We start from the raw sequence: 57,671 nt of genomic DNA on the forward strand, positions 1-57,671 counted from the left end.
GTTGTTGCGATCCCGACAAATATGCCGGTCATTCGTGAAGACCGTCCGGATTTGATTTACGCTACGATGGAAGGGAAATTCCGTGCAGTAGTAGAAGACATCGCCGAACGGCATAAAAAAGGACAGCCTGTTCTTGTCGGTACCGTTGCTATTGAAACATCTGAATTAATTTCAAAGCTTTTACAGAAAAAAGGCATTCTCCATAATGTCTTAAATGCGAAAAACCATGAACGCGAAGCAGAGATTATTGCTCAGGCAGGACAGCGCAGCGCTGTGACGATTGCGACAAACATGGCCGGACGTGGTACGGACATTAAGCTCGGCGAAGGAGTAAGAGAGCTTGGCGGACTTGCTGTCATTGGCACAGAGCGCCATGAAAGCCGCCGGATCGATAATCAGCTGCGCGGACGTTCCGGACGCCAAGGGGATCCGGGTGTAACCCAATTTTATCTTTCTATGGAAGATGAATTAATGCGCCGTTTCGGATCCGACAATATGAAAGCGATGATGGAGCGCCTCGGCATGGATGATTCGCAGCCGATTCAAAGCAAAATGGTGTCAAAAGCGGTTGAATCTGCGCAAAAACGTGTGGAAGGCAACAACTTTGATGCCCGTAAACAGCTGCTCCAATATGACGACGTTCTTCGCCAACAGCGTGAAATTATTTACAAGCAGCGCGATGAAGTGCTTGAATCGGAAAATCTTCGGGAAATTGTTGAAAGCATGATTCAATCCGTTATTGAGCGAAATGTCGAAGCTTATGCGCCAAGCCATGAGGATGAGGAACAATGGAACTTGCAAGGCATCATTGATTTTGTCAACGGAAATCTTCTTCAAGAAGGCGATATGACAATTAACGACATTCGCGGCAAAGAGCCGGAAGAAATTTCGGAAATTATTTTTGCAAAGGTGAAAGAGCGTTATGATGAAAAAGAAGAGATGCTCGGGCCTGAGCAAATGCGTGAATTTGAAAAAGTGATCGTGCTTCGCGCTGTTGACTCTAAATGGATGGATCACATTGACGCGATGGATCATCTTCGCCAAGGCATCCACTTGCGTGCATACGGCCAGATTGACCCGCTTCGCGAATACCAGAACGAAGGGTATGCGATGTTTGAAAATATGATTGCTTCGATTGAAGAAGATGTTGCAAAATATATAATGAAGGCTGAAATCCACAATAACCTCGAGCGTCAGGAAGTAGCAAAAGGCCATGCGGTGAATCCGAAAGAGGGCGGGGAAAAGCCGAAGAAAAAGCCAATTGTCAAGAAAATTAACATAGGCCGCAACGACCCATGCTTCTGCGGCAGCGGCAAAAAATACAAAAACTGCCACGGAGCATAGGCAGGGGTCTGGCCCTCAGTACGGTAACGCGTTAAAGCAAAGGGGGCCAGACCCTCAGTACGGTGATGCGTTAAAGCGATAGGGGTCTGACCCTCAGTACAGTGATGCATTAATTTGCTAAAGTGTTTTAAGAGAGCCGGCCGGCAGAGCCGACTCTTTTTTCCTTCCGATTGATTGCTTTTCGGAGAAATAACGATATAATGATAGAAAATTTTTGAGGTGATGATATGGAATTAGCAGATATTCGCAATGAACTTGAAAAAACAGCTAAGAAATTAGCGGACTTCAGGGGGTCTCTTTGACCTCGAAAATAAAGAAGCCCGGATCGCCGAGCTTGATGAAATAATGCTTCAGCCGGACTTTTGGGATGATCAGCAAAAAGCCCAGACAATCATTAATGAAGCAAACGGCTTAAAAGACCTTGTCAATGAATTTAATGACTTGAATGAAACGTTAGAGAACCTGGATTTAACATATGAACTCGTGAAAGAGGAAAATGACGCCGAATTGAAGGAAGAATTAGAGAATGAACTAAAGGACTTTACAAAACGCGTCAATCAGTTTGAACTTCAGCTTCTGCTCAATGAACCTTACGATAAAAACAATGCGATCTTGGAACTCCATCCGGGTGCAGGCGGTACCGAGTCCCAAGATTGGGGATCTATGCTTCTTCGCATGTATACACGGTGGGCGGAGAAAAAAGGTTTCAAGGTGGAAACGCTTGATTATCTGCCCGGCGATGAAGCTGGTATTAAAAGCGTTACGCTTGCAATTAAAGGCCATAATGCTTACGGATATTTAAAAGCCGAAAAAGGGGTGCATCGCCTCGTGCGGATTTCTCCGTTTGATGCATCGGGCCGCCGCCACACTTCCTTTGTTTCTTGCGAGGTTATGCCGGAATTTAACGATGAAATTGAGATCGAAATCCGGCCGGAAGATTTGAAGATAGATACGTATCGTTCCAGCGGCGCCGGCGGTCAGCACGTTAACACGACTGATTCAGCCGTCCGGATTACACATATTCCGACGGGTGTGGTCGTAACGTGCCAGACTGAGCGTTCACAAATCAAAAACCGCGAACGCGCGATGAACATGTTAAAAGCAAAGCTTTATCAGAAAAAAATTGAAGAGCAAGAAAAAGAACTTGCAGAAATTCGCGGGGAACAAAAAGAAATCGGCTGGGGAAGCCAGATCCGGTCTTACGTGTTCCACCCATACTCTCTTGTTAAAGATCACCGCACCAATACGGAAATCGGGAACGTCCAGGCGGTAATGGACGGTGACATTGATCCGTTTATTAATGCTTACTTGCGTTCACGATTACAGTAATATTTTGTAAAACCTTGCTGTGTTTGGGCAGCAAGGTTTTTTTATTGTTGGATTGGTTTTATGAATATTTTTTAAGAGCCGATTTTTTATAAATTATAAACCAATTTCTTAGTTTTATAATCTCCAATTTCGATAATTTATGATCCGGTTTCGACCATTTATCATCCAATTTACATCTTCGGTGATTTTATAAACCAGTTCAAAATTCCTTTGAAAATTTCATAAAAATATGACATTTTTCAAAACCTAAACAAAAACAAAAGAAATTTTATCACTTTAATACGGCAGTTTGTTGGCGTTTACACTATTTAAACGCCATGCTATACTCACTTTCGGAAATTATGCATCGGCATCTTTTGAGCGTTTTGGAGGAGTTATTCGAAATGAGGAAAAAGAGAAATTATCCTATTAATCCAAAATTAGAAAAATTATGGGAGTATATGAATGTCCTCGCAGGGTCTGCAATCATTGCGATTGCATTTAATGTGTTTCTGCTTCCTAACCGAGTTGCATCAGGCGGCGTCAGCGGTATCAGCACTATACTGGACGCACTTTTTAATTGGGAGCCGGCTTACGTTCAGTGGGCTTTCAACATTCCGCTTTTTATAGCCGGGCTGATTTTTTTAGGGAGGCAATTCGGAACGAAGACACTTGTTGGAACCGTATTTTTGCCGCTTGTTGTATTTTTGACAAACGACTGGGGCTCCTGGACAAATGAACCTCTTCTTGGATCCATATTCGGGGGGATTGGTGTCGGGCTTGGTCTAGGAATTGTTTTTCGGGGAAAATCCTCTACGGGCGGAACCGATCTGGCTGCGCAAATCATTAATAAATTTACCGGCCTGTCATTAGGTACGTGTGTAGCAATTATTGATGGCCTGATCGTTTTGACGGCTGCTTTTGTATTTGATATAGAACGCGGTCTGTATGCACTGATTGCACTTTATGTTACGAGCAAGACGATTGATCTCGTTCAAGTGGGATTCGGCCGCTCGAAAATGACAATAATTATTACGAGCAAACAGGAAGAAATTTGCAATGGAATATTGAATAAAATTGACCGTGGTGTGACAAAACTATCAGCATATGGAGGGTACACCGACCATGAACGCCCGGTTTTAATGTGTGTAGTGGACCAAACGGAGTTCACAAAATTGAAACAACTGGTCAAAGCCATTGATCCGACAGCATTTATCGTTGTTATGGATGCTTCCGAGGTACTTGGCGAGGGTTTTAAACGGGTCTAATACTGGTATAATATAGGTGTACTTTTCAATTATTTACGGTAGTGTCAAAAGTTCTATGAAAACTCAGTATTGGAAGGATGTGTTCTACCGAAAATAGAGAAAATGCCGCCGCAATCGCTCTTGACAAACACGTCAATGGTTTAATTTTGAACCAACAAGGGCGAAGGGAACAAAAAGAAGGCACACCAAAGAAGCCCTTGCCAATTCCCATTTTAAACCATTGACTGGTTCGGTTTGTCAAGAGTTCGCTTCGCCGATGCTGGTAAGGGCTCTGCTAAACAAAAAGTTAGGCAGTTTGCTCTACTAGCCATTGTTGAGCTAAACCAATCAGTTTTGTCCAACGTGCAGGCATATTCGGCAGTTCTTTTAGTTCTGGAATAACTACAGGCACTTTGCCTTCTAGGGCTGAATGTGGCCGCAAGAAGTTAAAGTAAGCTACAAACAAGGTCACATAAGAAACGGATCCGTGATCGGATCCAAATCCGTGTGTCGATCTGTAATTGCCCTTAAATGTTCGATTCAGTCTTTCAATGATTTGTTTTAGCGGTCTGTATTCCGTGGAAACCAGGTCTTCGTTGGTTAGTCCAATGACCTGCTTCACATCAAATGTAATACCGTGTTGGGCAAAAAAGTGTTGTGCTAAAAGGTAAATTGGATTGCCATCTACGACAAAGGTGAGGTCTTCCGGGATCTCTTTCATCTTCCATAAGACCTCATCAATCGCACGGATGGCAGACACCGTATCACGATTTGGAGAAACAGGGTAGGACAGAATAATCTTCTTTACCGCATCAAAAAAGAAAAAAAGATAATGCCAACGGCCATTCACCTTTATGTATGTTTCGTCTCCGCAGAATTGATCAGAGAGCTCATAAGGATAATGATCCACATAAGGTTTGAGCATCAGTGCTACGCTGTTTTCGTAATTCAATATACTCTGGTGAGAGATGTTTACACCGTGAACATCCTTCATCAGTGCAGCTGTTTTCCGAGCTGATAGGCCATAGTTAACATGGTAAGTTAAAATGAGTCCTAATGTATGCGGTGACACATGAAGCCTGGACAAATCCACTTTTGGCTTCTTAGGTGAATGTTTAGCTAACGGCTGATAATCAATTTGAAACTGACGGAATATGTATCGAACTTTAAAAGACTGAGGATCCTTTTCGAACTGCTTTTTCTCTTTTTTAGACATTCCTTGCAGTTTCTTTTTGTAATACGGACAGTCATTGTTTTTGCACTTAAATACGAGAAAATCTTTTCTTTCCTTGATCTTCTCGAGTGTTTTAGAACAGTGTGGGCATTTGAGTACAGCCTCTTTGGCATATTGGTTCTTTTTATTAAACAGACACGCACACACCTTACATTGATACTGTCCTTTGCCTCCGTTATTGGCATAAAGATAATCGGACGGAGCACCACACCTTGGACATTTCATGGATGAAGGTACCTTACCTTTTGAATGGGAACGCCTCTGAACAGGTTTGAGAGGTTTCCCGTTCTTCTCCAAATATTCTGTGAGAAGAATTTGATAATCAAGCTTTTGTAGAGTTTCAATAATCGGTAGCTCATCCACCTGAAGTTTTTGATAAGGCTTATTTACAGGCTTTTCTGTTGGCTTATCAAACATGTTTTTTCCAATTAGAAGAGTAAGTAATGTTCGAATCATTTGATCTTGGTGCTTGATATATTCAAGCAAATAGGTTAATAATTGAGGTAACAACTTGTCACTTCCTTGTTTTAGGATTGGTGTGTGTGTGGTTACCTCACTAATACCCTAAAACAATGGGGGTGGCAAGTTTTTTGTTTATAAAACCTTAAATATCAATAAATTATCCAAATTTTATCTAAAAATTTTTGACAATACGTTATTTACAATGGGGGGAATACAATGAAAAAGAAGCTACTAGCCTTGTTCATGGGCGCTTCTCTCGTTTTGGCTGCCTGCGGCGGGGAAGATAATGCTGAGAAAGACACATCGACAAACAATGGCGGCGGCGGTGAAACAACGACTGCGGATGCAGGTGATGCACAAAAAATATTTAACCAAAAATGTTCAAGCTGCCACGGACAAAATCTTGAAGGCGGAGTAGGTCCTGCGCTTGACAAAGTTGGTTCCAGACTTTCAAAAGAAGATATTGAAAAAGTTATCGCTGAAGGAAAAGGCGCCATGCCAAAAGGTTTGCTTCAAGGAGAAGAAGCTTCTACTGTAGCTGAATGGCTGGCCGGCAAAAAATAAATAGTCCGAAAATTAATGGCTGACCCAAACCGGTCCACCTTTGAATATAATCAATGTTTCTATAATTCAGACGGGTGCCGTGTACATTTGGGGCAGCCTTTATTTTTTAAAAGAAAATGCCCCTTGCCAAAAACGTCAGCAATAAAAATTCCTTTCCTTTTAAATTGCTTGCAAAAAACCACCTTTACAATTGTCATCTTTCTTTTACATTCCTGTTAAAAAACTCCCCAAAACAATATTTTGACAAAAATTTTAAAGCTCCCTAACCCGAAGAAAGCCAACAAAGATCAAATTGTAGTAAAAATCGACTAATTTGAAATGAAACTGTAATATTTTTTACCGTTAATTTGACAAATTATGATGTTATAATGGGTTTGTGCAATAAGGGCAAGAAAAGATTTTGGCGATTAATGAAAAACAATGTCAATTGGAAATTCGCAAAAAATGTCGAAATAATAGTCTAAATGGCTTATGAATCAATCGACAAGTTTTGGATTTAGGTGATATGAATGATTCAAATGCAGGATGTACATAAAAAATATCCAAACGGTGTTACAGCTGTTAGTGGCATCGATGTAAAAATCGATCAGGGAGAATTTGTATATATTGTTGGACCGAGCGGTGCGGGAAAGTCTACGTTTATCAAAATGATCTATCGTGAAGAAAAACCATCTAAAGGTGTCATTTTAATTAACGGTGTGGATATTAGCAGATTAAAAGACAAAAAAGTTCCTCTTCTCCGCCGCAACATTGGGGTAGTGTTCCAAGATTTTAAGCTGCTTCCTACGTTGACAGTTTTCGAGAATGTTGCATTTGCCCTGGAAGTAATTGAAGAGCAGCCAAATTTAATAAAGAAAAAAGTTATGGAAACTCTTGATCTTGTAGGCTTAAAGCATAAAGCGCGGATGCTTCCGACGGAGCTTTCGGGCGGGGAACAGCAGCGGGTTTCGATTGCACGTTCCATTGTGAATTCACCGAAAATTGTAATAGCGGACGAGCCTACAGGAAATCTTGACCCGGAAACTTCATGGGAAATTATGAGCATCTTTGAAGAAATCAACGCGAGAGGAGCGACCGTGGTCATGGCTACACATAACAAGGAAATCGTTAACACGATCAAGCATCGAGTCATCGCAATTGAAAGCGGCAGAATTGTTCGTGACGAACAAAGAGGAGAATATGGCTATGAAAGCTAGAACATTTCGCCGTCATGTCAGAGAAAGTTTTAAAAGCCTTGGAAGAAATGGTTGGATGACATTTGCGTCCGTAAGCGCCGTGACTGTAACACTTATAATTGTTGGCGTATTTTTCGTCATTATGATGAATCTCAATAAAGTGGCGTCAACCATAGAAGAGGACGTGGAAATCCGCGTTCACATCGATCCTGTTGCTAAACAACAAGACCAGCAAGTTCTAAGGAAAAAAATAGAACAAATCCCGGAAGTAAAAAGTATTGAATTCTCCTCAAAGGAAGAAGAACTCGATAACTTAATTGACAGTTTGGGAGAAGAAGGAAAAGTCTTTAAACCGTTCGAGCAGGATAACCCGTTAAACGATGTATTTATCGTAAAGGCGAAAAATCCGACAGATACGATGAAAGCTGCTAAGAAAATTGAAAATTTGGAGTACGCGGCAAAGGTAAAATACGGACAGGGTTCAGTTGAAAAATTATTCAAATTTATCGAAACAAGCCGGAATGTTGGACTCGTTTTAATAATCGGTCTGTTATTCACGGCCATGTTTTTGATCTCCAATACGATAAAAATTACGATCGTTGCGAGAAGAAGAGAAATCGAGATTATGAAATTAGTAGGAGCGACCAACACTTTTATTCGCTGGCCGTTTTTCCTTGAAGGATTATGGATCGGATTGCTCGGTTCAATCTTGCCGATTGCTCTTGTTTCATCGGCTTATTATTATGCTTACGACTATTTGGAGCCAAAGCTGGCCAATCATTTTATAAAAATACTTGAGTTTAATCCTTTTGTTTACCAGGTTGCCTGCCTGCTCATTTTAATGGGGGCTTTAATCGGAATCTGGGGAAGCATGATGTCAATGAGAAAGTTTTTAAAAGTTTAGACGCGCTTAGAAGGCCTCCGTGCGGGCTTTTCTAAGCCTTATAAAAAACGAGAAATACATACATAAATTCGATGATTTACCTGTACAAAGTTGAAAATGGAAAGGAGAAATCGGAACTTGAAAAGGTCATTATTAACCCTGTCCGTTGCAGCAACGGTAGGAGTTGGGAGTTTATTTACGGGGGTGGCGCCCGATTCGGCAATCGCATCTACCAAATTGCAAGAATTGCAAAATAAAAAGTATGAACTTCAAAAGAAGCGTTCAGGTTTAGAGTCGGGAATTAATAAAGCAGATCAAGAGATTAACAGATTGCAAAGTGAACAGGAAAAAGTCGTTGCAGAGATTAAGAGACTCGATCTTGCGATTGGAGATACAAATGAAAAAATTAATGAAAAAAATGTGCAAATCGCAGAAACGAAAGCAGAAATTGAAAAGCTGAGAGGCGAAATTGCCGTTTTGCAAGAAAGGATTAAAAAACGCGATGCAATGCTAAAAGAGCGGGCGCGTTCATTCCAGGAAACCGGTGGAATGGTAAGCTACATAGATGTATTAATGGGTGCCCAAAGCTTTTCAGACTTTATTGACCGGGTAGGGGCTGTAGCAACATTCGTGGAAGCTGATCAGGAAATTCTTCGCGAGCATATGGAAGATAAAGCGCTTTTAGAGGAAAAACAGGCAAAAGTAGAAAAGGATTTAGCCGAGCTTGAAAAAATGCTTGCCGAACTTGAAAACATGAAAAAGCAGCTGAATGCTCAAAAAGCGGAAAAAGATCGATTAATGTCTACATTGAAAAAACAAGAAGAGCACAAGCATACAGAAAAGCTTGCACTTGAAGAAGAAAAAGAAGTACTTGAAGCTCAAGAAGCAGCTATGCAAAAAGCGATCCAGCTAGAAAAGCAGCGTCTTGCCGAACTTGAAAGACAAAGACAAACACAAGTACAGAAAAGAAGCTCCGGAGGCAGCGGCGGCTCCGTCAGCTATGGCGGTGGCGGCGGTTCAAATCTTTTGACTCCGCCAGTATCAAGCGGAATGTTCATGAAACCTGCAAATGGCAGTTTCACATCGGGATTTGGTCCACGCGATGGAGAATTCCATGCAGGTATTGATATTGCGAATAGTGCGAATGTTCCGGTCGTAGCAGCAGCTGACGGTGTTGTTATCCGTTCCTACTATTCTTCCAGCTATGGAAACTGTATCTTTATTTCCCACTCTATTAATGGCCAGATTTATACAACAGTCTATGCTCACATGCAGAGCAGACTTGTTGGTACAGGCGCAGTGGTTTCAAAAGGCCAGCAAATTGGCGTAATGGGAAATACTGGATATTCCTTCGGCCAACATTTGCACTTTGAAATTCATAAAGGCCCATGGAATCCATCAAAATCCAATGCGGTAGATCCATTAAATTACTTATCTATGTAAATCTTGTAGAAGTACAAAAAAGTTGTTAAAAAGCTCTTAAAATGTATAAATATAAGTTAGAAAAAACACAACATTATCAAAGCTAGAGTTGACTATGTTGTGTTTTTTTTATTTATTAAGGGGAGTCCTTTAAGAGGCCAAATTTAATTACATTTGGACCGAAGAAAGAATAAGTGTGGGGAGTTTGAAAATTACAAACCTTGGCGAACTAGTTTGGGTGTACCATCAAAATGGAAGAGTTACAAGTTTACCAGGTGTAAAGATTAATAAAATGCTTCATACATTATCCAATTTGGAAAGCGGTTTCTAATTATTTTTAATAATAGGAAAAGAAGGATTGAATCTTACATTGTTTTATTTATGTAAAGAATCAATTAATAAAACAATCTATATCTTTAAAGAATATCAATACTAGATTAATAATTTACAAATATAATCATTATAGCCATAACGTTGGAAAACTAAACAGGGGGGGATTTTAGTTGTTTAAGAAAAAATTCATAAGAAAATTAGTACCTATAGCAGTTTTATCATCTGTTGCTTTTGGTAGTTTAATGGGTAACTTACCAGAGACGAAGGCAAAGCAAATGGGAATTCATCAGGAAAATCGTCAAGGAAATCAATCTCAAATTAAAAACGTAATTGTCTTAATCGGTGACGGCATGGGAGTTTCTTATACTTCTGCATACCGCTACTTAAAGAACGATCCAGCGACAAAGGTTGCTGAACGAACAGCATTTGACCAATACCTTGTAGGCCAGCAAATGACTTACCCTGAAGACCCTCACCAAAACGTAACCGACTCTGCTTCTGCTGCAACTGCGATGTCTGCAGGAATTAAAACATATAACAATGCGATTGCAGTTGACAACGACAAATCAGAAGTAAAAACAGTTCTAGAAGCTGCTAAAGAAGAAGGAAAAGCGACAGGTCTTGTTGCAACTTCGGAAATTACACACGCAACACCAGCTTCTTTCGGCTCACATGATGAAAGCCGTAAAAACATGAACTCGATTGCTGATGACTACTTTGATGAAATGGTCAGCGGAAAACATAAAATTGACGTTCTTCTTGGCGGCGGTTTAAGTAATTTTGAACGTGGTGACCGCAATTTGACAGAGGAATTTAAAAAAGATGGATACAGCTATGTAACAAACCGTGAACAGATGCTGAAAGATAAAAATAATCAAATTCTTGGGTTGTTCGCTCCAGGCGGACTTCCAAAGAAAATTGACCGTACAGAAGACATCCCTTCATTAGAAGAAATGACAAACACTGCTATTTCAAAATTAAATAAAGATAAAGATGGTTTCTTCCTAATGGTAGAAGGAAGCCAAATTGACTGGGCAGGGCATGACAATGATATTGTCGCTGTTATGAGTGAAATGGAAGATTTTGAAAAAGCCTTTAAAGCAGCCATCGAGTTTGCGAAAAAGGACAAGCATACGTTAGTTGTTGCAACCGCTGACCATTCAACTGGCGGATATTCCATCGGTGCAAACAACAATTACAACTGGTTCGGCGAACCAATCAAAGCAGCAAAACGTACTCCTGACTTCATGGCAGAAGAAATTGTTAAAGGTGCAGATGTTGAAGCGACATTGAAAAAATATATTGATCAAAACATCCTAGCATTAACAGCAGCAGAAATACAATCAGTTAAAGATGCAGCTAAAACAAACAAAGTTGTTGACATCGACAATGCCATTGAGAATATTTTCAATAAGCGTTCCAGTACTGGTTGGACAACAGGCGGTCATACAGGTGAAGACGTTCCTGTCTATGCATTCGGACCGGGAAGTGAAAAGTTTGTTGGACAAATTGATAACACTGACATCGCAAAATATGTTTTCGATGCGTTAAATTATGACATTAAAATCGAAGATAAATAAACAATAATCAGACAAGATAAGAGCATCCCGTTGCTTTAATAAAGGCAGCGGGAACTTTTTTGAATAGAAATCAGCTGGAGGAATCATCGTGAAACAAACTCTATCTATACTATTTTTAATCATCTTGCTTGCCGGCTGTTCATCAACTAAAAACAACGAAGCAAATACAGGAAATGAAATCCAAACAGAAAACAACGTGAACGAAAAAAATGATGAAACTAAACAGCAAAAGAATCAGGAGCAAACTGAGAACAAAATTGACAACGACCAGGAATACCAGCCTAATCCTCAAGTGCCGGATGATCGCTCCTTACAAAAGGTTGGTCAAACGTATGAAGACGAAAAAGGCGAATCCACTTTAAAAGCTATTAAAAGCGTCAACAAAACGTATGAAGTTGGTCCAATAGAATTAACAGTAAAAGAGATGAAATTAATCCACTTAAGACCGGATTATAGTATGATCGATTATTTTCATGTGTTAACACATAAGGAGGAATTTGATTTCGTTAAAGTTTTCGTTGAAATCAAAAATACCTCTTCGGAGAAAGTGAATTTTGCACCGATTGAACTACTTAAAACAAACACAGGCGAAACATTCGATTGGGAAAAAGATATTTATCTTGAAGAGCTTCACGGTGAAATTGAAGGAAATAGCACAAAAGCTGGAAACCTTGGTTTTATTATTAATGCTGCAGGTGGTCAAGCGGACAAAGACGAGCATGACAAGGGGACAGATGGTCATAAGTCTGAAGATGTGCATGGTAATGAAGCAAAGGATATTAAGTGGATTGAGATAAAGACAAGTGATGTATTTGATAAAAACAAGAAAAAAATCAGCGAATCGCAAAAAATTAAAATTGAGTTTTAACAAAGAGGCTGTCTCATAAGGGTCTGACCCCATGTTCGTTTATCAATATATAGCACATTTATCCAACATTATGTCCTATATATTGTGTAATGGGATCTGACCTTTTGTCTTTTTATGCAGTTCTATCTAGAAGACTAAATCTATCGCGGTGGCTGAAATGCCATGAAGGTTTGAGACAGCCTCTTTGTTATACAAACCAAACTATTTAGTAGATAAATCTGTCATTATCGTCAAAAATTCCTTTAGATGCATATAAATATCAAGTAAACGGACGTTCAGCTATAGATTTGTGCAAATAATTTTTAAGGGCTTTTTTGTACTTATACAAATTTGATTATATTGCTTATCCGGCATAAACGGACAGCAAGCCTAATAAATTAAGATAAATAATAATGAGGCTGACCATTAAGATCCTGGTTCCCTTCTGCAATTACTAAATAGTAACTAAGGGTGCCTGGCTCTTTGTTTTAGGTCAGCCTTCCATTCTTGTGAGCACCTTATAAATTATTTTGGTTAAGTTGAAAAAAGTTCTAATACTTTAAAAAATGCGTGTAGGTACTTTTTTGTGTTATAATATCAAAAAGTATACTTAATACATCTGGAGATGAATCTGATGAACAAGGAAAAACTCAATGATATTTATCGCGAAAAAGAATTAACATTGTCTGTCTTAGAGGGAAAATGGAAATTAATCATATTATGTCATTTAGGGCTAAAAGGGACAAAACGGTTTACGGAACTTAAAAACTTAATCCCTGACATTACCCAGCGAATGTTAACCAACCAACTAAGGGAATTGGAGAAAGACGGACTAGTTCATCGCGAGGTATATCCCGTAGTTCCTCCAAAAGTGGAATATTCCCTGACGGAACTGGGAAAAAGCTTAATGCCGATCATAGAAATGCTGGAAGAATGGGGTAAAAACTATCTAAAAGAGACAAATCAAAAAAATAAGGGCGTGTATTACGAAAAAGTACAAACATTGTCTGTGATCGAGGGAAAATGGAAATTAGTTATTTTATGCCATCTAGGGTTAAAAGGGACAAAGCGATTCATGGAACTAAAAAAATTAATCCCTAACATTACGCAAAAAATGTTAACCAATCAACTAAGAGAACTTGAGGAAGACGGACTTGTACATCGAGAAGTATATCCTGTTGTTCCTCCAAAAGTGGAATATTCCTTGACAGAACAAGGTAAAAGTTTAATGTCCGTTCTAAAAATGCTCGAAGAGTGGGGCAAAAAATATATAAAACAAATTGAACAGAATGCGGCTGCCCGATAAGCCGATTTGACAGGTTCAGCTGCAAAAAAAGTGAATTAAGGGAAGGAGCTCTTTTGCTTCTTCCTTTTTATATGAATAAAATGGATCTTCGGAGCGGAGATTATTTCGCAAAAGTAGCCGTTTTTACCTCAATAATGTGGTGTGGCTCGCTCTTAACCATGATCAACGGCAGGTTATGAGCCCTTATTTTGAAATATAAGCCCTTATTTTGAAATATAAGCCCTTATTTTGAAATATGAGCCCTTATTTTGAAATATGAGCCTTTATTTTGAAATATGAGCCTTTATTTTGAAATATGAGCCTTTATTTTGAAATATGAGCCTTTATTCAGATAAATGAGCCTTCATTCGAATAAATGAGCCGTCATTCGATTTTATGAGCCGTCATTTGATTTTATGAGCCTTCCATCAAACATATGAGCCGTCGACACATTTATGGAACCTTCAATCAATTATATGTGCCGTCAATCACATTCATAAGCCTTCATTCCTATTCCAATATATGAACAAAAATGAAACCGAACCGGTCAGCTGCCTGTTTTCTTATATTCAATTAATGCTTCGAAACAAATCTTTTAAAAGCAATATTTTTCATAACTCGTCCATTTGAACATATATTGTTTTTGACAGTCATATTTTTTGGACTTAAAGCAGCATGATCGAAAAAAGAATCCGGGCAGCAGTTGAAGAGGGGGATGGTGTTGAATCGCAAATGGATTGCATTATTAATGGCGGGGTCGTTAATTACAGGAGCCGGCGGCACATACGCAGGAATGAAATGGGCCGAAGCAAATATGGAGAAGGCAAATCAAGAACAAAACGAAGAGCAGTTATCCACTAATGAAGGCAATTTAATTAAAACCGACTTAAGAAAAGTCGAACAAGCCTACAGTCTTATTTTGAACAAGTATGTTGAAAAGGTGGACGAAGAACAGCTTGTTGAAGGGGCTATTCAAGGGATGCTTTTAACTTTAAAAGACCCTTATTCTGTTTATATGGATAAAGAAACTGCCCGACAATTTAATGAAACGTTGGAATCATCGTTTGAGGGAATCGGAGCCGAGGTCAGCATGATTGACGGAAAGATTGTGATCGTCGCTCCATTTAAAGATTCACCTGCGGAAAAAGCAGGTTTAAAGCCAAATGACCAAATTTTAAAAGTGGATGGAGAAAGTGTTGAGGGACTCGATTTATACGAAGCAACTTTAAGAATCCGCGGTGAAAAAGGTACAAAGGTAACGCTGGAAATTTCTCGCCAGGGGCTCAAAGAGCCGATAACCGTTGAAGTAAAACGTGATGAAATCCCGCAAATCACGGTATATTCTGATGTGAAAAACATAAATGGAAAAGACATTGGCTATATTGAATTAACTTCTTTTTCCGAGAATACAGCAGAGGAGTTTAAAACGCAATTGAAGTCAATGGAAAAAGACGGGATTGATGGACTTGTGATTGATGTACGCGGCAATCCGGGGGGCCTTCTTTCGACCGTTGAAGAAATAGTAAGAGAACTTGTGACTAACAAAAAGCCATATGTGCAAATTGAACACCGCAATGGAGAAAAAGACCGCTACTTTTCCACGCTGAAAAAACCAAAACAATATCCGATTGCCGTCCTTGTTGATAAAGGGAGCGCCTCTGCCTCGGAAATATTGGCGGGTGCTTTAAAAGAGGCACAAGGGTATCCGTTGATCGGGGAACATACTTTTGGTAAAGGAACCGTTCAGCAGCCAGTTCAGATGGAAGATGGCAGCAATATTAAGCTGACACTGTTTAAATGGCTTACGCCTGATGGAAACTGGATTCACAAGAAAGGAATTGAACCGGATATTAAAGTCAGCCAGCCTGATATTTTCCATACCCATCCTTTGAAAATTGAAAAACCTCTTGAGAAAGACATGAACAATGAGCAAGTAAAAAACGCTCAGGAAATGCTTGATGAATTAAGCTTCGAACCGGGCCGGACCGATGGCTATTTCAGCGAGTTGACAGAAAAAGCAGTCAAAGCGTTCCAGCTGCAGCACGACATAAAACCAACAGGCATCATTGATGGAGAGACTGCGGCCGCACTTCAAGGGGCAATTATTGAAGAATTGAAAAAAGAAGAAAATGATCTCCAGCTGCAAACCGCCTTGCGGTTGTTAGCGAGGTGACAGGCATCCTAATTTTTTCGAGAGGCTGTCTCATAAGGGTCTGACCCCATGTTCATTTATCAACATATAGCACATTTATCAAACATGATGTCCTATAATGGGGTCTGCCCCTTAGGCTTATAAGACAGCCTTTTTTCCTTTTGTAAAAACTAGCAATATGTTTTATGGTTTTGTTTTGGTAAAATAATCATTAATAGATTACTATATTTACATTCTGTGAGAATTATTTATAGAGGTTGGTGACAAGGGTGGCTCAAGCATGGTTTATTGAATTGTTAAAGGGGACAGGCAAGTTATTTCTTCACCCGGTGTTTTATTATCTTGTCTTCCTGGCCGGAATATTAGGAGTCTCCCGGGTGAAAAGGGAAAGGCGAAATTTTCATATTCGCGTAGAGGATGCGTATTTCGAACTAAGGCAGCTGTTTCCGTTAGGAATTGTAATTGGATCCGTCATCTCTGTAGTTGCTATAGCAGCCGGCACAGTCATTCCATTGGCAGCGGTTGTTCTGGCAGCACTGTTTACATTTCTGTGGAGCATTACGACAAAAGTACGGCTGCTTGCTCCGGCCTATACGTTGGGAGCGGCATTTTTTGCCCTCATTTTTGCCGCTCAGCAAGATTGGCCACTTCCATTTATGCCAGATCTTTTTACAAGCCTTAATGAAAAAATTTACCCATCGATCACTGTTTTGCTTGCTCTCTTAATCATTGGTGAAGGAATATTTATTTTTAAAAACGGACCGAAAGGCACTTCTCCGAAATTAATAAAAAGCAAGCGGGGTTTGACAGTCGGGGTTCATGAAGTAAAGCGACTTTGGATGCTTCCTGTGTTTCTGCTTTTGCCGGGAGGAGCGATCCAGCCCCCTTTTGAATGGTGGCCGGTTTTTTCATTTGGTGAACAGTCATATTCTTTTTTACTGGTTCCGTTTGCCATAGGATTTCATCAGCAAATTCAAAGTTTGCTGCCAAAAGAAGCTGTTCAGCTTGTTGGAAAAAGAGTCATCGTGTTGGGAGCGATTACTTTTATTGTTTCGACAGCGGGCTATTGGTGGCCGATTACGTCCATCGGAGCAGCAGCGCTTGCGATTCTAGGCAGGGAAGCAATAACGCTGCACCAGAGACTGCATGAAGAGAATCTTCCATTTTATTTTTCCAAAAGATATAACGGCTTAATAATTCTTGGCATCATCCCGGAATCGCCTGCCAGCAAAATGGCATTGCAGGTCGGAGAAATGGTGACAAAAGTGAACGGAGTTCGCGTCCAAAACGAAAAACAATTTTACGAAGCTTTGCAGCGAAACAGAGCCCATTGTAAGCTTGAAGTGCTGGATGTAAACGGAGAAGTCCGTTTTGTCCAAAGGGCTCTATTCGAAGGCGATCATCATGAACTGGGGATCCTTTTCGTCCAGGATGAGAAAAAGCGGGATAGTGCAGTAGGTTAATGTAATTTTTTAAAATCCCCGGAATTTAATGAAAACAACAAAAAGCACCTTTCATCCTTTAAAAAATAAAAGAATCTATCTTGGAGGTAAGAATGAATAAAAATTTGCTTAACTATCATTTTTGGGCAACAAATAAGCTTTTAGATCATTTGGGTACCCTCCCTGAAGGATTACTGAGCAAAGAGATTCCGAATGTTTTTCCAAACATTTTAAAAACATTAGAACATTTATACGCAGTGGAAAGTATGTGGATTCAAAGAATTCAAGGGTATAATTTTAGTGCATTGCCAGAAACAACATTTGAAAATATCCCTCAAGCAAGAGAAGCATTTTCCGAAGTACACAATCAATATCTTGTTGCCAGTAATGAAGAGGAAAATAAACTAATAAACTATCAAAACACTAAAGGACAAACGTTTTGCAACCAATTATGGGATATTTTCATTCATATCGTGAATCACGGCACTTATCATAGAGGAAATATAACCTCTATGTTAAGGCAACTCGGTGAGAGGGGAATTTCAACTGATTTTATCGTTTATTTAAGGGAATCCAATGATAAAGGAATATAGTGGATACTTAAAGTATGAAAACTGCAACATTTACATTGTTACAGCTGTATTCTTAATAAATTTTGAACCGTTTCAAGCAATCTTATGTTTATTGAAAAAGCAAAAAAAGCGGGGAAATTTTTGATTCCCGCTTCTTACTGTAGCTGCTCCGTCGCTTGTTTCCTTTTTAATCGTTCTTCCAATACATTGATCATGTATAAGAAATGATCCGCTTCTCGTACGACATGGTCCGCTAGTAAAGGGTTTATGACGCTTTTAATTTGACAGCTTTTGATTAAATCTAAACCTGCTTGTTTAAAGTTTCGCAATTCAACCGTTGCGTTTTCGCTATCTTGATTTAGTTTTCCGATAATAGGGTATGTCGGACTTTTCTTATATAACATTGACTCAACGTCTCTCGCCTGACTGAGAAGCACTTCAAAATCATCTGCAAATTTTCTGGCTGTATTGACGAGGTTGCGTTCTGATTGATCAAGCAAAGACGAGATAAATCTTGAGTGCTCCATCATAATCCGGAGCCAAAAGACATTCTCACTAATGATGGCATCTTGAATAGGGTCTAAAATCCCTTTGTTAAACTTTTTTAATGTCCTGATAAAATATTCTGCTTCCCGTGCAATGTGATCGACAAGGAGGGGGAAGTTGAATCCGCTTACCTTACAATTGATAATCAAAATGAGAAGATTGCGTTTGAAATTTCGAAATCCATACACTAATTGAATCGAGTCTTCATTTAATTTCCTAACTTGCGTTACATTATTTGGTGTTTGATAAGCTCTTTTTTCCTGCTGCTCAAAATAATGAAAAAATCTGTCGGCTTGCTGAATAAGCTGTTTGTCATTTTTGTTAAAACCTTCGCCTAGAAATAAAGCATGTTCTTTCATGATCCTTAACCAAAACTTATTCTCCGTTAGGGAACGCTCAATAAAAAGGCTTTCTGTTAAAGATTCCGGTGGAGCGGCAAATTTTTCAGGGGGAAGTAACATCTGATTATTTCTGTCCATGCCGGTAAAATTAGGAGATGTTTCTGGGCTGCTCATATCCTGCCTCCTCATTTTTTAGAAAAATTTTTATTATTTTATTTGACGTGCAACCGCTGTGCATATTAAAAGCATTTATACTTTATGGTATGTGCCGGTTTTCTTGTTATGTCATTGGACAAACTTAATACTTTATTTACACCCATAATTTGCTACATTGATTTTAATATCTAGAATTTGCATAGAAAGTACAATAGAATTTATAAAATGGTGAAAAAAATAAAGCAATCACTGTTTGTCCTGAATTACTTGGAGTTTTTCAACTCTGTGAGGGCCAGCTGAGATAGTCGGCGGTGAGGCGAAGATGTTCTTTATGGGAAAGCAAAAACCGCATTTGCTTTTTTGAAGAAGGAGGTAAATTAGAATTGCTTCAGCTAGAATTATATAATGCTATTTGGTTATTTGTTATTGTTTTTATGCTTCATGATTTTGAGGAGATAATAGCTGTAGAAAATTGGGCTAAAAGAACCGAGAGTAAAATTCGAGATGAAAATAAATGGATAAAAAATAAGATTTGGCATTTTTGGAATGTAAATTCATATTCTTTTGCAAAGAGGGATGTTTTTATTTTCTTAACGATGTCAATCATTACTTTTGTTAAAGTTCAATATTTAGAAAGCACATGGAGTACATTATTGTTTTTATCTTTTCTATTATTTGTGTTACTACATAATATTCTACATGTTCTGCAAACATTGTTTTTAAAAACATATACACCGGGCCTTTACACCGCTATTATCTTAGTAACTCCGTATACAATCTTTTGCTATGATGAACTTATAGATCATAGTTAAACTTCTAAAGGACTACACTACATAGAAACAGGAATGACAAATTTCTATCAAAAAAAAATCCCCGCCTCTAAGCGGAATATAGATGGGGGCGGTTCCTATTTATACCGGAATTTTTTCTGATTTTGCTAGTTGAATTCCATTTAGAAATTCCTCGTATATCTTTTTAAAAGAATTAGGACGAAATAAGTTTGCGGCATGGCCTGCATGTGGAATTTCCTTATATTGCACATGTGGTATCACTTTCTTTAAATCTGCAATGCTAGACTTATAGAGAAAGTCATGATCACCCATCACCCAAAGAACAGGAACATCTATGTTTTTTAGATCACTTCGCAAATCATAAAAAAGCCTATGTCCGATCGCTTCTTTTAAAATTCCTTTATCCAACTCAAGACCATATTTATAGTATACCTTCGATGAAACTAATGAATATGGATCTACAGCCCCTTCTTTTGGAAATAAATCCTTGGAATAGTTTTTTAACCATTTCGAATAATTTTCGTTGCTTGCATCCCAATAATGCTGGAAGACATCAAATAAAGGAGATGGAGAGTTATAATGGCCTCCAATATAACATAGACTTAACACTTTATCTTTCCATTTATTCGCAAAAATAGTGGCAGGATAACATCCGTAGCTTAAAGAACAAATATGGGCTTTTTCAATTCCTTCCTGGTCAAAAAGAACTTCCAACTGCTTCACTAAATTTTCCAATATAAACTCTACTGGTTTTCCTCTATCTTCTCCGTGGCCTAATAAATCATATGCATACGTATGATACGCTTGGCTAAAGTAATCGATTTCCTTATGAAATGCACGTTTTTTGCCCGTAAGACCATGTACAAATACGATTTTTTCTTTCATTTTTCCTCCAGCGTGTAAGATACTATTATTGTTCATCTCATTAAAAACAGTAACGGGAGATTGTTAAACATTATTTTGAATACCGTTAAAAATATGTAAATATCATCTATTCATAGTTTACGACCTTTTTCTTAGTCCAAAGAATTTTTCAATTTGTAGCTTCAATTCTTTTGTTTCTTTAATATTTTTTAAATTCGCGAGCATTCCTTGGATAACCGGGATTCTTGGTGCTTCATTGTTGATTTCAGCTTCAAGCACATCAAGCGTAACAAATAAGTCACTTGATGTTTCCAAATCAGCTTTTAATTCCTTGATCAAAAGAAGGATATCTTTTTTATTTAGCTTTTTTTGGAAAAAGTGGCTGTCTAAAAGTGCCTGATTAAGCAATTGGGGAGGCACGATTTGTTCTTCTTCAGATTTCATCAATCCATTTGCTAAATCATCGGCTCTCCGCAGGATAAATCCGGCTAATTTATAAAAGTCTATCGAATTGTTTTGAAAAAGAATCAGCTGTAAATACGAGTGAAAGATGCCTTGCAAAATGATCGAAAGATCGCCAAGATATGGCACAATGTTTTTCCCATAAATTGCAGTCATTGATTTTTTATAAAATTGATATGTTTCAATGTGCATGCTGTTGACAAATTCTGCAATGGATTCATTAAAGGGAATAGCTTGTTCTCTCGTCTGCATGATAATAAATTCTTTATGTTTGCAAATCTCCGAATAAAGGCAGACGATGTGTTCAACAAACATGTCTCTTGGAGGCAAATCCAATGATTTTATTTCATCCATTCGCGCTTTGATTGTTTCATAGTAGTATTTAAAAATTGCAATAAGCAGTGATTCTTTCGATTTAAAATAGATATAAAAAGCTCCTTTTGAAATGCCTGCTTTATTGGCTATTTCTTGAATTGAAGTGGCGGCAAATCCTTTATTGGCGAACAATTTCATCGCCGCGTCGATAATCAGCTTTTCTTTTTCTTTCATTTTTTCTACTCCTGTCTGAACCTGATACCCTAATTATGACCGATTGGTCATAAAAGATAAACCCTTAATTTATTGTAAATTTTTAAAAGTCTATATTGACTGATGACTGACTGGTCATTTATATTATCTTTTGTAATGACCAGTCGGTCAATTGAAATTTTTAAACCTAAGGAGCTGGAGGAAACAATGGGTAAAATTATTAATTTTTCTCTCAAAAATAAGTTCGCGGTCTGGCTGCTTACGATCATTATTACGGCCGCAGGCTTATATTCCGGATTGAACATGAAGCTTGAAACAATTCCGAATATTAAAAATCCGGTTATCAGTGTCACATCTTTTTATCCCGGAGCTACTCCTGAAGAGGTAGAAGATAAGATTTCCGTGCCGATCGAAAAAGCGGTCCAGAATCTTAACGGGGTGGATGTAGTCAGTTCTAATTCATTTCAAAATGCATCATCTGTTCAAATCCAATATGAATATGAAAAGGATATGGACGAAGCAAAAGTTGAGTTAGAAGAAGCTTTATCTTCGATACAATTTCCGGATGGCGTGAATAAACCGAAAATTTCAAAGGTCAGCATAAATGACTTCCCAATTGTAGCTGTAAGTATCTCGAATGAAAAAGAGCCGCTTGCACAGCTTACCAAAACAGTTGAAGAAGATATCGTGCCTGCTTTGGAAGGAATTGACGGTGTATCATCCGTGCAAATTTCCGGACAGCAGATCGAAGAGGTTCAACTTGTTTTTAACGATGAGAAAATGGCTCAATACGGTTTAAGCCAGGAAACAGTCAAAAATTTCATAAAAGGCGAAGATATTACGTTTCCTTTAGGGCTCTATACATTTAAAGATAAAGAGCAATCGGTTGTTGTGGATGGAAATGTTGCGACAATTGAAGAATTAAAAGCTTTGGAAATTCCGGTGATTCCTTCACCCGGCAGCCTGAACAATTCACAACAAGTCAATCAGAGCAATCCGCAAGCAGGTTCACAAAGTTTCGCAGAAGCCCCTCAAAACAATGCAGCCGGAATATCCCCGGACGGAACATCCAAAGGAAATATCCAAAGACAGCCGCAGCAAGGTGCAGGGCTCCCGACTGTAAAACTTAATGACATTGCTGATATTAAATTGGTTGGCAAGGCAGAATCGATTTCGAGAACGAACGGAAAAGAAGCGATTGGCCTGCAGATTGTAAAAACGGCTGATGCAAACACCGTTACGGTTGCGAATAAAGTAAAAGAAGAGTTGAAAAAATTTGAAGACAAAATTGAAGGTCTGGAAGTAGTCACAACGTTTGACCAGGCTAAACCGATCGAAGATTCTGTAGAAACGATGTTAAGCAAGGCGCTGTTTGGAGCAGCGTTTGCGGTCGTGATCATCCTGTTATTCTTGAGAAATATCAAATCTACTTTGATAGCGATTATTTCGATCCCGCTGTCGCTTTTGATTGCCATTTTATTGTTAAAGCAGATGGATATTACGCTGAATATGATGACTTTAGGTGCGATGACCGTCGCAATCGGCCGTGTTATTGATGATTCGATTGTCGTGATTGAAAACATATACCGGAGAATGTCGCTGAAGGACGAAAGGCTGAAAGGAATGGAATTGATCCGAGAAGCGACGAAAGAAATGTTTATTCCGATTATGTCATCAACGATCGTAACGATCGCCGTGTTTCTTCCTCTTGCACTTGTGAAGGGAATGGTCGGTGAGCTATTCCTGCCGTTTGCCTTAACAATCGACTTTTCGTTGCTCGCTTCATTGCTTGTTGCCATTACGATTGTACCGATGATGGCTCATTCTCTATTTAAAAAGGGCTTAAAAGAAGGAGTCCATCATGATGAGGATAAGCCGGGAAGATTGGCTCAAGCTTATAGGAAAATATTAAACTGGTCGTTAAACCATAAGATTGTGACAAGTTTAATGGCATTGCTACTCCTTGTTGGAAGCTTGCTACTTGTCCCTGTCATCGGGGTCAGCTTCCTGCCGTCTGAAGAAGAGAAAATGATGGTCGTTACGTATAAACCTGCCCCGGGGGAAACATTGGAGCAAGTGAAAAAATACACGTCAGATGCAGAGAAATTTTTCCTGGCGAGAGACAACGTAAAGACGGTTCAATTGTCGCTTGGAAGCGAAAACCCTATGAATCCGGGGGATACGAACAGCGCGATCATGTTTATTGCATATGAAGATGATACGCCTGACTTTGAAGAAGAAAAGGAAAAGGTTATTAAGGATCTTCAGGAAAAAACAGCAGAAGGTGAATGGGCTTCCCAAGACTTTTCATCCAGTGCCGGCAGCAATGAAATTGTCTATTATGTATACGGTGAAAAGCGGGAAGATATCGAGCCGGTTGTAAAAGAAATTCAAGACATCATGAAAAAGGACAAAAGTTTTACGAAAATTGATTCGAGCATTTCCGAATCGTACGATGAATTTACACTCGTCGCTGATCAGAAAAAATTGAGCAAGCTCGGATTAACGGCTGCACAAATCGGTATGGAACTTTCTCAGACAAGGGAGCGCCCCGTTCTGACGACAATTGAGAAAGACGGGGAAGAGCTGAATGTCTATCTTCAAGTTGAAGAAGAAAGTTATGAAAGTGTCGAGGATATGACCAAAGAAAAGATTCAATCACCGCTTGGCATCGAAGTTCCTGTAAGCGAATTGGTTGAAATCAAGAAAGGAAAAACATCGGACACCGTTACGCGCCGTGACGGCCGGATTTATGCAGAAGTCAGTGCCGAGCTGACAACAGATGATGTTGCCAAAGCATCTGCAAAACTTCAAAAAAATGTGGATAAAATCGACCTGCCATCAAATGTTGAAATTTCGATGGGAGGGGTTACGGAGGATATTCAGGAAACCTTTACGCAATTAGGTTTGGCGATGCTCGCTGCAATTGCTATCGTCTATTTTATCCTTGTCGTAACTTTTGGCGGCGCTCTTGCACCGTTTACGATCCTGTTTTCATTGCCGTTCGCGGTTATCGGCGGGCTCGCTGCCCTGCTGATTGCCGGTGAGACAATCAGTGTGTCGGCAATGATCGGCGCCTTAATGTTAATAGGTATTGTTGTAACAAATGCAATTGTTTTGATTGACCGGGTTATTCGAAAAGAAAACGAGGGACTCAGTACAAGGGAAGCATTGCTTGAGGCAGGGGCAACCCGCTTGCGCCCGATTTTAATGACTGCAATCGCGACGATTGGAGCGTTATTGCCGCTCGCATTTGGCATGGAAGGAAGCGGTTTGATTTCAAAAGGGCTTGGCGTTACCGTTATCGGCGGATTAACAAGTTCAACCCTTCTTACTCTCTTAATTGTTCCAATCGTATTTGAAAGCATAAGCAAGCTAAGAAAAAAGTAAAGGGGCCTGGCCCTTTACAAAAGGGTCAGACCTCTTCAGCAATTAATAAAATAAGATAGAATTACACCGGAATCGTTGAAAAAACTTGTTTACGCAGAAAAGAAGATATATTCTATTGATAGATGACAAGCTGTTTTGTTAGAAAAATCCTCTTTTTCAATGAAGAAGGTGTAACGATGATTATAAAATATTTATCGGCTTTGTTTTTGCCATGTCTGTTAGTTTTGCTGTTTACAAGGGTAACGTACCATCATGTAATCGGCCTTATTCTTACAGTCGCACTGATTGCCGCCTCGGTCTATAAAGGGTATACGAATTCACTGGGGCTGATTGTCGTTGATGCGTTTTCTTTAACACTTGGTTTTTGGTTTGCAAAAAGAATGATCGCCAAAATCCGGAAGAGCGCTTAATAGAATATTGCGAAAATCGAAATAACCTTTGTTAAACCTGTCTGCTTTTTTACGACAGGTTTTTTTCATTCAAAAGAAAAACCGGGGCTATTTGAGGTTTTTGTAAAGATTATAAAAAAATCGAATATTCGTTCGCGTATTGTTGGTTTGTTTTGAGTGCTTTGTGGTAGAATGTTTATATGAGTTTTTGAAGACGGATAAAGTGAAACTTTGTCATTGTAGCTTTTTTCCCACGTTGATATTCGATTCCCAAAAAGTAAATAGCTCGAATCACTTTTGGTATTAACGATACTTATCTTCGGTTCATACCATTGCGGAACAGGAGGTTTTTTTGTGACGGAGCAATTTGAATTAGTCTCGAAATATTCGCCTCAGGGCGATCAGCCTGAAGCAATAAGAAAACTTGTGGAAGGCATAAAGAATGGGAAGAAGCATCAAACACTTTTAGGGGCAACGGGGACAGGGAAAACATTTACGATATCGAATGTGATTAAAGAAGTGAATAAACCGACCCTTGTAATCGCCCACAACAAAACGCTTGCCGGACAGCTTTACAGCGAGTTTAAAGAATTTTTCCCGAATAATGCGGTTGAATATTTTGTCAGCTACTACGACTATTATCAGCCTGAAGCGTATGTTCCGCAAACAGATACTTATATTGAAAAAGATGCGAGCATCAATGATGAAATTGATAAGCTGCGCCACTCGGCTACATCTGCTCTGTTTGAAAGACGGGATGTTATCATTGTTGCCAGCGTTTCATGCATTTATGGCCTCGGTTCTCCTGAAGAATACCGTGATCTCGTCGTTTCATTGCGTGTCGGCATGGAAATTGAACGAAACAAGCTGCTGCACCGGCTCGTTGATATTCAATATGAACGGAATGATATTGACTTCAAACGGGGGACATTCCGCGTACGCGGAGATGTTGTGGAAATTTTTCCTGCTTCAAGGGATCAACACTGCATCCGCGTTGAGTTTTTTGGGGATGAAATTGACCGAATACGTGAAGTCGATGCGTTAACTGGAGAAATATTAGGGGAACGCGAACATGCTGCGATTTTTCCTGCTTCCCACTTCGTTACGCGTGAAGAAAAAATGCGAATTGCGATCGAAAATATAGAAAAAGAACTGGAAGAGCAGCTTCAAAAGCTTCGCGCTGAAGACAAACTTCTCGAGGCGCAGCGCCTTGAGCAGCGGACCCGCTATGATCTTGAAATGATGCGGGAAATGGGCTTTTGTTCAGGAATTGAAAATTATTCGCGGCATCTGACATTAAGGCCTCCGGGATCAACGCCGTATACATTGCTGGATTATTTTCCTGACGATTTTCTCATTGTTATTGATGAATCACATGTCACTTTGCCCCAAATTCGTGGTATGTACAATGGAGACCGGGCCCGGAAGCAGGTTCTTGTCGACCACGGTTTCCGGCTTCCTTCAGCACTGGACAACCGTCCGCTGACATTTGAAGAATTTGAAAAACATATAAATCAAATTGTATTTGTATCCGCAACTCCGGGACCTTATGAGTTGGAGCACTCTCCCGAAATGGTTGAGCAGATTATCCGGCCGACAGGCCTGTTGGATCCGACGATTGATGTCCGTACGATTGAAGGGCAGATTGATGACTTAATCGGCGAAATTCAGGACCGGATTAAGCGGAATGAACGAGTTCTTGTAACGACATTGACGAAGAAAATGGCGGAAGACTTAACCGACTATTTGAAAGAAATTGGAATTAAAGTTCGATATTTGCATTCTGAGATAAAAACACTTGAGAGGATCGAAGTTATCCGGGACCTTCGCCTCGGGAAGTTTGATGTTCTTGTCGGGATCAACTTGTTAAGAGAAGGGCTTGACATTCCTGAAGTTTCTCTTGTTGCGATTCTTGACGCAGATAAAGAAGGCTTTCTTCGTTCGGAACGCTCTCTTATACAGACGATTGGCCGGGCAGCCCGGAATGCAAACGGACATGTCATTATGTATGCCGACTGGATTACCCAGTCAATGGAAATTGCGATTAATGAAACGAAGCGCCGCCGTGCGATTCAGGAAGAATACAACAAAAAACACGGAATTACACCGCAAACAATTAAAAAGGAGATTCGCGATGTCATCCGTGCCACTTATGCGGCTGAAGAACAGGAAGAATACAAACCGGCTGCAAGCATCGGCAAATTGACGAAGAAAGAACGGGAGAATTTGATTGCCGATATGGAAAAAGAAATGAAGGAAGCGGCAAAAGCTTTAAACTTCGAACGGGCCGCCGAGCTTCGTGATTTAATACTTGAGTTAAAAGCGGAAGGATGACGATTACATGGCGATGGAAAAACTTGTTGTAAAAGGTGCCAGAGTTCACAATTTGAAAAATATTGATGTCACCATTCCGAGAGATAAGCTTGTTGTGGTAACGGGGTTATCCGGTTCAGGAAAGTCGTCGCTCGCCTTTGATACGATTTATGCAGAGGGGCAGCGAAGGTATGTGGAATCTCTTTCCGCCTATGCCCGCCAGTTCCTTGGTCAAATGGATAAGCCTGATGTAGATTCTATCGAAGGATTGTCTCCGGCCATTTCCATTGACCAAAAAACAACTAGCAGGAATCCTCGGTCAACGGTTGGAACAGTTACGGAAATCTATGACTATTTAAGGCTTTTATTTGCAAGAGTCGGACGGCCGACATGTCCTGTGCACGGAATTGAGATTTCCTCGCAAACGATTGAACAGATGGTAGACCGCATCCTGGAATATCCGGAAAGAACCAGGCTGCAAATACTTGCCCCCGTTGTATCAGGACGGAAAGGCACCCATGCAAAAACGCTTGATGAAATTAAAAAGCAAGGGTACGTCCGTGTCCGGATTGACGGTGAAATGCATGACCTGGGCGATGAAATTGAGCTTGAGAAAAATAAAAAGCACTCGATTGAAGTCGTTATTGACCGGATCATCGTCAAAGACGGAATTTCGGCCCGTCTGTCGGATTCGTTAGAAACAGCTTTGCGTCTTGGCAATGGAAAAGTCATCATTGATGTGATTGGTGAAGAGGAGCTGCTTTTCAGTGAGCATCATGCATGCCCTCATTGCGGTTTTTCGATTCAAGAGTTTGAGCCGCGGATGTTTTCTTTTAACAGTCCTTACGGAGCCTGCCCTGACTGCGACGGTCTCGGCACAAAGCTTGAAGTTGATGTCGACCTAGTTATTCCGAATAAGGATCTAACTTTAAGAGAACATGCGATTGCTCCGTGGGAACCGTCAAGCTCGCAATATTATCCGCAGCTGCTCGAATCGGTATGCAACCATTATGGAATTGACATGGATGTTCCGGTTAAAGGCTTGCCTGAGCATTTACTCGATAAAATTTTATACGGCTCAAAAGGCGAGCGGATTTATTTCCGTTATGAAAACGATTTTGGCCAGGTGAGAGAAAACTATATTGAATTTGAAGGAGTTCTTAGCAATGTGGAACGGCGCTATAAAGAAACAAGCTCGGATTATGTCCGTGAACAGATGGAAAAATATATGGCCCATCAGCCGTGTCCGACATGCAAAGGGCATCGCCTGAAAAAAGAAAGCCTTGCCGTCTTAATTTCCGGAAGGCACATCGGGCAGGTAACCGAACTTTCGATCGAAGAAGCCCACCAGTTCTTTTCAAACCTTGACTTAACAGAAAAAGAGTTTAAGATCGCCAATCTCATTTTAAGAGAAATTAAGGAAAGGCTCGGCTTTTTAATCAACGTAGGTTTAGATTATTTAACGCTGAGCCGTGCTGCCGGTACGCTGTCGGGAGGAGAGGCGCAGCGAATTCGTCTGGCGACCCAAATCGGGTCCCGGCTGACAGGCGTTTTATATATTTTAGATGAACCGTCAATCGGGCTTCATCAGCGTGATAATGACAGGTTGATTGATACGATGAAAAATATGCGTGATATTGGAAATACGCTGATTGTCGTCGAACATGACGAAGATACGATGCTTGCTGCAGATTATTTAATCGACGTTGGTCCGGGAGCAGGAGTTCACGGCGGTCAAATTGTTTCTGCGGGAACTCCGGAGGAAGTCATGAATGACCCGAACTCGCTGACAGGCCAGTATCTTTCCGGGAAGAAATTTATTCCGCTTCCGATTGAACGAAGAAAACCTGACGGACGTTATGTGGAAATTAAAGGGGCAAAAGAGAATAATCTTAAGAATGTAAATGTCAAGTTTCCTTTAGGGACTTTTATTGCCGTTACAGGGGTGTCCGGTTCAGGAAAAAGCACATTAATTAATGAAATTCTTCATAAATCACTTGCCCAAAAGCTTCACAATGCAAAAAGCAGACCGGGTGAGCATAAAGAAATTAAAGGGATTGAGCATCTCGATAAGGTGATTGACATTGACCAGTCGCCGATAGGCCGGACTCCGCGGTCGAATCCGGCGACCTATACCGGAGTGTTTGATGATATTCGCGACGTTTTTGCGGCTACAAATGAAGCGAAGGTGCGCGGTTATAAAAAAGGCCGTTTCAGTTTTAACGTAAAAGGCGGCCGCTGTGAAGCATGCCGCGGCGACGGGATTATTAAGATTGAAATGCATTTTTTGCCTGATGTATACGTTCCGTGTGAAGTTTGCCATGGAAAACGCTACAACCGTGAAACGCTTGAGGTGAAATATAAAGGCAAAAATATTTCCGAAATCCTTGATATGACCGTTGAAGATGCTCTCGTATTTTTCGAGAATATCCCGAAAATTAAACGAAAGCTGCAAACGATTGCGGATGTCGGATTAGGCTATATCAAACTGGGACAGCCGGCAACAACGCTTTCAGGGGGAGAAGCACAGCGCGTGAAGCTGGCTTCCGAACTGCATCGCCGCTCGACCGGACGTTCCTTTTATATTTTGGATGAGCCTACAACAGGGCTTCATGTAGACGATATTTCGCGCCTTCTTACTGTTCTGCAGCGGCTTGTCGACAACGGGGATACAGTATTAGTGATTGAGCATAACCTTGATGTAATTAAAGCTGCCGATTATATTATCGACCTTGGCCCGGAAGGCGGAGACCGGGGCGGCACGATCGTTGCGAAAGGTACACCGGAGGAAGTTGCGGAAGCGCCCGGTTCTTATACGGGAAAATATTTAAAGCCAATTCTTGAGCGGGACAGTCTGCGGATGAAAAAGCTGATCGAGGAAAAGGAAAAAGTTACGAATTGATAGAAGGAAAGCAGCTGCTTGATACGCAGCTGCTTTTTTCAGATTGATTCCAGGTTTTTGAGCCTTTGTTAAGTACTTGTGAGCCGTAATTTCGAATTATGAGCCTTTATTTTCATTTATGAGCCTTTAAATTTATATATGAGCCTTTATTTTCATTTATGAGCCTTTAATTTTATATAAGAGCCTTCATTTTCATTTATGAGCCCTTAAATTTATATATGAGCCTTTATTTTTATATAAGAGCCTTCATTTTCATTTATGAGCCCTTAAATTTATATATGAGCCTTTATTTTTATATAAGAGCCTTTATCTTGATTTATGAGCCTTCGTTTTGTTATATGAGCCTTTAATTCTATTAATGAGTCTTCGTTGATATTATGAGCCAAACCTCCAATTGCAGTAAAAAGGCAGCACTGTATTAGAGCCATATTTTATCCGGAATTGATTTTGAAATATGAAACTTTCGAAAACTCCTTGCGTAAATACATATAAAGGAGATGATGAAAGTGGAAATGAATAAAATTCTCTCAAGTTTAAGTTATTTCAGTGTATTGTTTGCCGGTATTCTTTTTCCATTAATCGTCTGGCTGGCAGCCGAAGATATAGAAGTAAAGGGACATGCAAAAAAAGCATTTTTCTCACACTTAATACCACTCATCCCGTTGCCGATTCTTTTATTTTCAGTCTTTTCCGAATTGATAGGCGGGGATCAGACAACAACCATTCCGGTAGTCTTTTTCACTTCCATTGTATTAATTATCATATTGAGCTGTATCGTTCTAGTATGGAATATTGTAAAAGGCATAAAGGTTTTGCGATAATTCAGTTCTTGCGATTTTAAAAACGCTTTGGAGGGATAATGATGAAAGAAGAACGTGAAAGAATTTTAAAAATGGTGCAAGAGGGCAAACTATCTGTCAATGAAGCGTTAACGTTGCTGGAAGAGCTCGATAAAAGCAGCAAAACGATGGAGCAGAAGCAGGAAGAAATCATCCATGAATTATCCGCGGCAGTAAACTATGAAGAAGCGAAAAAGGAAGATTTTGTCCATCACAAATTTCAATCTGTGAAAGATAAAATTTTTGACTTCGTTGATTCTGCTTTGAAAAAGATTAAGGATTTTGATTTGGACCTTAATTTTGGCCAGTCGGTCGAGGTTTCGCATATTTTCCATCATGGAGAAGCTATTGTAAAAGAAATAGATGTGGACGTGGCAAACGGGTCTGTTAAACTCGTGCCATGGGATCAGCGCGATGTCCGGATTGAATGCCATGCGAAAATCTATCGTGTTCATTCTCAAGAAGAAGCGAGGCAATCCTTTTTAAAGGAAGTTGTGTTTGCGATTGAAGGAGGAAAAATGCGGTTCAGCACTCAGCAAAAATGGATGAAAGTTGATGCAAAAATTTATGTGCCTCAGGAAGATTATGATTATGTGAGAGTCCGAATGTTTAATGGTCCGATTGAAGGCAAAAACTTAAAAGTAAATAACCTTAAAATTAAGGCTGCCAACGGAAAAATTAATCTCGATGCCATTATTTCCGGCAAAACGGAAGTTGAGACCGCCAATGGCCATATTCATTTATCCAACAGCACGGCAGATGAGCTTGAACTTGAATCAATTAACGGAGCGATTAAATTAGATGGTGATTTTATAAAAGCAGATGTTCAAACTTTTAATGGCGATGTTCATTGTTCATTAAAAAGCCGGACAGAGTCGATCGCTGCGAAAGCGACAACAGGCGGCATCGATATTTTCCTTCCAGAATCTGTTTCTGCTGAAGGCGAACTGAAGACAAATCTCGGTGGTTTTTCCGTTGAGCTCGAGGGCATTCAAATTGTAGAAGAAAAAACGGAAATAATTCAAAAAATGCTCCGCTTTAAACCGGTCAATGACGAGAAAAAAGTGGTGAAAGTGTTCGCTGATTCAAAAACCGGATCGATACACATAAAAAACAGAGGATCATAACAATTGCTAGGAGGATTGGAAATGAAGCTTGTGCGTTCGAGGACGGATCGTAAATTTACATTTCCAAGCAAAGGGTTTTTACAATGAGATGGCTGATCGGAATTGTTATTAATGCTGTTCTGTTTATCGCTTTGGCGGGGTATTTTAAGGAATCCATTTACTTATCGGGTTTTGGTGCAGCACTCGGGGCGAGTTTTTTGTTGTCGATTTTAAATGTGCTTGTGCGGCCGATTCTCATTCTTTTGACATTGCCGGCAACCGTATTGACTCTCGGTTTGTTCTTATTTGTTATCAATGCGATAACACTGTTGCTCACAGATGCCATTATGGGAACGGCTTTCGAAATTAACGGTTTTGGAATGGCGCTGCTCATGTCAGTAATTATGGCGCTCGTGAATATGATTATTCAAAAAGCAATACTTGAACGTGCGAATAAGAAATAAGGAACAAAGATGAGAAAAAAAGAAAAAAGACCAGTTCGCATATCTCGCGGCTTGGTCTTTACTGTTTATGATTATTATTTTGGCCTTCCATAACAATTTTATGGTAAAAAAATTTTAAGGTGTAAATGGCAGCAAGCTTCTTTCTCTTAATTTTGCTTTTTCAGTGTTTGATAGGCCGAAACTATTATTATAGATGGCTTTTTCCCAATCACCGTACATTGGGTTTGGGAAGACAATAAGTTTTTTGCCAAATTCATCTTTCTGTTTTTCAACGTTTTGGACTCTTTTTGCAGCAGATAAATAATCAAATCCTCTGAAATCTGATAAGTTATCCCCAAATAATAAGACAATGTCATGTGTTTTTGCTACATGTTGACGGCGTGTTGCTTTTCCTTTTTCACCGGGCTGTTTTAACAGAACGTGTTCTGCAGTTGCCTGTGGTGCACCAATTTGCTGCAAGTTTTTAATCGTCGCTTCCTTTTGGGCTTCTTTTCTGTTCGATATGTAAAAAATATCCACTCCCTTAGAGTTTGCATACGATAAAAATTCAACTGCTCCAGGAAGTGCTTTTGCCTCGGCCCGATTAATCCACTCATTCCATGTTTTGCGATTTCGAATGCCGGTTTTTATAGTCCATGCAAAGTAAGGGCTGTTATCTAATACCGTTTCATCGAGATCAAGAACAACAGCAGGCTTCTTCGCCTTTTTATCTAAAGCTTCATCGAGTCTCATTTTTCCTATGTTGTACCCTTGATGAAATAATGCTTTTGCTTCTCCGGCTGTTTGGAACCAAAGAACAGACATTGTATTTTGTTTTTGCAAGTTGCATGCCGGTCCGGCTGCTCCATCCATCGCATTCACACTAACACTGATAAGCAAAAAGGATAAAACAGTTATTGTAAATAATGTTGCCATTTTTTTCATATGGAAACCTCCTTTGATTAAATTCGAGGTTAGTATGTGAAAAAACAACAAATTCACTCCCTTTTTCAATCTTTTTGTCTAAATTATTTTCCAATTACTCGATTCCAAAAGCTGGTGGATATTTTTATATTCTTTAATGAGCCTTTCTTGTTGAAAAGCGGCACTTACTATCACATCCTCTAGCTTCCATTCTCCATCGACTTCACGAAAATGTTGCTGTAAAGGTAAAAAAGCCCCTGCGTAGAGCATGGGACTGTAATACATTAATGTTATGGTATTAAGGCAGTTTTTTCGTATATTAAATATCTGCTTATTTCCGTGGGATACGCTGCCTCATTCCTGATTTTTTTATGTATTTCTTCAGTTCATCATAAAAATTCTCTCTGGTTCCAGCCAATACTATTAACAGCAGATCACCGTTTTCTTGTTCTTCTACACAATAAGCAAGCTCGTAACTTGTCTTGTTGTGCCGGATATCGAAAGAAGAAACTCCGGACAAATCCCCTTTTTTATCATCCCCTAATGTAGGATCCAACCGGAGTACCTCAATGGCTTCCTGAAATTTTTTAAGCAGCGGTTTGTTTTTCTTGATGGATTTAAAAAAAGATTTAGCTCCTGGCGATATTTCGAAATCTAAAGGTTTCTGCCTATTCATCCTTATCCTCATCATCCAATTCATTAAAGAAATCTTCTGTATTAGAATAAATCTGATGGTCTCTGTTTTCGGCTATCAACTGTTGAAGTGCCGGCCTGATTTGTGATTTTCTATAGGCAAACTCCTGAAGCAGTTCTTCCCCTTCATATCCCTCATTAATCAGATCTCGCAGGATAAATTCGCTGAAATCCACATCTTCTTCTACAGGCTTAATAACCAAGGCCCCATCTATAATCTGGCATAGCACCTCATCGTTGATTTTCAGTTCGTCATAAAATTCTTTAGGAATTGTAATTTGTCGCTTGCTGGATACAGAAATTCTCTTAGGCTTTACCATGCGTACTGTCTCCTTTTTCAACTCAAGTACGTTCCCCATAGTATATGCCTCCTTTTATAAAATTTATACTATTTTCTTTGTTTCTTTGAAATTTGGTTCTTGGTTCAAATTATATCATAAAGAGTTTTCTTCTTAAACTTAGATGTGAAGTCCATGAGTGATCTTTTTCGGCCAGGTGCTCTCAAAGACTTAATTGAAAAAATTTGTGTAGGGTGGAAAGTAGAAAAATTATTGCTGCGTTGAACGGGCAATGGTCTGTTAAAACGTAGGTTTAGCAGTCCTTTAAGGAATCTCCTACCTTAAAAATCGTTGGATTTAGGTGGGAGTAGTTCAATTGAAAAGTTAACAACAAAAAATGCTTTCGTTCATCCAAGCATGCAGCACATGTTTACTTTTCAAAGTAAACTAGCGGGTTATAACCGTCTTTTCTCAGCTGCTCAGCGAGTTCTTCTGCATGTTTCTTTTCTTTAAAAGCACCGGCTTGAACTTTATAAAATCCCTTGGCGGCAGGGGGAGGTTGGATCGGTTTTTTCTTTAGGTTATAATGGTCTGCTATGCCTTTTACAATTGCTTCAGCACATGTTTTTCTGTAAACATCAGAGCGTAGCAGTTTCGCTTCCTGGCGATTGGTCATAAATCCGCATTCGACCAGCACTGCCGTCATGTTCGTTTCTCTTAAAACATGAAAATCAGCAGTTTTTACGCCCCGATCTTTCAGGCCGGTAGAGATCACTAAGTTTCGTTGAATTTTCTCTGCCAGTTTGGCTGCTTCAAGAGGCTTGGAAGTATGCACATATGTTTCAATCCCGCCGGCATCATTCCAGGTGTTTCCATATGCATTCGCATGAATCGCTACATAACAATCCACTTTCAATCTGTTTGCTTTGTCAGTCCGCTCCTGCAATGGAACATCTTTCAGGTCGGAATGGGCAAAATAAACGGTAACATTCTCGTATTCCTGAAGCAAATCTCTTGCATAATTCGCAACACTTCGATTGAATTCGTACTCTCGTAAGCCGTCAGGACTGCGCTTGCCTTTTGTAGAATACCCATGGCCCGCATCAAGCATAATCTTCATTTTTACACCTCTTTTCATAAAGACAGCTTGTTCACTTTTAATATATGAAAAAAGGTTCATATCGGACACGGCACAAGCCGTGAATGATGATTCTCCTAATTCGGACTAAATGAATTGTAAGGCATCTTTATCAGCAATGATCGTCACATTTTTATGAAGCTTAAGAACGGATGCCGGGAAATTCTCATTTACTTCGCCATTTACCAATCTCGCAATTGCTTCTGCTTTTGATGAGCCTGATGCAAGCAAAATAATTTCTTTGCTTTCCATAATCGTCGCAATTCCCATTGTGATCGCACGGGCAGGCACGTCTTCTATAGAAGGAAAAAATCGTGCATTTGCTTTTCGTGTACTTTCAGCAAGTGTTACGACATGAGTGCGGCTTTCAAACGAAGTCCCCGGTTCATTGAAACCGATGTGCCCGTTATGGCCAATTCCTAAAAGTTGAAGGTCCACACCGTCAAGATCTTGAATCACACTCTCAAATCGTGAGCATTCAAGTTGAAGATCTTTTGCCATCCCGTCCGGAATGTATGTCTGTTCAAGAGGAATGTCAATGTGGCTGAACAATTGTTCCCGCATGAAAAAATGATAGCTGTGGGGGTCGTTCCGGGAGATGCCGACGTATTCATCGAGATTGACGGTTGTGGCTTGTTTGTATGTTGTTCCGTTCGCCTTGTGGTCTTCAATTAGTTTTTTATAAACACCTTTAGGAGTGCTTCCTGTCGCTAGTCCAATTGTTGCTTTTGGATTGGTCCGCACCATTTCAATAATTTTATTCGCAGCCATATTGCTCATTTCATCATAATTTTCAGTTTTTATAATATTCATTATTAGAGTTCTCTCCTCCTCTTTTATACGCTATTTTTCCTCGGCAGAATGTCGCAAATACTTCATCGTTTTCATCAAGAATGACAATATCAGCGTCTTTTCCCGGTGCAAGGCTTCCTTTACGGTCAAAGACACCTATTTGTTTTGTCTACCGTATAATATGCAAAGTTGCTTATACGATTTGGAAAATATTTATCTATTTAAATAAAGCAAAAAGCATTCAAACAATTGTATACTTTAATATAAACGTAAAGGCATTGTTTTTTGTCAAGGCTAAAAAATGCTAAAATAAAAATGATGATTGTATAGGAATACCGTGATAAAGGAGGTAAAATGATTGCCGAAAGTACGAACCAGGGACATTATTGAAAAGTTTTCACTGGAGCTGATTAGTGGAGAAGAGGGAATTGACCGTCCGATTACAACAAGTGATATTTCTCGCCCCGGAATTGAAATGGCAGGGTATTTTGATTACTATCCGGCTGAGAGGATCCAATTGCTTGGAAAAACAGAGCTTTCTTTTTTTAAGCAATTAGATGAAGATGCCCGCATAACAAGGGTGGAAAAATTATGTACAGATATCACTCCGGCCATCATTATTACACGAGAGATGGAGGTTCCAAAAGAGCTGATCGAAGCTTCTGAACGCAAATCGGTCCCAGTACTTCGCTCCCCGCTAAAAACAACCCGTTTTTCAAGCAGGCTGACGAACTTTCTGGAAGGGAAGCTTGCTCCGACTACTGCCGTACACGGCGTTCTTGTTGATGTTTACGGTATCGGTGTACTAATAACCGGAAAGAGCGGCGTCGGAAAGAGTGAAACGGCCCTTGAGCTTGTAAAACGCGGTCATCGGCTTGTCGCTGATGATTGTGTTGAAATCCGCAAGGAAGACCAGGATATACTTATTGGAAGTGCTCCTGAACTCATTGAGCATCTGCTTGAAATCAGAGGACTTGGTATTATTAATGTTATGACTTTGTTTGGAGCTGGTGCAGTCCGCAGTCATAAGCGAATTACTCTTGTCATTGATCTTGAACTGTGGGATCCAAACAAGCAGTATGACCGGCTTGGATTGGATGAGGAAAAAGTGAATATCATGGATACAGAAATTACTAAAATTACGGTTCCGGTGCGCCCCGGCCGAAATCTTGCCGTTATCATTGAAGTTGCTGCGATGAATTTCCGGCTAAAACGAATGGGAGTAAACGCGGCACTGCAATTTACGAATCGTTTGTCTGATGCGATTGAAGACGGTGACCATGAAGACGTGTAACAGAATTTCAGTTTTGAGGTGAAATAATGGAAGAGAACATTCAGCCGATTGACCCAATTGCCTTCACGCTTGGACCGATCCAGGTTCACTGGTATGGTGTGATTATTGGCCTCGGGATTGCTCTCGCTCTATGGGTTGCCATGAGAGAAGGGGAAAAGCGGGGCATGCCGAAGGATATATTTGCTGATTTAATGCTTTGGGCGATTCCGATTGCGATTATTTCAGCACGCATTTATTATGTAATTTTCCAATGGGATTATTATTCCCAGAACCCGGGTGAAATTATTAAAATTTGGAATGGGGGAATTGCCATTCACGGCGCCCTGATTGGTTCAGTTATTACCGCATCTGTTTTTTCTAAAAATAGAGGCATTTCTTTCTGGAAACTGGCGGACGTTGCTGCACCTAGTATAATTCTCGGCCAGGCGATCGGCCGCTGGGGAAATTTTATAAATCAGGAAGCACACGGAGGAGAAGTAAGCCGTTCTTTTCTTGAAGGCTTGCATTTGCCGGAATTTATTATTAACCAGATGTATATTAACGGAGCGTACTATCATCCGACTTTCTTATATGAATCTATTTGGAATTTTCTCGGGTTTATCGTACTGATCCTATTAAGACGGGTAAATTTGCGGAGAGGCGAACTGTTTTTGACTTATGTTATCTGGTATTCAATCGGACGGTTTTTTATCGAAGGTATGAGGACAGATAGTTTAATGCTTACGGAAAGTTTAAGGATGGCGCAAACGATCTCAATTGTTCTAATTATCGGCGCAATTGTATTAATGATTTACAGGAGGATGAATCGAAATTCGGATGCTCGTTATTTAGATAAAAGCAATGAGTAGTATAAAAATCATTTTCTAGTGGAAATGGATGAGCAGAGGAGAAGAATTAAAATGCTGATTGGGTCACTGAAAAGGGGCAGTATCATCGGGCTAAAAACAACATGGTCTCTTGGGAAAATTATTTTTCCGATAACACTCTTTGTTTCTTTGCTTCAATATACACCTGTTTTACCGTGGATGATTGGCTTGATTACGCCGTTTATGAATGTACTTGGTTTATCAGGGGATGCCGCGATTCCAATTGTAATCGGAAATTTTTTAAACTTATATGCCGCCATCGGTGCGATTTTATCTCTTGATTTAACGGTAAAGGAAGTTTTTATCATTGTCGTTATGCTTTCGTTTTCCCATAACATTTTTGTGGAATCAAGTGTCGCCCTTAAAGTCGGGGTTAAATTATGGATCATCACAGCCGTCAGGCTCGGGCTTGCCTTTCTGTCTGCCATTGTGATCAACCTCATCTGGCAAGGCGGCTCAGAACCGGCAAAGTATGGTTTGATTCCTCCAAAAGCAGTTCATGTAAGCGGCTGGGAAAACATTATATTGGACGGGCTTCAGAAAGCGGGAATCGGTATTTTACAGCTGGCTATCATTGTCATTCCGCTGATGATCGGGATTCAAATATTAAAGGATTTAAAATGGCTCAATGTTTTTTCGAAATGGATGGCGCCTTTGACAAAGATCCTTGGTATGAAAGAAAATACATCAACCACTTTGGCAGCAGGTCTTATGTTCGGTCTTGCGTATGGTGCGGGAGTTATGATTCAAGCTGTTAAGGAGGACGGCGTCAGCCAAAAGGATGTAACGCTTGCGTTTATTTTCCTTGCCGCCTGCCATGCCGTTGTTGAGGATACATTAATTTTTGTGCCGCTCGGAATCTCTGTTCTGCCGCTTTTCTTCATCCGGCTGGGCACTGCCATTATGCTGACGCTTGCAGTCGGATTTTTCTGGAATCGGGCGGAGCTCGCAAAAAGAAAGGGAATAGCAACATATGAACACTAAAATCAACACTGTATTATTTGACTTAGATGGCACATTGATTGATACAAATGAATTAATTATTTCGTCGTTTTTACATACATTGGAAAAGTACTATCCCGGCCAATATAAGCGGGCTGATGTGATCCCGTTTATGGGCCCTACCTTAGAGGAAACATTTGAAGGAATCAATAAAGATCTGGCGGAGGATTTGGCGAAAACATACCGCGAATTCAACATCTCCAACCATGACCTTTTTGTAAAAGAATTTGACGGAGTGTATGAAACCGTCCGGGTGTTAAAAGAAAACGGCATTAAGCTCGGAATCGTGACGACAAAACGCCTGGATGTTGCATTAAAAGGGATCAAGCTTACAAAACTCGATGAATTGTTTGATTGTCTTGTTGCCATTGACCATGTAAAAAAACCAAAGCCTGATCCGGAGCCGATTTTGCTTGCTTTAGAACAGTTACAGTCTGTTCCTGAAGAAACATTAATGGTCGGGGATAACCACCACGATATTTTGGCTGGAAAAAATGCCGGAACGAAAACGGCAGGTGTTGCCTGGTCGCTGAAGGGCAAAGATTATTTAGCCCAGTTTGAACCAGACTATATGTTGAACAATATAGCTGATTTATTATTCATTCTTGGAGTGTAAAACATGAGAAGAACGACCCGTTATCCTGTTAAAGGTGCCAATTCATTGCGACATGTCTATAAAACGGTTCCCTTTTGGAAAGTAGTCAAAAATTTTATCGTCATTCAAATTGCGCGCTACACTCCGTTTCTTGGAATGAAAAACTGGCTGTACCGGACATTTTTAAAAATGAAGATCGGTGAGGGAACATCTTTTGCATTAATGGTGATGCTTGATGTGATGTTTCCTGAGAAAATAAGCGTTGGACGCAATACGGTGATCGGCTATAATACGACGATTTTGGCACATGAATATTTAATTAAAGAATATCGCCTCGGGAATGTAGAGATCGGCAGTGAGGTCATGATTGGTGCGAATACGACTATTTTGCCCGGGATCACGATAGGCGATGGAGCGATCGTATCGGCAGGCACGCTTGTCCATAAGGATGTGCCGCCCGGTGCATTTGTCGGAGGAAACCCGATGAAAGTGATCTATACAAAAGAAGAATTGGAGAAACGGCGAGCGGATGACCCAATTTATGGAAAAAGGGAAGAGTAAGAGTCTGGAACTTTGCGTTTCAGGCTTTTTTAAAAGTTTTTGATCATGGTTTTATTATTGAAAGTAGGAAAAAATTCATACTGATAGGAATTTTTTTAAATGAAATTGAACGGTGCGGACTCTTTTTAAAGGCAGATGAATGAAATGAGCCGTTAAACAGGTCATATGAGTCTTTATTTGAAAATATGAGCCGTTATTTTTGATAATGAGCCTTTAATTTCATTTATGAGCCTTTATTTTGGTTTATGAGTCTTTATTCTTATTTATGAGCTTTTATATGAATTTATGAGCTTTCACTATGTTCGCCAACATTGAAAAAATTTTTCTATGGAAAAGGGGCGGAGCTGTGCAAACAAAAATAGAAATGCCATCCTTTCTTTAGCAAGATACATGTTTAGTTATGTAAATATTTAGAGCATGGCTTCGCTCATACCGCCTTATTATGTTGGTTATGTTCTTATATGAACCTATTTCTATGTCATAGTTTGAAGTTTAAACTCAAGCTCGCTTTTTCAAAAAAATTTTCTGTTGACTATCGTCAAAATGAGCGATAAACTACAAATAACTTCACTTTGCTACCATATTAACGAACTAAAGGATTCAGAACTTTTATTAAAATAAATTCGGGTTATGACAAAAACGAGCAGATTTACAGCTGTTTGAACTTGCAGCCGCATGTATTTTCGGTTCGTTTACTTAAATAAAGGGTGAAAAGAATGAGTCAGTTATTTATGTTTGAGAAGCCGCTCGGCATGAGAGATACACTGCCGGAATTATATGAAACGAAGGATCATGTGCGGTCCTCCATTGAGGAAGAAATGAAACGCTGGGGCTATCAGTTTATTGAGACTCCGGCGCTTGAATATTATGAAACGGTTGGAGCCGCGTCCGCTATATTGGATCAGCAGTTGTTTAAACTATTAGACCAGCAGGGTCATACGCTTGTGCTTAGACCTGATATGACGGCACCGATAGCGCGTGTAGCCGCTTCCAAGCTGTTAAAAGACGATATGCCGCTGCGCCTTGCTTATTCGGCGAATGTATACAGAGCTCAGCAGCGGGAAGGCGGCCGCCCGGCAGAATTTGAACAGATCGGGGTTGAATGTATCGGTGACGGCACGGTAAGTGCTGACGGGGAAGTCATTGCCTTAATGATTTCATCGATTAAAGAAGCAGGCTTGGCAGACTTTCAAGTTTCCGTCGGCCATATTGGTTTTGTTCAGGAATTTTTCCGGGAAATTCTCGGAACGGAAGAACGGGCCAATGCATTGATGAAATTTTTATATGAAAAAAATTATGTCGGGTACAGGGAGCATGTAAAATCACTTAGCCTTTCTTCCATTGATAAGCAGCGTTTGTTGGAGTTTTTGCAGCTAAGGGGCGGAGAAGAAGTTATCAAACTTGCATTCAAGCTTATCGAAAACGGATGCGGAGCAGAAGCCGTTCGTCAATTGCGGCAGCTCTGGGAAACGATTTCCGATTACGGTGAAGAAGCATCGGTAAAGTTCGATTTAACGCTTGTCAGCCATATGAGCTATTACACCGGAATCTTATTTGAAGTGTATGCCGGAAGCGTTGGCTTTCCGATCGGAAATGGCGGAAGATATGATCTTTTAATGCAAAAATTCGGCAAAACAACCGGTGCTACAGGGTTCGCATTAAGACTTGACCGGATGATCGAAGCACTGGGGACACTTGAAAAAAGCGAGCCGGTCATTTGTATTTTATTCAGCGACGAACGCCGAAAAGAGGCGTTTGAAATAGCGAAAGCGAAACGGGCGGACGGAATGCGGGTCGTTCTCCAGGATATAAACGGCGTAAACAATGTGGATGCCTGTACCAATAAGTATGCTGATACAATCTTTTTATTAGGAAGTGCAGGAAGGAGGCCTTCGTCTTGAGTGAGTTAGTAACGGTTGCAATGCCGAAAGGCCGGATTTTTGAAGAAGCTGTTGAATTATTGCGAATGGCCGGCTACCGTTTGCCTCCCGAATTTGAAGATTCACGGAAATTAATCATTGATGTAGAAGAAGAACGGATGCGCTTTATCCTCGCAAAGCCGATGGATGTTCTCACGTACGTGGAACACGGTGTGGCTGACCTAGGGATCGCCGGAAAAGATGTTATGCTTGAAGAAGAACGGGATGTTTACGAATTGCTTGATTTGAAAATCAGCCATTGTTATCTTGCCGTTGCCGGCCTTCCAAACACGAAAATGAACGATGTCGCTCCAAAAATTGCGACAAAATATCCGAATGTGGCCGCTGCTTATTTTCGTGAGCAAGGGGAACAGGTGGAAATTATTAAATTGAACGGATCGATTGAATTGGCGCCGTTAATCGGACTTTCCGACCGAATTGTTGATATTGTTTCAACGGGGCGGACATTGAAGGAAAACGGCTTGGTTGAATATGAACGGATTGTTGATATTACATCGCGGCTTGTCGTCAACCCGGTAAGCTATCGGATGAAAGATGAGCGGATCAGTGAGCTTGTGGAACGGCTAAGTACTGTTATTGAGGGCGAGGCTGTCCGGCAGCCGTAAGCGTCTGAAAGGATGAAAGATGTGAAAATATTAAAGGTCAAGGATCTTATTTCGATAAAAAGAACAGTTGACAGCGGAACTGAACAACAGCGGGCTGCTGTAAAAGAAATCATTAGTGAAGTTCGTGAAAAAGGCGATGCCGCGTTGATTGAGTATACAGAAAAATTCGATGGGGTCCGGTTATCTTCTTTGTCCGTGACAGAAGAAGAAGTGGACGAGGCATTTAATGAGATTAGCGAACAATTTGTTTCGATTATCAAGGAAGCGGCTGAAAATATTCGCGCTTTTCATGAAAAACAATTGCGCCCTTCTTGGATGACAACTGATAAAACGGGGACGATTCTCGGCCAAAAGGTAACGCCGCTAGCTTCTGCCGGCGTTTATGTACCGGGAGGAACGGCTGCCTATCCTTCTTCAGTGCTGATGAATGTGATTCCGGCAAAAGTGGCAGGCGTGGAGCGGATTGTAATGGTTTCGCCGCCCGGCCGAAATGGAAAGCTTCCGCCAGCCGTGTTAGTGGCGGCAAGGATTGCCGGAGTGAAGGAGATATATAAGGTCGGGGGAGCGCAGTCGATTGCGGCGCTTTCCTACGGAACAGAAACAATCAAACCTGTCGATAAAATTACCGGACCCGGAAATATTTTTGTAGCGCTGGCCAAAAGAGAAGTGTTTGGCGATGTCGACATTGACATGATCGCCGGACCAAGTGAAATTGCCGTGCTGGCTGATAGTACTGCAAAAGCACATGAAATAGCTGCCGACTTATTATCACAGGCGGAGCATGACAGTCGTGCATGCAGCATCCTTGTGACAACATCAGAGCAACTGGCAAAGGATGTTTCACTTGAAGTGGAAAAACAGCTTTCCGATCTGCCGCGCAAAGAAATTGCGGCTCAATCGATTGCGGATTACGGAGCGATTTATGTCGCAGAACATATGGACGAAGCAGTTGAAACAATTAATGCTCTGGCACCGGAGCATCTTGAGATCATCACAGAGAATGCGATAGAGCTTTTAGGAAAAATTCGCAACGCAGGAGCAATTTTTATCGGCAGATTCAGCTCTGAACCGGTCGGCGACTATTTTGCCGGGCCGAATCATGTTTTGCCGACAAATGGGACGGCGCGGTTTTCCAGCCCGCTTAGTGTCGAGGATTTTCAGAAAAAATCAAGCATTATTGCTTACAGTCAAACAGCTCTAGAGCAAAATATAGATAAAATAGCTGCGTTTGCCCGTTTGGAAGGGCTTGAAGCACATGCCCGGGCAGTGGAAGCAAGGTTTAAGGATTAGTCATAAATTTAATATTGATATGGGATTGAAGGGCCGACCGGTCGAGACTAAATCTTTTACAATCGGGCGATTTTGCTGGCTGTTGAAGAAAGATTGAAGGACCAATCGTGATGGAGGCAAAAGAATGGAAAGAACCTCAAGTGTATATCGAAAAACTAACGAAACAGATATTAAACTAACGTTTACAATCGACGGTGAAGGCAAGTCGGACATTGAAACAGGTGTGCCGTTTATGACCCATATGCTCGATCTGTTTACGAAACACGGCCAATTTAACCTGACAGTTGATGCAAAGGGCGATATTGAAGTTGATGACCACCATACTACAGAAGATATTGGGATATGTCTTGGACAGGCTCTCCGCGAAGCACTTGGCGATAAGAAAGGAATCCGGCGTTACGGAAATGCTTTTGTTCCGATGGATGAAGCCCTCGCTCAAGTTGTCGTCGATTTGAGCAACCGTCCGCATCTGGAAATGCGCGCTGAGTTTCCCTCCCAAAAGGCAGGAAATTTTGATACAGAGCTTGTGCATGAGTTTTTATGGAAACTTGCGCTTGAGGCACGGATGAATCTTCATGTAATTGTACATTATGGGAAAAACACGCACCATATGATTGAAGCGGTTTTTAAGGCGCTTGGCCGCGCTCTTGATGAGGCGACAATGATCGATCCCCGGATTAAAGGGATTCCGTCCACGAAAGGGATGTTATAAATAAATCAGCCGCCCTTGCATCACGTTAACGCGTTAAACCATTGAGGGACAGGCCCGCACCGCGTTAACGCGTTAAATCATTGAGGGACAGGCCCGCACCGCGTTAACGCGTTAAATTGTTGGGGGTCTGACCCGCACTGCGTTAATGCGTTAAAGTAAGCAGAGAGCTTTGCGAAAGGGGTATTATAAATGATCGGCATTATTGATTATGGTATGGGAAATTTGTTCAGTGTCAGCAAGGCGCTTGAACGGTTAGGTGCATCTTATTTTATATCGGAGTACCGGCAGGAGCTTCGTGAAGCGAGTGCGTTAATATTACCAGGCGTTGGCTCTTTTCGGGATGCGATGGCCAGACTGAATGATACGGGTCTTACTGATATGGTAAAGGAGTATGTCCAAAGCGGACGGCCTCTGCTTGGCATTTGCCTTGGCATGCAGCTGCTATTTGAGGAAAGTGAAGAAAACGGCTTGACGAAAGGACTGGCGCTGCTTCCGGGAAAAGTTCATCGTTTCCCTGGAATTACTGAACAGGGGGAGACGTACAAAGTTCCGCATATGGGGTGGAACAAGCTAAATCTGGCTGCCCCATCTCCTATTTTAGAAAATATAACTGGCGGTTTTGTTTATTTTGTACACTCTTATTATGTCAGTCCGGGAGAGCGGGACGTTGTAATTGCGGAAACCGATTATGACGTGAAGGTTCCCGCGGTAGTAGGAAGAGGAAATGTCTATGGTATGCAATTTCATCCTGAAAAAAGCGGGGCTTTAGGTATGCAGCTTTTGCACAATTTCGTCACACTTAACGGATCTTTAAGCTTTGCGGGTTAACTTTCCGCGGCGTGTTTTTTCAAATAATAACTAGTGGGAAAAAGCCCTCATTGGTGAAAGTTTCACTTTATTTAGCTGGAAGGGGAAAGGATGGCGGTGTCATGGCTTTTACTATTTATCCCGCGATTGATATGCGCGGCGGAAAATGTGTTCGGCTTCTTCAAGGCGATTATGATAAAGAGACGGTTTATGGCGATTCTCCGTTTGAAATGGCGGCCCGGTTTGCCGCTGAAGGCGCTGAATGGATACATATGGTCGATCTTGACGGCGCGAAGGATGGAAAACGAGTTAATGATGAATTTGTTATAAAAGCGGCTCGTGAACTGGAGGTAAAAGTTCAGATAGGCGGGGGCATACGGACGGAAAATGATATCGTTCATTATTTGGAAAACGGCGTGGAGCGTGTCATTATCGGGAGCGCAGCTGTTTCCAATCCTGAGTTTGCAGTTGATATGATTCGAAAGTACGGAGAAAAAATTGCCGTCGGCATTGACGCAAAAAACGGATATGTTGCCACTCACGGCTGGCTCAATACAAGTGATACGAAAGCGGTCGAGTTAGGAAAACGCTTTGCTGATGCCGGGGCGGAAACGTTTATATTTACCGATATTGCAACCGATGGAATGCTTTCAGGACCCAATTTTGATGCCGTACGGGAAATGGCTGAAGAAACAGGAAAAAGCGTGATTGCTTCAGGAGGCGTCAGCTCGATAGAGGATTTGCAAAAGTTAAAAGCTTTTTCAAAGAAAGGTGTATGCGGCGCGATTGTCGGCAAAGCCATTTATGAAGGGCGTTTTTCCGTTAGAGAAGCGCTGAGAGAGGTGAGCGGGCAATGCTGACAAAACGAATTATTCCATGCTTGGATGTAAAAGATGGACGGGTTGTCAAAGGGATTCAATTTGTTCAACTCCGAGATGCGGGAGACCCTGTCGAACTGGCGCGCGTTTATGACGAGCAAGGTGCGGATGAGCTTGTTTTTCTTGATATTAGTGCATCCCACGAAGGCCGGAAAACAATGGTCGAGGTCGTAAAGGCAGTTGCATCTGAACTGGCGATCCCTTTTACGGTTGGAGGCGGTATTAACTCGCTAGAAGATATGAAGCGTATTTTACGGGCCGGTGCCGATAAAGTTTCACTTAATACCGCAGCTGTATTGAAGCCTTCTTTGATTACGGAAGGTGCGGACTTTTTCGGTTCCCAGTGCATCGTCGTTGCGATTGATGCGAAATATGACCTTGAATTAGGCTCATGGCGGGTTTACACGCACGGCGGCAGAAAGCTGACAGAATGGGAAGCAGTTGAATGGGCGAAGGAAGCGGTTGAGCGAGGAGCCGGTGAAATTTTATTGACGAGCATGGACAGTGACGGCGAAAAAAATGGCTTTGATATATCGCTAACGAAAGCAGTCAGCGAGGCAGTCAGTGTTCCAGTAATTGCATCAGGCGGAGCGGGAAACGCAGAACATTTTGTCGAAGTATTTTTGAAAGGGAAAGCAGATGCTGCTCTGGCGGCTTCGATTTTTCACTATAAAGAGACGTCTGTAAGTGAAGTGAAAGACTTTTTAAGAAAGAATGGGGTGCATGTTCGATGAACATGGAATCGATTAAATTTGATGAAAAAGGGCTCGTCCCGGCGATTGTCCAAGATGCGTCTACGAAAGAGGTTCTCACGCTGGCTTATATGAACCGTGAATCACTCAGGAAAGCGATGGAGACGGGAGAGACATGGTTTTACAGCCGTTCACGCCAGAAGCTGTGGCATAAAGGGGAAACAAGCGGAAATACACAGAAGATTGTTGAAATGAAGTATGATTGTGATCAAGATGCTATTCTCGTCCTCGTTCAACCTGACGGGCCGGCATGCCATACAGGATCTGTCAGTTGCTTTTCAGAACGCTTTTATCACGGCGAGGAAATCGGAGAGGTGTCTGGAGAAACTCCTGAAAGCCTTTTGGATTATCAAATCTTGCAAACTCTTGAAAAAGTGATTGAAGAGCGGGAGCGGGAACGCCCGGAAGGCGCCTATACGACTTATTTGTTTGAAAAAGGCGTTGATAAGATTTTGAAAAAAGTCGGTGAAGAAGCTTCAGAAGTCATCATCGCCGCAAAAAACCGCGATGCGGATGAGTTAAAGTGGGAAGCAGCCGATCTGCTTTATCACTTATTGGTGCTTTTAAGAGAACAGCAGCTTCCATTCAAAGAAATCCTCAAAGTCTTGTCCAAACGGCACCAAAATTAGGGGCCAGATCCTCAATGCATTAAAGCTTTAAAGCATTGAGGGTCTGGCCCGCGATCCGTTAAAGCGTTGCAGCGATGTAGTACTTTGCCGTCGTGCCGCCCTCTTCTCTTTCGGCTTGCTCTTATGTTATACTATTAAGGTTAATAATGATAATTGGAGGATTGCATGGGGAAAGATTCAAAAGCAAGACATCAAAAGGGAATGTTACTTTCGTTTATTCCAACAGGGGAGTATTATTTCTCAAAAGGGATAAAAGCTTTCCAGAGTCGTGATTTTCAAAAAGCAAAAAAATATTTGCTCCGGGCCATGCAGCTCGAACCGGGCGAGCCGATGATTGCCTGCCAATTGGCAATTGTGTATACAGAGTTGGGAGAGTACCAAAATTCAAATCGGCTTTTGCATTTTATCCTCGAAGAATTGGATGAAGAAATGGCGGAATGCCACTATTTTCTTGCAAATAATTATGCCCATCTCGGATTTTTCAAAGACGCATGCCACCATGCTAAACTCTATTTAGAATTAGATCAGGACGGCGAATTTACAGAAGATGCAGAGGACTTGCTCTCTCTGTTGAATTTGGAATCAGAAGGGCTTGGAGAAGAACTGTATGAAGAGGATGACCTTATCATTAAACAAGAACAGGCTCGCGAATTGCTTGAATCAGGCCATTTTCCAAAGGCTATTGAAATATTAAATGGGGTAATTAAGGAGTACCCGGAATATTGGTCAGCCTATAATAACCTTGCGCTCGCATACTTTTATCTTGGAGAAATTAAAAAAGCCGAGGAAATATTAAATAATGTTTTGCGTTTAAATCCGGGCAATTTACATGCTCTTTGCAATAAATTAGTATTTTCCTATTACCAGAGTAGGACAAAAGAAGTAAAAAAAATGAAAGAAGTCTTAGCGAAAATAAAACCGCTTTCAAGCGAGCATCAGTTTAAGCTTGGGGCTACTTTTGCACTAATCGGCGAATATGAACTGGCTTATTTCTGGCTTAAGAAGCTTTATAAGCAGGGATATGACGGGGATGGGGGATTTTACTACTGGCTGTCAATCTCTTCGTATTATACTGGGAGAGAACAAGCGGGACGCAATATTTGGAAAAGGGTATTGGAGCTCAATCCTGAAAAAGCCGGCCTTGAACCGTGGAATGAGGAAAGGCCTTCTGTAAGCGGCTTTGAAGACCATATTGCCTCGATCTTGAAAAAATATGAAAGTGATTATATCGAAGAGCGCCTTTTTGCTATTTTCTTAACTTCTCTTTCCGGCCAAAAGGATGAAATTCTTTTCTCTAGACAAGTTGTTTCAAACTCAAAACTGTCCAAATTAGAACAAGAATATTTATATTTTATTAAAAAAATGGATGAACATTCTTGTGGACAGTTTATAAGAATGGGTCATGAAACTGCTCAAGTTTTATATGAAATACATCAGCCGATTGGAACAAAACAAGCCGGTCTTTATTTACTGTGGTTTTCTGTTTTTGCAGAAGCTGCAAAATCAAACATTCGTCTTAAAAATACGAAAGCATGGGCAGGCGCCATCGAGTATATTTGGCATAAATTGCGGGATGAAAAAGAATCCCAGCAATCAATCGCCAGCCAGTATGGGGTTTCTCCGTCCACATTGCAAAAATATATAAAATTGGTGTACAGCTGTCTACGGTGAGCAATTTTTTGGACAATAACTCTTGGGTCTTATAGGATAGGTATAGATAGGAAATAATAAGGTGAACATAATTCTTATTAATTAAGACCCTATTACTTTAAAGGAGTGTAAAAAGTGTCAGAAGAAAAAATTTATGACGTCATCATTGCCGGTGCTGGTCCTGCCGGATTGACAGCTGCCGTTTATACTTCCCGTGCCAACCTTTCCACATTAATGATCGAGCGCGGTGTGCCGGGAGGGCAAATGGCTAATACCGAAGATGTTGAAAATTATCCCGGTTTTGATCATATTCTTGGTCCTGAATTATCAACAAAAATGTTCGAACATGCGAAAAAATTCGGTGCAGAATATGCCTACGGTGATATAAAAGAAGTGATCGATGGGAAAGAATATAAAACCGTTGTAGCCGGTTCAAAAGAATACAAAGCCCGCGCGGTCATTATTGCGACCGGTGCTGAATTTAAAAAGCTTGGCGTGCCGGGCGAAAAAGAATTTGGAGGACGCGGTGTATCATATTGTGCTGTTTGTGACGGAGCTTTTTTTAAAGGAAAAGAGCTTGTTGTTGTCGGCGGAGGGGACTCTGCAGTTGAAGAAGGCGTATATTTAACAAGATTTGCGTCGAAGGTGACGATCGTTCACCGCCGTGACGAGCTTCGTGCGCAGGCGATTCTTCAGCAACGTGCATTTGCAAATGAAAAAGTTGATTTTATTTGGAGCCATACGGTGAAGGAAATCAATGGAAAAGATGGTAAAGTCGGCAGTGTGACCCTTGTGTCCACAAAAACAGGTGAAGAAAGAGAATTTAAAACAGACGGTGTCTTTGTTTATATCGGCATGGTGCCGCTTTCTAAGCCATTTGAAAAACTCGGAATTACAAACGAAAATGGTTATATTGAAACAAATGAAAGAATGGAAACTAAAGTGCCCGGCATTTTCGCGGCAGGCGATATCCGCGAGAAATCGCTGCGCCAAATTGTTACAGCAACAGGCGATGGAAGCATCGCAGCTCAAAGTGCCCAGCATTATGTAGAAGAACTAAAAGAAGAACTAAAAATAAAAGCATAAAACAAACGGGGACAGCCCTTCATCGCATTACCGCAATAAGGGTCTGTCCCCGACTGCTTTAACGCATTAACGCGATGGGGGCCAGGCCCCGAAAAAAGTAACTGCGTTTTAATTCTTCTGTAACAGAAGTGAAATAATTTTTGGGTATTATTAAAGCAGAAATTGACCCCCTTTTAAAAAATATAATCCTTTATTACTGCACAGGTGATCCTGTGCTCTTTTTTTGCTGAGATTATGGCTTTTGTATTCATTGTGGCTGATTTACAAAAATAGTATAATGAAAAGAAGGAGATAACTTTAGCATGTTGAAGTATGAAGTATACAGATAAAAGCGTACGGCTCAAATTGAGGTGACAAAAGTGCAGCGGGTGACAAATTGCGTGCTGTTAAAAGATAATAAAATTCTTCTTTTACAAAAGCCTCGCCGCAACTGGTGGGTTGCTCCCGGAGGCAAAATGGAGCCGGGTGAATCAGTAAAAGATTCTTGTATACGCGAGTATCGGGAAGAAACAGGCATTTATTTGCGGAACCCGAAAATAAAAGGGATTTTCACATTTATTATGAAAGAAGGCGACCGAGTGCTGTCTGAGTGGATGATGTTCAGTTTTCTTGCTACAGAAGCAGATGGTGTAAATTTAGATCAAAGCGAGGAAGGAATCCTTGCCTGGCACGAACTTAAGAATATAAAGAACCTCCCGATGGCAGCAGGTGATTATCATATTCTTGAATATTTGATTCATGGCAAAGGCGTGATTTTTGGGACATTTACATACACTCCGGATTTCGAGCTGATCAGTTATCGGCTTGATCCAAGCTAGAATCACACCAATAAAGGGGGAGAAAATATGAGTACCGGTGCGTCAAACGATATCCAAATGGTCATTATTACAGGAATGTCAGGAGCAGGAAAAACAGTTGCGATTCAAAGCTTTGAAGATCTTGGTTTCTTCTGTGTCGACAATTTGCCCCCGACATTACTGCCTAAATTCCTGGAACTAATGAAAGAGTCAGGGAATAAGATGAATAAAGTGGCGCTGGTGATGGATTTAAGAGGAAGAGAGTTCTTTGACCATCTTTTTAAAGCGCTCGATGATCTGGCTGAAACATCCTGGGTCACTCCGCAAATTCTGTTCCTTGATGCCGACGATTCTACATTAGTAAGGCGCTATAAAGAAACAAGGCGATCCCATCCGCTTGCTCCTTCCGGACTTCCCCTTGAAGGTATTAAGCTGGAACGGAATTTGTTAGAAGAATTAAAAGGCCGGGCTCAAATAATATATAATACATCTCAAATGAAGCCGCGGGAGCTTCGCGAGAAAATCTTGAACGAGTTTTCTGCAAATAAAAAGACGATCTTTACGGTAAATGTCATTTCTTTTGGCTTTAAACATGGACTTCCGATTGATGCAGATCTTGTATTTGATGTCCGCTTTTTGCCAAATCCACATTATATTGAACATATGAGGCCAAAAACAGGGCTTGACGAAGATGTCTCCAGCTATGTTCTCAAATGGAGTGAAACGCAAAAGTTTTTAGAAAAAGTAACAGAATTGCTCAGTTTTATGCTTCCTCAATATAAGCGTGAAGGAAAAGCGCAGCTTGTTGTGGCCGTTGGCTGCACCGGCGGGCAGCATCGATCGGTTGCAATAGCAGAATATATTGGACAATATTTTGAAAAAGATTACAATACACGCATTACGCACCGAGACATTGATATGAGAAAGGATAAAATTACATGATCAAGAATAGACAGCCCAGAATCGTCATCATCGGCGGAGGAACAGGCCTGCCGGTTCTTTTGCGCGGATTAAAACAATATCCCGTTGATATAACGGCAATTGTCACGGTCGCGGATGACGGAGGGAGTTCCGGACGTATCAGAGATGACATGCATATTCCACCGCCGGGTGATATAAGGAACGTACTTGCGGCCCTATCAGACGTTGAGCCGCTTATTGAGAAAATGTTCCAGCATCGTTTTAACACATCAAATGAGCTTTCCGGACATTCACTTGGAAATTTAATCATTGCTGCGATGACATCCATTACAGGCAATTTTGTACATGCTATTCAAGTAATGAGCAAAGTATTAAATGTTCGCGGAAAAGTGTTGCCGGCAGCCAATCAAAGCGTTGTCTTGCATGCCGAGATGGAAGACGGAACAATTGTTTCGGGGGAATCAAAAATCCCGTTTTCAGGTAAACGGATTAAAAGGGTTTTCTTAACGCCGGAAAATATAAGACCGCTTCCGGAAACGATTCAAGCAATAAGGCAGGCTGACATGATCATTATTGGACCTGGTAGCTTATATACAAGCATTCTGCCAAACTTGCTTGTTCCGGAGCTAGGCGATGAAGTATGCCGATCAAAAGGGAAAAAAGTTTATATTTGCAATCTTATGACCCAGGCGGGCGAAACGCATGACTTTACGGCAAGCGACCATGTAAAAGCAATATATGAGCACATGAATTGCTCTTTTATTGATACAATTCTTGTGAACAATGAAGATATTCCAATTCATATACAAAAACGATATAAAGAAGAACTTGCACAGCCGGTCCGCTATGATTTGCAAAAATTGTATGAACTTGGATTGGAAGTTGTGTACGGTAAAATTGTAAGCATTGATAACGGAGCCATTCGCCATGACACGAAAAGAGTGGCAGAAATATTATATTCAATATTAATAGATGAAACTAAAAAGAGAATTAATGCGTATTAGATAATGCAAAAGTTTGTCTGAACTGGAGGTGAAGGGGATGTCTTTCGCTTCGGAAACGAAAAAAGAATTAACCAATCTTGAAATAAAGGATTGCTGCGCAAAAGCGGAGCTGTCTGCGTTAATTCGAATGAATGGATCACTTTCTTTTTCAAATCGAAAGCTCGTAGTTGATATTCAAACAGAAAATGCAGCGATCGCAAGAAGAATTTATATATTAATCAAACGAAGCTACAATGTTCAAATCGAACTTCTTGTCCGCAAGAAAATGCGCTTGAAAAAGAATAATGTATATATTGTCCGGCTATCGGACAAAGCAAAGGACATAATAGAAGATTTAAAAATATTAGGAGAAGGCTTTACATTTGTTCATGATATATCCGAAGAACTTGTAAAAAAGAAATGTTGTAAGCGCTCTTATCTGAGAGGGGCTTTCCTTGCCGGAGGATCGGTAAATAATCCTGAGACCTCTTCCTACCACCTCGAAATCTTTTCATTATATAAAGAACATAGTGACTCATTATCTGAACTGATGAATACGTTTAACCTTAACAGCAAAACACTTGAACGCAAAAAAGGATTTATTACGTATTTAAAAGAAGCAGAAAAAATTACGGAATTTCTGAACATTATCGGTGCCCATAATGCCTTATTGCGATTCGAGGATATCCGGATCGTCCGGGATATGAGAAATTCGGTGAACCGTCTCGTCAATTGTGAAACAGCCAACTTAAATAAAACAATCGGAGCCGCTCTTCGGCAAGTGGAAAATATTCGTTACATTGACCAAACAGTCGGGCTTCATGTGTTGCCTGCAAAATTAAGAGAAATAGCTGAACTTCGGATTGCCCATCAAGATATAACGCTTAAGGAATTAGGAGAAATGGTCTCAGGCGGAGCAATCAGTAAATCGGGCATAAATCACCGGTTAAGAAAAATCGATGAAATCGCCGAAAAATTGCGTGCGGGTGAGCCGATTTCCAAATTGTAAAGGGCCAGGCCCCCGACACTTAATCATAAGGGAGGATTTGTAATGGTGGAGAAACAGGTGAAAGTCATGTTGAGAACGGGCTTGCAAGCGCGCCCTGCAGCGCTGTTCGTTCAAAAAGCAAATCGTTTTTCATCAGATATATATTTGGAGAAAGACGGGAAAAAGGTGAATGCTAAAAGCATCATGGGACTGATGAGCCTTGCAGTAAGCAACGGAGCTGTTGTTACTCTTATTGTTGACGGCAGTGACGAACAGGAAGCCATTAAAGAGCTGACCAACTATATTCAGCAAGAAGAATGAAAAAGAGGCTGTCTCAAACCTCTATGGCATATCAGCCACCGCGATAGATGGGTCTTTTAGGTAAGACACAGTATAAAAAGCCTAAGGGTCAGACCCCATAACACAATATATAGGACATAATGTTGCATAAATGTGCTATATATTGATAAATGTACATGGGGTCAGACCCTTATGAGACAGCTTTTTTTCGTTTTGCAAAGCTTCAGCGCCCGGCTCAGCAGTTGCTTCCGCTGCTCATATTATTTTTTGCTTTTATCCTCAAGAGAATTTCTTGAAATGATGTGGTCAACTAACCCATATTCAAGCGCCTGTTGGGCAGTCATGAAGTTATCGCGGTCAGTATCTTTTGCGATGACTTCAACCGGCTGTCCAGTACGTTCTGAAAGAATTTTATTTAACTTGTCACGAAGGAACAAGATCCGTTTTGCTGCGATTTCAATTTCTGTTGCCTGCCCTTGGGCACCGCCAAGCGGCTGATGGATCATAACTTCACTGTTTGGCAGAGCATAACGCTTTCCTTTCGTACCTGCTGCCAATAAGAAAGCACCCATGGAAGCAGCCATTCCGATACAAATCGTTTGAACGTCCGGCTTAATAAATTGCATTGTATCGTAGATGGCCATACCTGCAGTAATGCTACCGCCGGGGCTGTTGATATAGATGGAGATATCTTTTTCAGGGTTTTCAGCTTCAAGGAACAACAGCTGGGCAACAATTGAGTTTGCCACATAATCATCAATCGGGGTTCCAAGCATAATAATACGGTCTTTTAAAAGGCGGGAGTAAATGTCATATGCACGCTCTCCCCTGTTTGTTTGCTCAATAACTGTAGGAATTAAATTCATACTTGCTCTTCCTCCTTTATAATCTCTCTATGACATACATTTCTGTTCAAGGTTCTTCCAACAGAAGAAATAGTATGTATTGTTATCATACATTAATGGTCAATAAAGGTCAAACACTTCGCATTCACATCTTTGCAGAATCATTCGACAGACTTCTCTTAAATATCCTCCGTATTCCATCATATCCAGTGTATGACTTTTTAAACACAATCTGTACTTGCAAAGTATGAAAACATGTCATATAATATGTAATCGTAACGCCAAAGAAAACGACAAATCTTAATATTTCTGCCCTCGTGGTGCAACGGATAGCACGCAAGATTCCGGTTCTTGAAATGTGGGTTCGATTCCTGCCGAGGGCGCTGGCAAACCTCTTTCTTGATTTGGGAAAGGGGTTTTTGTTTTTTGCAGAATCGTTAAAAAGGGTTTTAATTTCCTCAAATTAGTATGTCCAAAAAAGTGTTTTATTTTTTTCATACTACATATGCCCTCTATATAATAAAATAAGAGTAGAGTGAAAAGTTCAATGAAAATCCAGTTTTTGTAACCGTTTTCAAAAAGAAATGGATAAATTGGGCCGCAATCTTGGAGGGGGATGAGCATGAATTTACAAGCCGGGCTTTGGCAACAGCAAACGATGAAATTGACATTGACGCAAGAGCTTGCACAGGCCATTGCACTGTTACAATATTCTGCCTATGAACTTTCGGCTTTTCTTGAATCTAAAGCAATGGAAAATCCCCTTATTCAAATAGAAGACAACAACATTAGATCGATAGATCCACGGGTTGACAAGTGGAATCCGAAGCGGAAAAAAATAGACAAAGACGAAAAAAACTGGATAGAGCAAATAGGAGAAAATGTTGTTACGCTTGATGAAATATTGTTTTCACAGTTAAACATGAAAGAAGTGGCTCCAAGTCAGAAAAAGGTTATCAGCTATCTTATTCAATGCATTGATGAAAACGGTTACTTAAGGGCGGATTTGGAAGAAGTATCGGTGCGCTTTCAAATTTCTTCCGAAGAAGTGCAATTTTGTGTTAATCTATTACAAGAACTAGAGCCTTACGGAATCGGAGCCAGATCATTAAGAGAATGCCTTCTCATTCAGCTTAGGAAGAAAGAACAAAGAGATCTATTAGCCGAAAAAATTGTAGATGAATATTTTCTAATGTTTACAGATAAGAAATGGAAGGATTTAGCGAAGAAACTTGAAGTTGATATAAACGATATTCAAAGAGTGTTTGATTGCTTGCAATCGTTAAATCCGAGACCGGGTGCGATCTTCCATTATGAAAAGCCGGCTTATGTTATTCCTGATGTGATTATTGGACGGGAAGGGCATAAATTTACCGTTAAGGTTTTTGATGATGCAATGCCAAAAGTTCGCTTTAATGAAAAGTA

53 protein-coding genes, 1 tRNA gene and 1 pseudogene (2 of these 55 running past the window's edge) are annotated in these 57,671 nt (G+C 40.7%); 44 read left to right on the forward strand and 11 right to left on the reverse strand.

All coding sequences use genetic code 11. The features are described from left to right. The 3 genes from secA to PB1_RS08960 all read left to right on the forward strand — a co-directional run. Positions 1–1,344, forward strand: partial view of a preprotein translocase subunit SecA gene (gene secA / locus PB1_RS08950; RefSeq protein WP_003352016.1) — the 3' portion only. 1,164 nt of this gene lie to the left of the window's left edge; 1,344 of the gene's 2,508 nt are visible here — the last part of the coding sequence; its start codon lies beyond the left edge, outside the window; its stop codon occupies positions 1,342–1,344. 227 nt (positions 1,345–1,571) lie between these two features. Beyond that, a protein-coding gene (prfB, locus tag PB1_RS08955; protein ID WP_155816406.1) for a peptide chain release factor 2 occupies positions 1,572–2,673 on the forward strand; the annotation gives its coding sequence in 2 pieces (ribosomal slippage) (positions 1,572–1,643 and positions 1,645–2,673; 1,101 coding nt in all). A 383-nt stretch (positions 2,674–3,056) separates the two neighbouring features. Beyond that, positions 3,057–3,920: a YitT family protein gene (locus PB1_RS08960; protein ID WP_003352018.1), complete on the forward strand. Its 864-nt coding sequence runs from the start codon at positions 3,057–3,059 to the stop codon at positions 3,918–3,920. Positions 3,921–4,206: 286 nt separating this feature from the next. Here the strand turns inward: PB1_RS08960 and PB1_RS08965 are convergent, their stop codons facing one another. Further along, on the reverse strand, positions 4,207–5,643 hold the full coding sequence (locus PB1_RS08965) for a DDE-type integrase/transposase/recombinase (protein ID WP_003350502.1): 1,437 nt from the start codon (positions 5,641–5,643) through the stop codon (positions 4,207–4,209). Positions 5,644–5,811: 168 nt separating this feature from the next. Between PB1_RS08965 and cccB the strand changes: the two genes are divergently transcribed. The 11 genes and pseudogenes from cccB to PB1_RS09015 all read left to right on the forward strand — a co-directional run bounded on the left by cccB (position 5,812) and on the right by PB1_RS09015 (position 17,871). After that, the gene (cccB, locus tag PB1_RS08970; RefSeq protein WP_003352019.1) at positions 5,812–6,159 is read left to right on the forward strand and encodes a cytochrome c551; all 348 of its coding nucleotides are present in this window, start codon (positions 5,812–5,814) and stop codon (positions 6,157–6,159) included. A gap of 509 nt (positions 6,160–6,668) precedes the next feature. Then, positions 6,669–7,355, forward strand: coding sequence for a cell division ATP-binding protein FtsE (gene ftsE / locus PB1_RS08975; RefSeq protein WP_003352021.1), 687 nt, complete (start codon positions 6,669–6,671; stop codon positions 7,353–7,355). Continuing rightward, entirely contained in the window at positions 7,345–8,238 is an 894-nt protein-coding gene (gene ftsX, locus PB1_RS08980) for a permease-like cell division protein FtsX (RefSeq protein WP_003352022.1), read from the forward strand. The genes ftsE and ftsX overlap by 11 nt, the downstream gene beginning before the upstream one ends. Positions 8,239–8,355: 117 nt before the next feature. After that, a complete protein-coding gene (locus tag PB1_RS08985; protein ID WP_003352023.1) occupies positions 8,356–9,660 on the forward strand; it encodes a murein hydrolase activator EnvC family protein in 1,305 nt (434 codons plus the stop codon). A 482-nt stretch (positions 9,661–10,142) separates the two neighbouring features. Continuing rightward, a complete protein-coding gene (locus PB1_RS08990) occupies positions 10,143–11,552 on the forward strand; it encodes an alkaline phosphatase family protein (protein WP_003352024.1) in 1,410 nt (469 codons plus the stop codon). 88 nt (positions 11,553–11,640) lie between these two features. Beyond that, positions 11,641–12,420 carry a DUF4352 domain-containing protein gene (locus PB1_RS08995; RefSeq protein WP_003352026.1) on the forward strand — a complete coding sequence of 260 codons (780 nt, stop codon included), beginning with the start codon at positions 11,641–11,643 and terminating at the stop codon, positions 12,418–12,420. A 613-nt stretch (positions 12,421–13,033) separates the two neighbouring features. Next, positions 13,034–13,351 (forward strand): annotated as a pseudogene (locus PB1_RS18565) (winged helix-turn-helix transcriptional regulator); the annotation flags it as partial. Positions 13,352–13,408: 57 nt separating this feature from the next. Beyond that, a complete protein-coding gene (locus PB1_RS18570) occupies positions 13,409–13,705 on the forward strand; it encodes a winged helix-turn-helix transcriptional regulator (protein WP_238533121.1) in 297 nt (98 codons plus the stop codon). A 700-nt stretch (positions 13,706–14,405) separates the two neighbouring features. Then, entirely contained in the window at positions 14,406–15,857 is a 1,452-nt protein-coding gene (locus PB1_RS09005; protein ID WP_003352028.1) for a S41 family peptidase, read from the forward strand. A gap of 248 nt (positions 15,858–16,105) precedes the next feature. Then, positions 16,106–17,299: a PDZ domain-containing protein gene (locus PB1_RS09010; protein ID WP_003352029.1), complete on the forward strand. Its 1,194-nt coding sequence runs from the start codon at positions 16,106–16,108 to the stop codon at positions 17,297–17,299. A 92-nt stretch (positions 17,300–17,391) separates the two neighbouring features. After that, positions 17,392–17,871 carry a DinB family protein gene (locus tag PB1_RS09015; RefSeq protein ID WP_003352030.1) on the forward strand — a complete coding sequence of 160 codons (480 nt, stop codon included), beginning with the start codon at positions 17,392–17,394 and terminating at the stop codon, positions 17,869–17,871. 134 nt (positions 17,872–18,005) lie between these two features. Here PB1_RS09015 and PB1_RS09020 read toward each other — a convergent pair whose 3' ends face one another. Next, on the reverse strand, positions 18,006–18,911 hold the full coding sequence (locus PB1_RS09020; protein WP_003352031.1) for a DUF2935 domain-containing protein: 906 nt from the start codon (positions 18,909–18,911) through the stop codon (positions 18,006–18,008). Positions 18,912–19,276: 365 nt separating this feature from the next. On the opposite strand from PB1_RS09020, the gene PB1_RS09025 reads away from it, so the two are divergent. After that, positions 19,277–19,705 (forward strand): HXXEE domain-containing protein, encoded by a 429-nt coding sequence (locus tag PB1_RS09025; RefSeq protein ID WP_003352032.1) that lies wholly within the window; start codon positions 19,277–19,279, stop codon positions 19,703–19,705. A gap of 99 nt (positions 19,706–19,804) precedes the next feature. Here PB1_RS09025 and PB1_RS09030 read toward each other — a convergent pair whose 3' ends face one another. Continuing rightward, entirely contained in the window at positions 19,805–20,569 is a 765-nt protein-coding gene (locus PB1_RS09030; RefSeq protein ID WP_003352034.1) for an alpha/beta fold hydrolase, read from the reverse strand. 117 nt (positions 20,570–20,686) lie between these two features. Continuing rightward, positions 20,687–21,559 (reverse strand): TetR/AcrR family transcriptional regulator, encoded by an 873-nt coding sequence (locus PB1_RS09035; RefSeq protein ID WP_003352036.1) that lies wholly within the window; start codon positions 21,557–21,559, stop codon positions 20,687–20,689. 186 nt (positions 21,560–21,745) lie between these two features. Between PB1_RS09035 and PB1_RS09040 the strand changes: the two genes are divergently transcribed. The 7 genes from PB1_RS09040 to PB1_RS09070 all read left to right on the forward strand — a co-directional run bounded on the left by PB1_RS09040 (position 21,746) and on the right by PB1_RS09070 (position 32,941). Beyond that, complete coding sequence (locus PB1_RS09040) at positions 21,746–24,928, forward strand: efflux RND transporter permease subunit (protein WP_003352038.1); 3,183 nt, start codon at positions 21,746–21,748, stop codon at positions 24,926–24,928. A gap of 176 nt (positions 24,929–25,104) precedes the next feature. Continuing rightward, complete coding sequence (locus PB1_RS09045; protein WP_003352040.1) at positions 25,105–25,338, forward strand: DUF2198 family protein; 234 nt, start codon at positions 25,105–25,107, stop codon at positions 25,336–25,338. Positions 25,339–25,671: 333 nt separating this feature from the next. Next, positions 25,672–27,651, forward strand: coding sequence for an excinuclease ABC subunit UvrB (gene uvrB / locus PB1_RS09050; RefSeq protein WP_003352041.1), 1,980 nt, complete (start codon positions 25,672–25,674; stop codon positions 27,649–27,651). Between the two features lie 7 nt (positions 27,652–27,658). Next, positions 27,659–30,532, forward strand: coding sequence for an excinuclease ABC subunit UvrA (gene uvrA, locus PB1_RS09055; RefSeq protein WP_003352042.1), 2,874 nt, complete (start codon positions 27,659–27,661; stop codon positions 30,530–30,532). Between the two features lie 512 nt (positions 30,533–31,044). Further along, positions 31,045–31,353 (forward strand): magnetosome magnetite crystal formation protein family, encoded by a 309-nt coding sequence (locus tag PB1_RS09060; protein ID WP_238533122.1) that lies wholly within the window; start codon positions 31,045–31,047, stop codon positions 31,351–31,353. Between the two features lie 41 nt (positions 31,354–31,394). Continuing rightward, positions 31,395–32,498 (forward strand): DUF4097 family beta strand repeat-containing protein, encoded by a 1,104-nt coding sequence (locus PB1_RS09065; RefSeq protein ID WP_003352044.1) that lies wholly within the window; start codon positions 31,395–31,397, stop codon positions 32,496–32,498. A gap of 83 nt (positions 32,499–32,581) precedes the next feature. Beyond that, positions 32,582–32,941, forward strand: a complete 360-nt coding sequence (locus tag PB1_RS09070; RefSeq protein WP_003352045.1) for a phage holin family protein — start codon at positions 32,582–32,584, stop codon at positions 32,939–32,941. Between the two features lie 114 nt (positions 32,942–33,055). Here the strand turns inward: PB1_RS09070 and PB1_RS09075 are convergent, their stop codons facing one another. From PB1_RS09075 to PB1_RS17475, 6 genes are all read right to left on the reverse strand, one after another. Next, the gene (locus PB1_RS09075; protein ID WP_003352047.1) at positions 33,056–33,865 is read right to left on the reverse strand and encodes a 5'-nucleotidase, lipoprotein e(P4) family; all 810 of its coding nucleotides are present in this window, start codon (positions 33,863–33,865) and stop codon (positions 33,056–33,058) included. Positions 33,866–34,175: 310 nt separating this feature from the next. Next, positions 34,176–34,520, reverse strand: a complete 345-nt coding sequence (locus PB1_RS09080) for a type II toxin-antitoxin system RelE/ParE family toxin (protein WP_003352049.1) — start codon at positions 34,518–34,520, stop codon at positions 34,176–34,178. After that, positions 34,513–34,896 carry an AbrB/MazE/SpoVT family DNA-binding domain-containing protein gene (locus tag PB1_RS09085; protein ID WP_003352051.1) on the reverse strand — a complete coding sequence of 128 codons (384 nt, stop codon included), beginning with the start codon at positions 34,894–34,896 and terminating at the stop codon, positions 34,513–34,515. Before PB1_RS09085 ends, PB1_RS09080 begins: the two co-directional genes overlap by 8 nt. Before the next feature lie 349 nt (positions 34,897–35,245). Then, the gene (locus tag PB1_RS09090) at positions 35,246–35,935 is read right to left on the reverse strand and encodes an N-acetylmuramoyl-L-alanine amidase (protein ID WP_034645159.1); all 690 of its coding nucleotides are present in this window, start codon (positions 35,933–35,935) and stop codon (positions 35,246–35,248) included. 105 nt (positions 35,936–36,040) lie between these two features. Then, entirely contained in the window at positions 36,041–36,766 is a 726-nt protein-coding gene (nagB, locus tag PB1_RS09095; RefSeq protein WP_003352054.1) for a glucosamine-6-phosphate deaminase, read from the reverse strand. After that, positions 36,747–36,905: an amidohydrolase family protein gene (locus PB1_RS17475; protein ID WP_420796296.1), complete on the reverse strand. Its 159-nt coding sequence runs from the start codon at positions 36,903–36,905 to the stop codon at positions 36,747–36,749. Before PB1_RS17475 ends, nagB begins: the two co-directional genes overlap by 20 nt. Positions 36,906–37,103: 198 nt before the next feature. Here PB1_RS17475 and hprK point away from each other — a divergent pair, with 198 nt between their 5' ends. The 20 genes from hprK (at position 37,104) to PB1_RS09195 (ending at position 55,422) form a co-directional block, all read left to right on the forward strand. After that, complete coding sequence (gene hprK / locus PB1_RS09100) at positions 37,104–38,039, forward strand: HPr(Ser) kinase/phosphatase (protein WP_003352056.1); 936 nt, start codon at positions 37,104–37,106, stop codon at positions 38,037–38,039. 26 nt (positions 38,040–38,065) lie between these two features. Next, positions 38,066–38,887: a prolipoprotein diacylglyceryl transferase gene (lgt, locus tag PB1_RS09105; RefSeq protein ID WP_003352057.1), complete on the forward strand. Its 822-nt coding sequence runs from the start codon at positions 38,066–38,068 to the stop codon at positions 38,885–38,887. Positions 38,888–38,938: 51 nt separating this feature from the next. Next, the gene (locus PB1_RS09110) at positions 38,939–39,889 is read left to right on the forward strand and encodes a nucleoside recognition domain-containing protein (protein ID WP_003352058.1); all 951 of its coding nucleotides are present in this window, start codon (positions 38,939–38,941) and stop codon (positions 39,887–39,889) included. Continuing rightward, complete coding sequence (ppaX, locus tag PB1_RS09115) at positions 39,879–40,523, forward strand: pyrophosphatase PpaX (RefSeq protein WP_003352059.1); 645 nt, start codon at positions 39,879–39,881, stop codon at positions 40,521–40,523. The genes PB1_RS09110 and ppaX overlap by 11 nt, the downstream gene beginning before the upstream one ends. A 3-nt stretch (positions 40,524–40,526) precedes the next feature. Continuing rightward, positions 40,527–41,063 (forward strand): acyltransferase, encoded by a 537-nt coding sequence (locus tag PB1_RS09120; RefSeq protein WP_003352061.1) that lies wholly within the window; start codon positions 40,527–40,529, stop codon positions 41,061–41,063. 716 nt (positions 41,064–41,779) lie between these two features. Beyond that, positions 41,780–42,964, forward strand: a complete 1,185-nt coding sequence (locus tag PB1_RS09125) for an ATP phosphoribosyltransferase regulatory subunit (protein WP_034645044.1) — start codon at positions 41,780–41,782, stop codon at positions 42,962–42,964. A 20-nt stretch (positions 42,965–42,984) separates the two neighbouring features. Then, positions 42,985–43,608 (forward strand): ATP phosphoribosyltransferase, encoded by a 624-nt coding sequence (gene hisG / locus PB1_RS09130; RefSeq protein ID WP_420796297.1) that lies wholly within the window; start codon positions 42,985–42,987, stop codon positions 43,606–43,608. Positions 43,609–43,629: 21 nt separating this feature from the next. After that, a complete protein-coding gene (gene hisD, locus PB1_RS09135; protein ID WP_003352064.1) occupies positions 43,630–44,898 on the forward strand; it encodes a histidinol dehydrogenase in 1,269 nt (422 codons plus the stop codon). Positions 44,899–45,022: 124 nt separating this feature from the next. Beyond that, positions 45,023–45,610, forward strand: a complete 588-nt coding sequence (gene hisB / locus PB1_RS09140; protein ID WP_003352065.1) for an imidazoleglycerol-phosphate dehydratase HisB — start codon at positions 45,023–45,025, stop codon at positions 45,608–45,610. A 189-nt stretch (positions 45,611–45,799) separates the two neighbouring features. Next, complete coding sequence (gene hisH / locus PB1_RS09145; RefSeq protein WP_003352066.1) at positions 45,800–46,438, forward strand: imidazole glycerol phosphate synthase subunit HisH; 639 nt, start codon at positions 45,800–45,802, stop codon at positions 46,436–46,438. Positions 46,439–46,539: 101 nt separating this feature from the next. Then, positions 46,540–47,277: a 1-(5-phosphoribosyl)-5-[(5-phosphoribosylamino)methylideneamino]imidazole-4-carboxamide isomerase gene (gene hisA / locus PB1_RS09150; protein WP_034645161.1), complete on the forward strand. Its 738-nt coding sequence runs from the start codon at positions 46,540–46,542 to the stop codon at positions 47,275–47,277. Then, entirely contained in the window at positions 47,271–48,029 is a 759-nt protein-coding gene (hisF, locus tag PB1_RS09155; protein WP_003352070.1) for an imidazole glycerol phosphate synthase subunit HisF, read from the forward strand. Before hisA ends, hisF begins: the two co-directional genes overlap by 7 nt. After that, positions 48,026–48,676, forward strand: coding sequence for a bifunctional phosphoribosyl-AMP cyclohydrolase/phosphoribosyl-ATP diphosphatase HisIE (gene hisIE / locus PB1_RS09160; RefSeq protein WP_003352071.1), 651 nt, complete (start codon positions 48,026–48,028; stop codon positions 48,674–48,676). Before hisF ends, hisIE begins: the two co-directional genes overlap by 4 nt. A gap of 165 nt (positions 48,677–48,841) precedes the next feature. Further along, positions 48,842–50,347: a tetratricopeptide repeat protein gene (locus PB1_RS09165; protein WP_003352072.1), complete on the forward strand. Its 1,506-nt coding sequence runs from the start codon at positions 48,842–48,844 to the stop codon at positions 50,345–50,347. Between the two features lie 114 nt (positions 50,348–50,461). Beyond that, on the forward strand, positions 50,462–51,412 hold the full coding sequence (gene trxB, locus PB1_RS09170; protein ID WP_003352073.1) for a thioredoxin-disulfide reductase: 951 nt from the start codon (positions 50,462–50,464) through the stop codon (positions 51,410–51,412). A 359-nt stretch (positions 51,413–51,771) separates the two neighbouring features. Then, the gene (locus PB1_RS09175) at positions 51,772–52,230 is read left to right on the forward strand and encodes an NUDIX hydrolase (protein WP_003352074.1); all 459 of its coding nucleotides are present in this window, start codon (positions 51,772–51,774) and stop codon (positions 52,228–52,230) included. Between the two features lie 27 nt (positions 52,231–52,257). Further along, positions 52,258–53,151: an RNase adapter RapZ gene (gene rapZ, locus PB1_RS09180; RefSeq protein WP_003352075.1), complete on the forward strand. Its 894-nt coding sequence runs from the start codon at positions 52,258–52,260 to the stop codon at positions 53,149–53,151. After that, complete coding sequence (locus PB1_RS09185; RefSeq protein WP_003352077.1) at positions 53,148–54,134, forward strand: gluconeogenesis factor YvcK family protein; 987 nt, start codon at positions 53,148–53,150, stop codon at positions 54,132–54,134. Before rapZ ends, PB1_RS09185 begins: the two co-directional genes overlap by 4 nt. Positions 54,135–54,171: 37 nt before the next feature. Next, positions 54,172–55,122, forward strand: a complete 951-nt coding sequence (whiA, locus tag PB1_RS09190; protein ID WP_003352078.1) for a DNA-binding protein WhiA — start codon at positions 54,172–54,174, stop codon at positions 55,120–55,122. 42 nt (positions 55,123–55,164) lie between these two features. Next, positions 55,165–55,422 (forward strand): HPr family phosphocarrier protein, encoded by a 258-nt coding sequence (locus PB1_RS09195; protein ID WP_003352081.1) that lies wholly within the window; start codon positions 55,165–55,167, stop codon positions 55,420–55,422. A gap of 239 nt (positions 55,423–55,661) precedes the next feature. Here PB1_RS09195 and clpP read toward each other — a convergent pair whose 3' ends face one another. Beyond that, on the reverse strand, positions 55,662–56,267 hold the full coding sequence (gene clpP, locus PB1_RS09200) for an ATP-dependent Clp endopeptidase proteolytic subunit ClpP (RefSeq protein ID WP_003352083.1): 606 nt from the start codon (positions 56,265–56,267) through the stop codon (positions 55,662–55,664). A 290-nt stretch (positions 56,268–56,557) separates the two neighbouring features. Here clpP and PB1_RS09205 point away from each other — a divergent pair. After that, positions 56,558–56,629: transfer RNA gene (locus PB1_RS09205), tRNA-Arg, on the forward strand. Positions 56,630–56,868: 239 nt separating this feature from the next. Beyond that, positions 56,869–57,671 carry the 5' portion of an RNA polymerase factor sigma-54 gene (gene rpoN, locus PB1_RS09210; RefSeq protein ID WP_003352084.1) on the forward strand. 529 nt of this gene lie beyond the right edge of the window, so the window shows 803 of its 1,332 coding nt (coding positions 1–803); its start codon is at positions 56,869–56,871; its stop codon lies off the right edge, out of view.

It is taken from the genome of Bacillus methanolicus PB1 (assembly GCF_000262755.1).
Taxonomy (GTDB): domain Bacteria; phylum Bacillota; class Bacilli; order Bacillales; family Cytobacillaceae; genus Bacillus_Z; species Bacillus_Z methanolicus.

What these genes read in the sequence shown, in the direction of transcription:
- PB1_RS09070 (WP_003352045.1), top strand. Translation starts at nt 32,582, where the DNA reads ATGAGATGGCTGATCGGAATTGTTATTAATGCTGTTCTGTTTATCGCT.
- PB1_RS09080 (WP_003352049.1), bottom strand. Translation starts at nt 34,520, where the DNA reads ATGAATAGGCAGAAACCTTTAGATTTCGAAATATCGCCAGGAGCTAAA.
- hisH (WP_003352066.1), top strand. Translation starts at nt 45,800, where the DNA reads ATGATCGGCATTATTGATTATGGTATGGGAAATTTGTTCAGTGTCAGC.
- PB1_RS09185 (WP_003352077.1), top strand. Translation starts at nt 53,148, where the DNA reads ATGATCAAGAATAGACAGCCCAGAATCGTCATCATCGGCGGAGGAACA.
- PB1_RS09030 (WP_003352034.1), bottom strand. Translation starts at nt 20,569, where the DNA reads ATGAAAGAAAAAATCGTATTTGTACATGGTCTTACGGGCAAAAAACGT.
- PB1_RS09040 (WP_003352038.1), top strand. Translation starts at nt 21,746, where the DNA reads ATGGGTAAAATTATTAATTTTTCTCTCAAAAATAAGTTCGCGGTCTGG.
- ftsE (WP_003352021.1), top strand. Translation starts at nt 6,669, where the DNA reads ATGATTCAAATGCAGGATGTACATAAAAAATATCCAAACGGTGTTACA.
- PB1_RS09125 (WP_034645044.1), top strand. Translation starts at nt 41,780, where the DNA reads ATGAGTCAGTTATTTATGTTTGAGAAGCCGCTCGGCATGAGAGATACA.
- PB1_RS09065 (WP_003352044.1), top strand. Translation starts at nt 31,395, where the DNA reads ATGAAAGAAGAACGTGAAAGAATTTTAAAAATGGTGCAAGAGGGCAAA.
- PB1_RS09060 (WP_238533122.1), top strand. Translation starts at nt 31,045, where the DNA reads ATGAATAAAATTCTCTCAAGTTTAAGTTATTTCAGTGTATTGTTTGCC.
- nagB (WP_003352054.1), bottom strand. Translation starts at nt 36,766, where the DNA reads ATGAATATTATAAAAACTGAAAATTATGATGAAATGAGCAATATGGCT.
- whiA (WP_003352078.1), top strand. Translation starts at nt 54,172, where the DNA reads ATGTCTTTCGCTTCGGAAACGAAAAAAGAATTAACCAATCTTGAAATA.
- lgt (WP_003352057.1), top strand. Translation starts at nt 38,066, where the DNA reads ATGGAAGAGAACATTCAGCCGATTGACCCAATTGCCTTCACGCTTGGA.
- ppaX (WP_003352059.1), top strand. Translation starts at nt 39,879, where the DNA reads ATGAACACTAAAATCAACACTGTATTATTTGACTTAGATGGCACATTG.
- hisA (WP_034645161.1), top strand. Translation starts at nt 46,540, where the DNA reads ATGGCTTTTACTATTTATCCCGCGATTGATATGCGCGGCGGAAAATGT.
- hisB (WP_003352065.1), top strand. Translation starts at nt 45,023, where the DNA reads ATGGAAAGAACCTCAAGTGTATATCGAAAAACTAACGAAACAGATATT.
- PB1_RS09015 (WP_003352030.1), top strand. Translation starts at nt 17,392, where the DNA reads ATGAATAAAAATTTGCTTAACTATCATTTTTGGGCAACAAATAAGCTT.
- PB1_RS09085 (WP_003352051.1), bottom strand. Translation starts at nt 34,896, where the DNA reads ATGGGGAACGTACTTGAGTTGAAAAAGGAGACAGTACGCATGGTAAAG.
- clpP (WP_003352083.1), bottom strand. Translation starts at nt 56,267, where the DNA reads ATGAATTTAATTCCTACAGTTATTGAGCAAACAAACAGGGGAGAGCGT.
- cccB (WP_003352019.1), top strand. Translation starts at nt 5,812, where the DNA reads ATGAAAAAGAAGCTACTAGCCTTGTTCATGGGCGCTTCTCTCGTTTTG.
- PB1_RS08960 (WP_003352018.1), top strand. Translation starts at nt 3,057, where the DNA reads ATGAGGAAAAAGAGAAATTATCCTATTAATCCAAAATTAGAAAAATTA.
- PB1_RS09035 (WP_003352036.1), bottom strand. Translation starts at nt 21,559, where the DNA reads ATGAAAGAAAAAGAAAAGCTGATTATCGACGCGGCGATGAAATTGTTC.
- hisIE (WP_003352071.1), top strand. Translation starts at nt 48,026, where the DNA reads ATGAACATGGAATCGATTAAATTTGATGAAAAAGGGCTCGTCCCGGCG.
- uvrA (WP_003352042.1), top strand. Translation starts at nt 27,659, where the DNA reads ATGGCGATGGAAAAACTTGTTGTAAAAGGTGCCAGAGTTCACAATTTG.
- PB1_RS09165 (WP_003352072.1), top strand. Translation starts at nt 48,842, where the DNA reads ATGGGGAAAGATTCAAAAGCAAGACATCAAAAGGGAATGTTACTTTCG.
- hisF (WP_003352070.1), top strand. Translation starts at nt 47,271, where the DNA reads ATGCTGACAAAACGAATTATTCCATGCTTGGATGTAAAAGATGGACGG.
- PB1_RS09045 (WP_003352040.1), top strand. Translation starts at nt 25,105, where the DNA reads ATGATTATAAAATATTTATCGGCTTTGTTTTTGCCATGTCTGTTAGTT.
- PB1_RS09110 (WP_003352058.1), top strand. Translation starts at nt 38,939, where the DNA reads ATGCTGATTGGGTCACTGAAAAGGGGCAGTATCATCGGGCTAAAAACA.
- PB1_RS09090 (WP_034645159.1), bottom strand. Translation starts at nt 35,935, where the DNA reads ATGAAGATTATGCTTGATGCGGGCCATGGGTATTCTACAAAAGGCAAG.
- PB1_RS09020 (WP_003352031.1), bottom strand. Translation starts at nt 18,911, where the DNA reads ATGAGCAGCCCAGAAACATCTCCTAATTTTACCGGCATGGACAGAAAT.
- rapZ (WP_003352075.1), top strand. Translation starts at nt 52,258, where the DNA reads ATGAGTACCGGTGCGTCAAACGATATCCAAATGGTCATTATTACAGGA.
- hisG (WP_420796297.1), top strand. Translation starts at nt 42,985, where the DNA reads ATGCCGAAAGGCCGGATTTTTGAAGAAGCTGTTGAATTATTGCGAATG.
- ftsX (WP_003352022.1), top strand. Translation starts at nt 7,345, where the DNA reads ATGAAAGCTAGAACATTTCGCCGTCATGTCAGAGAAAGTTTTAAAAGC.
- PB1_RS09120 (WP_003352061.1), top strand. Translation starts at nt 40,527, where the DNA reads ATGAGAAGAACGACCCGTTATCCTGTTAAAGGTGCCAATTCATTGCGA.
- PB1_RS09195 (WP_003352081.1), top strand. Translation starts at nt 55,165, where the DNA reads ATGGTGGAGAAACAGGTGAAAGTCATGTTGAGAACGGGCTTGCAAGCG.
- PB1_RS09075 (WP_003352047.1), bottom strand. Translation starts at nt 33,865, where the DNA reads ATGAAAAAAATGGCAACATTATTTACAATAACTGTTTTATCCTTTTTG.